Genomic DNA, 57671 nt, shown 5'->3' with positions numbered 1-57671 from the left:
AGGCCGATGGCCCGCATCAGACCGATCTCACGGGTCCGCTCGACCACCGAGAGGGCGAGGGTGTTCACCACACCCAGGACCGCGACGATGATCGCGAGCGCCAGCAGGCCGTAGACGATGTTGAGCAGCTGTCCGATCTGGTCCTTCAGGTCCTGCTTGAAGTCGGTCTGGTTCTGCACCTTGTACTGCGGGTACTCGGCGAGCGACTTCTTCAGCGCGGTGTACGCCTCCTTCTCCTGACCGTCGACCGCCTTGGCGAACATGATCATGTTCTCGGGCATCTTCTCGGCCGGGATGTACCGCGCGGCGGTCGTGATGTTCAGGTACATCGCGCCCTTGTCGACGTTGGTGTCGTCGGAGGTGATCGCGGCGACCTTCAGCTCGGCCGGACGGCCGTTCTTGAAGTCGACCTCGATCGTGTCGCCGACCTTCACACCCCGCCGGTCCGCGTAGTCGCTGCCGACGGAGATCGCGTCCTTGCCGTACGCGGCGGACAGCTCACCCGCCACCGTCTCGCGGCGCAGGTCCTGCGCGTACGTCGGGTCGGCGGCGGCCAGCTGGAGGTCCTCCGTCGTACCGTCCGGAGCGGTGATCTTCGCGTCGACGCCCTTGTACTCGGTGACGTGCTCGAGGCCCGGCGTCTTCTTCAGGGCCTGCTGCGCCTGCGGCACGATCGGTCCCATGGTGGCGGACTGCACGATGAAGTCGGCGCCCACCGACTTGTCGAGCTCCTCCGTCGCGGAGGCAACCATCGACGAGCCGACCACCGACAGGCACGCCACCAGGGCGAGGCCGATCATCAGGGCGGCGCCGGTCGCTCCCGTACGGCGCGGGTTGCGCAGCGCGTTGCGCTCCGCCATCCGGCCGACCGGGCCGAACATCCGCAGCACCAGGGCGCTGATCACCCGCACCACACCCCCCGCCAGCAGCGGACCGATCACGACGAAACCGATCAGCGACAGCACCACACCGAGGCCGAGGAACATCGACCCCTCGCTCGCCTTGCCCGCCTGCGTGGCGGCCACCAGGGCCGCCGCACCGGCGGCGGTCAGGACGAGACCGGTGCCGCCGCGGATCCAGCCGGCCTTGGCGTCGGTCGGCATGCCCGAGTCACGCAGGGCCGCCATGGGCGAGACCTTGCCGGCGCGGCGCGCGGGAATGTACGCGGCGAGGGTGGTGACGACGATGCCGAGCACCATGCCGACCACGGGGGTGGTCCACTTCACGGTCAGGTCGTCCGTGGAGAGGTTCATACCGACCGCGGACATCATCCTCATCAGCCCGACGGCCAGCCCGACACCTGCGGCCACACCGGCGATCGAGCCGACCAGCCCGAGCAGCACCGCCTCGATGAGCACGGAGCGGTTGACCTGCTTGCGGCTCGACCCGATGGCGCGCATCAGACCGATCTCCCGGGTGCGCTGCGCGACCAGCATGGAAAAGGTGTTGACGATCAGGAAGATGCCGACGAGGAAGGCGATCCCGGCGAATCCGAGCATCGCGTACTTCATCACGTCGAGGAACGAACCGACCTCCTCGCGCCCGGCGTCCGCCGCCTCCTTCGCTGTCTGCAGCTTGTACGGCTGCTCCAGCGCGGAAGCCAGGTTCTTCTTCAGCGCCTCGTCGCTGACACCGGCGTCGGCGACCACCAGCACCTGGGTGAACAGGCCCTCCTTGCCGAGGAGTTCACGCTGTGCGGTGGCGGTGTCGTAGAAGACGACGGCCGCGCCGGGGTTGGTGACCTTGAAGTCGGCGATGCCGGAGATCTTCGCGGTGAAGTCACCGGTGACGGCGATCGTCCGCAGTTCGTCGCCCATCTTCAGGTTGTGCTTGTCGGCCGTGTCGGCGTCGACCATGACCTCGGTGGGGCCGCGCGGGGCGTGACCCGAGGCGATCTCCATCGACTTGAGTTCGTTCTCGGTCCAGTTGGCCGCGATCGTCGGGGCGCCGGTGGTGGAGCCCATGTTCTTGTTCTCGGAGTTGACGACGGTGACGCTCATGCTGGACACGGCGCCCTCGGCGGACTTCACGCCCTCGACCGAGCCGACCTCGTCGACGAGATCGGCGGGCAGTGTCTCGGGCCGACCGGTCGCCGGTGCCTCCGTGGCCTCGGCGCCCTTGGGGCTGACGGTCACGTCCGCGGCGGAGGTGGCGAAGAGCTTGTCGAAGGTGGTGTTCATGGTGTCGGTGAACACGAGCGTCCCCGACACGAAGGCCACGGACAGCAGCACGGCGACGGCCGAGAGGGCCATACGGCCCTTGTGCGCGAAGAAGTTGCGCAGCGAGGTCCTGAACACGGTCATGACGTCCGCCCACGGGCGTCGAAGTCCTTCATACGGTCGAGGACGGCCTCCGCGGTCGGCCGCAGCATCTCGTCGACGATGCGGCCGTCGGCGAGGTACAGGACGCGGTCCGCGTAGGAGGCGGCGACCGGGTCGTGGGTGACCATCACGATCGTCTGGCCCAGCTCGTCGACCGACCTGCGGAGGAAGCCGAGCACTTCGGCACCCGCCCGCGAGTCCAGGTTTCCGGTCGGCTCGTCACCGAAGATGATCTCCGGGCGGGCGGCGAGGGCACGGGCCACGGCGACGCGCTGCTGCTGGCCGCCGGAGAGCTGGGTCGGCCGGTGCCCCAGCCGCTCCGCGAGACCCACCGTCTCCACGACCCGGTTCAGCCACGCGGCGTCCGGCTTGCGGCCGGCGATGTCCATGGGGAGCGTGATGTTCTCCAGGGCGTTCAGCGTCGGCAGCAGGTTGAAGGCCTGGAAGATGAAGCCGACCCGGTCCCGGCGCAGTTGCGTGAGCTTCTTGTCCTTGAGGCCGGTGATCTCGGTGTCGTCGAGGAAGATCTGGCCCGAGGTGACGGTGTCGAGGCCGGCCAGACAGTGCATCAGTGTCGACTTGCCGGAGCCCGACGGCCCCATGATCGCCGTGAACTGCCCGCGGGCGATGTCCACGTCGACGTGATCGAGCGCGACGACACGGGTCTCACCGGCGCCGTATGCCTTGACGACCTGCCGCCCCCGTGCGGCGACGGCCGTACGCCCTCCGGTTTCCCCGTACGCGGGGGTGGTTACAGCCGTAGTCACGGTAGGTCTCCTTGCTCTGGGAATTCAGTGGTCCGAAGTCAGCGATCGAGGTCGCCGCGTCTCTGTCCCGAGTCTCGCGACGGAAGCGGTCCGGCGCGCTGGTGCGCAGCGCAGTCTTGGCCCGGGGGTTTTCCCCACCCCCGTCCGGTACTGCTCCTGCGCAGCGGCCTCCTGCGGCCGTAAGAACAAGCTAAGGAACGGCACCCGCCTTCTCGTCGTCCGCCGGTACGAACGTCCCCTGGGCAGAAGTAAGGAGGAGCCCCTAGGGGACTCCACCCCCAGGTGGACCTTCCAAGGACGCGACTGCACCCTCCCCCCGCGTGGGGGCCAAGTGAGAAGGTGTCCCCCGGAAATAGATGCATGACGAAAGGACCCGGGGAAGCCATGGGAATCACCGGCCGTACGGAACGCCTGCCCGGCGCCGCAGCGCACCCGGCCGCTCCCCGGGGGCGGGGCCCGGTCGTCGCCGCACTGATGCTGGGCATGGCGCTCGCCGCGCTCGACGGGACCATCGTCTCGACCGCCGTGCCCCAGATCGTCGGCGATCTGGGCGGCTTCGCGGTCTTCTCCTGGCTCTTCTCCGGCTACCTCCTCGCCGTGACCGTCACCCTCCCGGTGTACGGCAAGCTGTCCGACACCTTCGGCCGCAAGCCCGTCCTCGTCGCCGGCATCGTCCTGTTCCTCGTCGGCTCCTTGTTGTGCGCGCTCGCCTGGAACATGGCCGCGCTCATCGCGTTCCGCGTCGTACAGGGCCTCGGCGGCGGGGCGCTCCAAGGCACGGTGCAGACCATCGCCGCCGACCTCTACCCGCTCGCCGAGCGCCCCAAGATCCAGGCCAAACTCTCCACGGTGTGGGCCACCTCGGCCGTCGCGGGGCCCGCCGTCGGCGGGCTGCTCGCCGGATACGCGGACTGGCGCTGGATCTTCCTCATCAACCTGCCCGTCGGCGCGGTCGCGCTCTTCCTGGTCCTGCACTACTTCACGGAACCGGCCCGCCCCGCGCCCACGGCGCGGCCACGCGTCGACTGGGCAGGCGCCCTGTGCGTGTTCGCGGCCGGCACCCTGCTGCTCACCGCCCTCGTCCAGGGCGGCATCGCCTGGCCGTGGCTCTCGCCCCCGTCACTGGCCCTGCTGGGAGGCAGCGCGGTCCTCGTCGCCCTCACCGTCGCCGTCGAACGCCGCGCCGCGGAGCCGATCATCCCCGGCTGGGTCTGGCGCCGACGCACCATCGCGGCGGTCAACCTGGCGCTGGGCGCGCTCGGCCTGCTGATGGTCGCCCCGACCGTCTTCCTCCCCACCTACGCCCAGTCCGTCCTCGGCCTCGGCCCGATCGCCGCGGGCTTCGTCCTCTCGGTGATGACGCTGAGCTGGCCGGTCAGTGCCGCCCTGTCCGACCGCGTCTACAACCGCATCGGCTTCCGCCGGTGCGCGATGCTCGGAATCGGCCTCGCGATGCTGATCCTGCTCGCCTTCCCGCTACTGCCGTTCCCCGGCGAACCGTGGCAGCCCGCCCTGATCATGCTGCTGCTCGGCGCGGCACTCGGCCTCTTCCAACTTCCCCTGATCGTCGGTGTCCAGTCCACCGTCGGCTGGTCGGAGCGCGGCACCACCACCGCGTCCGTCCTGTTCTGCCGCCAGGTCGGCCAGTCCTTGGGCGCGGCCCTCTTCGGCGCGATCGCCAACGCCGTCCTCCTCGCCCGTCTCGGCGGGGGAAGCCTCGACTCGGTCTCCCACGCCCTGGAGAACCCGGCCACGCTGACCGCCTCCGCCACCGACGGCCTCCGCCGCGCGGTGGACTCGGCCGTCGACCACGTCTACGTCGGCGCGGCGGCCGCGGCGGGGCTGGCGCTGCTGGTGCTGGTCCTCGTGGCGCCGAGGCGCTTTCCGGTCATCCAGGACAAGGGTGATGTTTGACCCGGGGTTACCGGCGGTCCGTTCGCGCCCGCACAGGATCGTCACCGAACTGACATACCCATCGGTCGGGAAGGCCTTACATCATCGCTCTACCGGTGAGTAACGTACGCGGACCACCAACGCGCCCACCCGCCCCCTGCCCGGGCGGCAAGGAGCAAGAACGATGTCGTACCACCAGCTCTTCCCCGATCCGCCGCGTACGCCCAGCGCGCCCGGCCGTCACCGCCAGGAGGCGGCGGACCCGGCGTGGGACTTCGAACCGCAGCCGTGGGACCGGCCGCAGGCCGAGCAGCCGGACCGTGCCGACGACGACCACAGCCGCGAACTGCAAAGCCTGGGCTCGGCCTACCGCAGGCTGCGGCGGGTGTCGACCCTCGCCGCTCTCGGCTACTTCGTCCTCTTCCTGCTCCTGTCCGCCTACGCCCCCGGGACGATGGCCGGCGAGGCCGGCGGGGGGCTCACCACCGGGCTGCTGCTGGGGCTTCTCCAACTGCCCGTGGCGCTCGCCGCGATCGCGCTCTACGAGCGGATCGCACGCAGGCGTGTCGACCCGCTCGCCTCCTCGATCAGGGAGCGTGCCGAGCAGGCCGCCGAGCAGACGGCCCCGCCCCGGACGCGCGGCGGATGGCAGTCGGCCGGAGGTGCGCGCGCATGAACGGGTTCAGCTCCGAGGCCCAGACCATGTCCCTGATCGCATTCATCGCCGTCATCACCGTGACGTTGCTGCTGTGCGTGATGACCGGGCCCGACCGGGACGACCTGGGCGAGTTCTACACCGGTTACCGCTCCCTCTCCCCCGTGCAGAGCGGACTCGCCATCGCGGGCGACTACATCTCCGCCGGAACCGTTCTCGGCACCATCGGCATCATCGCGCTCCTCGGGTACGACGGGATGACCCTCGCCCTGAGCACCGTGCTGTCACTGGTCCTGATGATGTTCCTGCTCGCCGAACCCCTGCGCAACGCGGGCCGATTCACCATGGGTGACGTCTTCAGCCGCCGCGCCCACGGCCCCCTCGTACGGATCACCACGGCGGCCGTCACGCTGGCCGCGCTGCTGCCGCTGGTGATCTTCCAGCTGGCGGGCGCGGGCGAGCTGCTCGCCGTCGTACTCGGTTTCCACGCCGACGGGTTCAAGACCGGTTCGATCGTGTTCCTCGGCCTGCTGATGATCACCTACGCGGCGATCGGCGGCATGAAGGGAACGGCCTTCATCCAGATCGTCAAGACCGTCGTCCTGCTCGGCGCGGCCACCGCCATCGCCGTACTGATCCTCGACCGCTTCGACTTCAGCCCGCCCGCGCTGCTCGACGCCGCCAAGGACGGCAGCGGGCTGGGGGACGCGTACCTCACCTCGGGGCTGCAGTTCGCCGGCGACGAGATCGACATGATCAGCACCCAGTTGACGGTCGTGCTCGGCGCGGCGGTACTGCCCCACATCACGATGCGCATGTTCACCGCCCGCAACGCCGGCGCCGTGCGGCGCTCGATGTCCTGGGCCGTGTCGATCGCCGTCGTGACCTGCCTGCTGATCGCCGTGATCGGCCTCGGCGCCGCCGCCCTCGTCGGCCACAAGGAGCTCGCCGCCGGGGACCCGCAGGGCAAGACGGCGTTCCTGATGGTCAGTCAGGCGGTCATGGGCCCCGACCCCAGCACCCTCGAGACGCTGCTGTTCACGGCGGTGGCCACCGCGATCTTCCTCACGCTGCTCGCCTCCGTCGCCGGGATCACCCTGGCCTGCGCCAACACACTGGCGCACGACCTGATCGCGCACGGACTGCGCAGGGCGGGGATCGACGACCGCACCGAGATGGCCGTCGCCAGGGCCGCCGCAGCGGTCGTCGGCCTGGTCGCCATCGCGATCGCCGCCGGCGCCAGGCACCTGAACCTCCAGGCGCTGCTCACCCTGTCCTTCTGCATCGGCGCTTCCGCCGTCGCACCGGCCCTCGTCTACACCCTCTTCTGGCGCCGCTACACCCGTACGGGACTGCTCGCCACGCTCATCGTGGGCACCGGCTCGGCGCTCGTCCTGATGACGGGCAGCAACCTGGTGTCCGGATCGCCGCAGTCGATCTTCCCCGACGAGGACTTCAACTGGTTCCCCTTCACCACGACCGGCCTCGTCTCCGTCCCGCTCGGCTTCCTCGCCGGCTGGCTGGCGACCGTCCTCTACGACAGCGACACGATCGTGCAGCGCCGCCGCTACGAGGAACTGGAACCCACGATCCTCGCCGGGGTACCGACGAACTCCTGAAGTGGGCAAAGGTGCGCCCGGTCCGTGATTCACGGACCGGGCGCCCGCGTTTGGCCACGCATCCCAGCGGCCGCGCAACTGTTCGGCCAGAGCCACGAGCCGGGCTCCGGGCGTGTACGGCGCCGGAGGGTCGACCTCCATTCCGAGTTCGGCCACGGCCGGCGCGTAGTCGGACCCGGCGGCGCTGGTCCTCACGGCCCGCGCTCCCGCACAGTGCCGCCAACTTCGTCATGTCGAAGGGGAGTTCGCCAACGCAGTGTGCCCGGCTCTTACGGGCCGGGCACACTGCGGAGAAGGGAGCTACAGCAGCCCGTCCCACATCTGCTCGAGCAGCACGGACCACCAGCTCTCCGGCGACGACAGCGCCGCCGGGTCGAGCGCCGCCAGCTGGGCCTGGAAGTCGACCGTCCAGCGGCCCGCCTGCTCCGGGTTGAGGCCGAAGCGCAGACGCCACATACGGCCGAGCAGCGCGAGACAGCGCACGAACTCGGGCAGACCCGTGTTCACGAACTGCGGCGTCACGGGCCTGCCCCCCGGACCGGCCTCCACCGGCACCGCGACGATGTGCGCCGTGCCGTACTGGACACAGATCGCCCGGCCGAAGTCGCTGCCGATCACCAGGTACGAACCGGCGTCGGACGCCGGCTGCACCTGCCGCTGGGCGGCGAGCTCCGCCAGCGTCGGCACCACCGGCTGCGCCGGCTGTGCCCAGAAGAACGGGTTGAAGTCACCCGGCAGGCCCGCCCACACCAGGGTCGCCGCCACGATCTCCGGCACGCCCTGACGCGACACGGCCCGCTGGTCGAACCGGCACAGACCCTGGGGCCCGAACGCCCCGGCCAGCTCCTGCGCCACCGCCTCCGGCGGGATCGGCGGCACCGGCTGCACCTGCGGGAGCGGGGCACGCACCGGCGCGGGCCGGGCCGGCCCGTCCGCAACCTGGTGCAACTCACCCTGATGGGCCAGGAGTTGCTGCATGCCCTGCTGGCGCGAGGCGTGGTCCCTGCCGTACGGGGCGATCGACGTGATCCGTGCCTGCGGCCATGTCTCCCGGATCATCCGGGCGCAGTACGCGCCCGGCAGCTCGCACGACTCCAGCTCCGTGTGCAGCTCCAGCACCTGCTGCGGCGGCACGTTCATCGCGCGCAGCTCATGCAGGATCTGCCACTCCGGGTGCGGGGTGCCCGGGGCGGAGCGGCGGATCAGCTGGGCTTCGGAACCGTCGGGCGCGCGGTAGCGCAGCACCGCCTGGTAGCCGGGGCCGACCGTCGGCACACCGGTGGGCTGCTGCGGATACCCGTACGGCGGGCGCCCGCCGCCCATCGGAGGCTGCGGCGCGTTCGGCACGGGACCAGGAGCGCCAGGGGCACCGGGCGGGCCGGGCGGCTGCGGTGCGGCCGGGCCCATCTGGGCGGGCCCGGCGAGCATGGTCGCTGCCTGGTGCACCCCGCCGGGCGGCGGCGTGGAGCCGGGCGGCGGCGAGCCGGGCGGACCGGGCGGCTGCGGAGCCCCCGGACCCATCTGACTCGGGTCGGCCAGCATCGTCGCCGCATGATGCGCACCACCACCGGGCGGCGTCGAACCCGGAGGCGCCGGCGGACCAGGAGGCGGCGGCGTGGAGCCGGGCGGCCGCGGCGGACCGGGCGGCTGCGGAGCCCCCGGACCCATCTGACTCGGGTCGGCCAGCATCGTCGCCGCATGATGCGCACCACCACCGGGCGGCGTCGAACCCGGAGGCGCCGGCGGACCAGGAGGCGGCGGTGTCGAACCAGGCCCGCCGGACGGCTGCGGCCCCTCCGGGCGGAGCTGGGGCACCAGTTGGGTGGGCAGGTAGCCGCCCGCCGGAGCACCCGGAGCACCCGGGCCCGACGGCGGAGGCGTCGCCCCCGCACCCGGGCGGGCACCCGGAGTGCCGGGAGCGCCGGGCGGCGGCGGAGGCGTCGCCCCCGCACCGCCGCGCGCACCGCGCGGCGGCAGCACGGCCTTGCTCGTCGCCGCGTCGGCGATGTCGGCCGCACCGGGGCCCGGGGTGGGCGGCGGGGTGGGCTGCGAAGAGGACGAGGGCTCGGGCTGCGGGCCGAGGCCCGGCACGATCGCGGTCCTCGGCAGCCGGCTGCCGCCGGACATCAGTGCCGTCGGCGCGTCCGCAGAGACCGGCGGCGGGGTGCGACCGTCGTCCGCCGAGAGTGGCGGCGCGAACACGGTCGCCGGCAGCGGCACCGACGCGTCGTCCCCGCCGGCGGAACTGGTGTCCGTCCAGCCGGTGCCCCGGGACGGCGTGGCCGGAACCCCGTCCGACGCCGTCGGCTCGTAGTCGGCCGCCCCTGCGCTCGGCCACGGGGAGCCGCCCTGCGAGGCGTCCGCGCCGGCGCTCGACGACGAACCGGAGCCCGATGTCGAACCGGGCGTCGGCCACGCCGGGCCGGCCGACGACGAACCCGAAGCCGGTGAAGCGGAGGAGGACGACGACATGGACGACGACGAGGGAGAAGAGAGAGAGGAGTGGAAGGAACTTCCCGTCGACTGCGAGGAGTTGCCCCCGATCGAACCCGAAGCATCGGACTCCGCAGCACCCGACGACGGCGTGTCATGCCCATCAGCGGCGGGAGACGGCGAAGCGTCCACCACCGGGGCGGACCCGGCCACAGCCGGCTCCGACGAGCCCGCCGGCTCGGACGACGCCGCGCGTCGATCCGGGATGCCGAGCCGGTCCGCCGCGTCCTGGAGCCACTCCGGCGGGCTGAGCAGGAACGACGTCTGGTTCAGATCAATCCGCTGCGGCGCCTCGGGAGCCGGCGCCGGCGACACGTCCTCCGTGCCCCCGTACTCCTCCTCGTACCGTCGGATCACCTCACCGACCGGCAGCCCCGGCCACAGCGTCGCCTCACCGCTGTCCCTGGCGATCACCAGCCGCTGACGGCCGCCGTCCGAACGGGCGCCCTGCTCACGGTCCTCCGCCCACACGACAAAGCCCAGATCGAACTCACGGACCCGCACCTCACGGTGCTGGTACGCGGGCACATCGCCGTTGACCCACTCCTCGGCGCGCTCCTGCGCCTGCGCGAAAGTCACCACCGGACAATCACCCCTCGCCCGAAACGGGAACGGCGCGCGCGAAGCCGCCGTCCACCATCAGATTCGCCACCGTCTCCAGCTCCGGCGGATTGCCCGCGAGCCGCTGCAGAAACGCGTCGAAGTCCTCGCCACAGGGCAGCAGCAGCCGCTCCGCGCGCTCCTGGACGTTCCACCCGTCCTGGTCGCGGGCATCGTCGTACGCGCAGAACCACACCGAACCGATGTCGGCTCCCCGCACCTTCAGCGCCACGATCCCGCCCTGGACGAACGCGACACCCAGATAGTCCTTCGTCAGATGGTCCCGCAGGCACTTGTTCACATACACAAGGTCGTTGACCGCGGCCTCGTCCCGCACGGTGAAGAACGGCTGGTCGACCAACAGCCCCAACTCCGCGTCCAAGGCGACGCCGACCGGCGCCGAGCCGCCCGCGGCCTTCAGGAAGGAGCGGTACGCGCCCGGCAGGCGGTATCCGAGATCCTCCTCGACACCGAGCAGCTGCTGCTCCGTCACCGCCACGGCGCCCTTCGGCAGGCCGAAGTGGGCGGGCCGCGTCTCCTGCAACGGGCGCGTACCCCGCTTGCCCTGGTCCACGGCCGCCGTAGCCAGGCCGCCGTGATGCCGCAGCAGCGCCTTCACCTCGACCGGTACGAGCTCCAGCCGCCGCGACCCCGGCACGTGGTGCCACGTCCAGCCGTGCGGCGTCGCCACCGCCGGGATCGTGTCCCACAGGGCGTGCCCGTCCGCGGCGAGCGCAGCGTTCGCCGACACGAAGTCCGTGAGCCTCAGCTCGTCGACACCGAAGCCCTCCGGAGGCTCGGCGATGTCCGCGGCCGCACGCGCGTACGGCGAGAAGTCCGGGTAGCCCTCGTCGTCCACCCGCACCCCTCTGGGGTGACGGGAGGCCCGGACCGGGTCCGGGAAGTGCACGACCTGCCCGGCGTAGGCCGCATTCGGTGGCGCCGTACCCGCGCCGGCCCCGGGGCCCGTAGCTGCCCCCAGGCCTTGCCGACCTGTCGTCATGGCGTTCTGCCCCCTGCTGGCTTCTGGCTGGTTCAGCACAGCCTAAGCGGTGCGGCAAGAGTGACCGCCGGGCCTCCGGCTCCGTAACGAAGAGTCACTTTCGAGTGACCCAAAGCCCCTGCGGCGACACCCCGCGACACGTTTCAGCTACCCAGCTTCCTTACCAGCCACCCCATTTGGCAGGCTGTCTACCCGCACCACGGGGGAGTGCACGGGAGGGACGGCAACACCATGCACACAGCGCAACCGAGCACCTCGGGTGATCCACGCCTCAGCTGGAGCACCGACGAGTCCAGGCGGACGCCCGCGCTCCGGCACCGGCGCGACGGAATCCTGCCCGCCGTGGCCGCCGCACTCTCCGTACGCGGCGAAACCCTCACGTGCACCGCCGGCAAGGGCGACCAGCCACCGTCCCTCCACCCGCTCGTACAGGATTTCCTCGACACCCTCACCAGCGGCCAACGCGAACGCTTCACCGGACGGTGCCCCGAGGCGATCCTGCTCTCCCGCCACCTCGCCGCGGCCGAGACCCAGCGCTCCAAACGCGCCATGCGCAAACCCCTCACCCACGGCGAGGCCCGGCGCGCGCTCAAGCACTCCAAACTCACCGCGCGCCGCATCCGCGAGGACGGCGACCCGCTGCACGGCAGTTACGCCCCGCCCTGCCGGTCCTGCACGGCCATGCTCGACCACTTCGGCGTACGACCCGTCGCCCCGACCACACCCGAGAACGGCTGAGCAGCGACCGATGCCCGACCACCTGAGCACCACCCGCTTCCCCGTCGCCGTCGACGCCGCACTACGCGAAGCGGGCTGGCAACCCGGCCGCTGGGACATAGGACAGGCCGAGCGCTGGGCGGACACCCTGCGCGCCCACGTCTCCCCCGCGGGCCACCGGCACACCGTCTCCCCGGCCGTCGTCGAAGCCTGGGCGGAATTCGGCGGACTGACCGTCACCGCCCCCGGGCCCGGACGGCAGTACGCGCCCGCGCCGCTCCACTTCGACCCGCTCTACGGGCTCCACCACGCCCGCACCCTCGCCGACCTCGGCCGGGCACTCGACACCGAGATCTCCCCGCTCGGCATGGAAGGCGACCAGCAGGCCGTACTCGCCATGGACGCCGAAGGCCGCGTCTACAGCATCGACCACACCGGCGACTGGTACCTCGGCCCCGACATCGACCAGGCCCTCGCCACCCTCGTCACCGGCATCCGGCCGACCCGCCTCACCGTCGGCTGACGCCCGGCCATGGCGGCCCCCGCTCCGGTCACCGCAGGCCGACACCCCGGCACAACAACCGCCCCAGGCGGGCCGCTCACCGCAGGCCGACACCCCGGCACAACAGCCGCCCAGGCGGGCCGCTCACCGCAGGCTGGCCTCCGCCCGGTCCGGCAGCACCGCCGACACCCGGAACCCCCCGACCTCCGTCGGGCCCGACACGAACACCCCGCCGAGCGCCGTCACTCGCTCCCGCATGCCCACCAGACCGTTGCCGCCGCTCGGCAGCCCCGCATCCGCCGCGCCACCCGCCGCGTCCGGAGCGCCGTTCTCCACCTGCATCGCGACCTCGTCCGCCCGGTGCGCCAGGCGCACCATCACCTTCGCGCCCGCCGCATGCTTGTGGACGTTCGTCAACGCCTCCTGGATCACCCGGTACGCCGTCTGCTCCACCTCCGGCGGATACAGGCGCACATCTCCCTGCACCGCGAGCTCCACGACCATGCCCGCCTGCCGCGACTGCCCGACCAGCACGTCGATGTCCGCGATGCACGGCCCCTCGTCGGCTGCGGCGGCCGCGGCCGCCGCAGCCGCCACGCCCACCGCGGCCAACGGCACCTCGGCCCGCGCCCGCACCCGGTCCTCACCGGACCGCAGCACCCCGAGCATCTCCCGCAGCTCCGTCAACGCCTGCCGGCCCATGTCGCCCACCAGCGCAGCGTTCTTCACCGCCTTCTGCGGATCCTTCAACGCCACCGCCTGCAAGGCCGCCGCATGCACCACCATCAGACTCACCCGGTGCGCCACCACGTCGTGCATCTCCCGCGCGATGCGGGTCCGCTCCTCCTGACGCGCCCACTGCGCCCGCTGCTCCGCCCGGTCGGCGAGCAACGACAACTCCTGCTCCAGGCTGTCCGCCCGCTCCCGCAAGCTCTCCATCAGCCGCCGCCGCGCCCCTGTGTAGAGCCCCAGCAGCACCGGCGGAGCCGTCAGCCCCAGCGCCATGAACACGGCCATCAACGGCACGTACCACGCGCTGTACTCCGCCGCCTCCACGTCCTGCCGCACCCGGACGAACGTCACTATGAACGTCGCGGACAAGGACATCCCCGCCAGCGTCGCGGTGATCCGCCGCGGCACGTCCGAGGCCGCGAGCGAGTACAGGCCGACGATCGCCATCAGGTAGCCCATCTCGGCCGGAGTGGTCGCGACCGACACCAGCACCACGGCGATCGGCCAGCGCCGCCTCAGCACCAGCACCGCCCCGACGACCAGCCCGAACAACACACCGAAGGGCACCGGCAAAGCGGCCCTGTCCGCGAAGCCGACCCCCTCCAGCGCACATTCCAAGGCGGAGACGACGGCAAGCCCCACATCCAGCACGGCACTACGCCGCCGCCCCCACCACAGCGGCCCCCGGGCGGTCGAACCCGTGGCCTCCTCCTGCGCCCCCGTTGTGGTCATGCGTTCCAGCCTACGGGCGGGCGCGAGTCATTTTCACGGCAGCGCGGCAGCACCCGAGGGGCTCGTTCCCGCGAGGAATGTTCCAGGTCCGCTCGAACTGGTGAATCGACCAGAGTTTCGACCCGGACGTCCGCATTCCGAACGACGATTGCCGCAGTACACACAGCCTCGGCAAGCACGCCGACGTCGAAGGCCTCCGCGAGCAGGGCGCAGCCCTGCGGCGCCAGGACGGCCAAAGCCTCCGACAGATCCGCGAGCGCCTGCACATCGAGAACGACGGCATCCCGGGTCGCCTGGTGAAGGGCGAGCCGCCTCCCGAGTGGACGAAGCGCCCGAACCGCAAAGGACGACCTGCGCGGGCAGGCACGGCAGCTGGGCGGCTCCAGGGCATGACGTACGACCAGATCCAGGTCGAGCCGGGGTGCTCCGAGGACTCGATCCCACCGGGGGTGCGGGACCTGCCGAAGCCTACGGCCGGGTACACCGACATCCACCTCGCCAAGAGCGCCGACCTCCGCCGTCGCACGGAAGGGGCTTGGTACGGCATAGTGTTGGGTGCCCAGTAGGCGCACGGGCCAAATATCCGGTTCGGTCGCCTTTACAGTCCCCTGTGGTGTAATTGGCAGCACTGAGGCTTTTGGTGCCTTATGTCCGGGTTCGAGTCCTGGCGGGGGAGCTGTCGCTTTCGGGTCCTGACCTGCACGGTCGGGACCCGCGCTCGTTTCCGGCCCGAAACCCCCCGGTATCCTTCGGTTGTCCCACCACCCGAAGCCGAAGGGCATACCCGTGAGCGCCATCCGCCCGGCAGCCGTCGTCGTTCTCGCAGCGGGTGAGGGCACCCGCATGAAGTCGAAGACCCCCAAGGTCCTGCACGAAATCGCCGGGCGGTCGCTCGTCGGGCATGTCGTCTCCACCGCGCGCGAGCTCGACCCGGAGCAGCTCGTGGTCGTCGTCGGGCATGCGCGGGAGCAGGTCGAGGGTCACCTCGGGGAGCGGTACGCCGGGACGCGGACCGCTTTCCAGGCCGAGCAGAACGGCACCGGGCACGCCGTGCGCATGGGGCTGGAGGAGCTCGGCGGCCGGCTGGAAGGGACTGTCGTCGTCGTGTGCGGCGACACTCCGCTGCTGTCCGGCGGGACGCTGTCCGAGCTGGCCGGCACGCATGTCGCCGACGGCAACGCCGTGACCGTGCTGACGGCCGAGGTGCCGGACTCCACCGGGTACGGGCGCATCGTGCGGGACGCGGCGACCGGCGCGGTGACGGCGATCGTGGAGCACAAGGACGCGACCGACGAACAGCGGGCGATCCGGGAGATCAACTCGGGTGTGTTCGCGTTCGACGGGCTGCTGCTCGCCGACGCCCTGAAGAAGGTGCGGACGGACAACAGCCAGGGCGAGGAGTACCTGACCGATGTGCTCGGCATCCTGCGTGAGGCGGGGCACCGGGTGGGTGCGTCGGTGGCAGCCGACCATCGGGAGATCCTCGGCATCAACAACCGGGTGCAGCTGGCCGAGGCCCGGAAGCTGATGAACGAGCGGCTGCTGGAGCGGGCCATGCTGGCCGGTGTCACGGTCGTGGACCCGGCTTCGGTGCTTCTCGATGTGACGGTGACGTTCGAGCCGGACTCCGTGGTGCACCCGGGTACGCAGCTGCTGGGCGCGTCGCACATCGCCGAGGGCGCCGAGGTGGGCCCGAACTCGCGACTGACGGACACGGTGGTGGGTGCGGGTGCCCGGGTGGACAACACGGTGGCGGACGGGGCCACGGTGGGCGAGGGCGCGTCGGTGGGCCCGTTCGCGTATCTGCGGCCCGGTACGCGTCTGGGTGTGAAGTCCAAGGCGGGCACGTTCGTCGAGATGAAGAACTCGTCGATCGGTGAGGGTACGAAGGTTCCGCATCTGTCGTACGTGGGTGACGCGACGATCGGCGAGTACACGAACATCGGCGCGGCGAGCGTGTTCGTGAACTACGACGGCGAGGCGAAGCACCACACGACGATCGGCTCGCACTGCAAGACGGGCTCGGACAACATGTTTGTGGCTCCTGTCACTGTCGGGGACGGTGCTTACACCGCTGCCGGGTCGGTGATCACGAAGGACGTGCCGGCGGGTTCGCTGGCCGTCGCTCGCGGCCAGCAGCGGAATATCGATGGTTGGGTGGCTCGTAAGCGGCCCGGGAGCGCGGCCGCGCAGGCAGCTGCGGCGGCAACGGAACGGGTCGCCGAGGAGAACTGACCGGAAACAGGTGCGCCGAACTCGGCGTACCGTGATACGTGCACACAAATTCGGCTGGCTCGCGCCCGGGACCCATGTGCCTTGGACCGCCGCGGCCAGAGAACACGTCTGAGGAGACAGTGCTGTGACCGGGATCAAGACGACCGGCGAGAAGAAGCTGATGCTCTTCTCCGGCCGCGCCCACCCCGAGCTGGCCGAGGAGGTTGCGCACCAGTTGGGTGTCGGCCTCGTCCCGACGAAGGCTTTCGACTTCGCCAACGGTGAGATCTACGTCCGCTTCCAGGAGTCGGCACGTGGCGCCGACTGCTTCCTGATCCAGAGCCACACGGCTCCCATCAACAAGTGGATCATGGAGCAGCTGATCATGATCGATGCTCTGAAGCGGGCTTCCGCCCGGAGCATCACGGTGATCATCCCGTCGTACGGCTATGCCCGTCAGGACAAGAAGCACCGTGGTCGTGAGCCGATCTCGGCCCGTCTGATCGCGGACATGCTGAAGACGGCGGGTGCGGACCGCATCCTCACGGTCGATCTGCACACGGACCAGATCCAGGGCTTCTTCGACGGCCCGGTGGACCATCTGTCCGCGCTTCCGGTGCTGGCCGACTACGTGGGCGCCAAGGTCGACCGCGCCAAACTGACGATCGTCTCTCCGGACGCGGGGCGGGTCCGGGTCGCGGACCGCTGGTGCGACCGTCTGGACGCGCCGCTGGCGATCGTGCACAAGCGCCGTGACAAGGACGTGGCCAACCAGGTGACGGTCCACGAGGTCGTCGGTGAGGTCGAGGGCCGGGTGTGTGTCCTGGTCGACGACATGATCGACACGGGCGGCACCATCTGCGCCGCGGCGGACGCGCTGTTCGCGCACGGCGCGGAGGACGTGATCGTGACGGCGACGCACGGCATCCTGTCGGGGCCGGCCGCTGACCGTCTGAAGAATTCGAAGGTGAGCGAGTTCGTGTTGACGAACACGCTGCCGACGCCGGGCGAGCTGGAGCTGGACAAGATCAAGGTGCTGTCGATCGCGCCGACGATCGCCCGTGCGGTGCGCGAGGTGTTCGAGGACGGTTCGGTGACGAGCCTCTTCGAGGAGCAGGCGTAGCCGCAGGGTCGTACGTTCCGGAAAGGGCCGCCCCCCGTGGGGCGGCTCTTTCCGTTGCCCGGCGGGTGCAGGGTGATCCATTTGGGGTGGTGGCGTGCGCTGGGTAGACTGCCTGAGTTGCTCGGCGAGGGAGGCCGCACCGATCAGGTTGCGGCGGTCCGTTATCGACGCGCTCTTCGTAGCAGGCCTGTCGTGGCCGGGTGACCGCCACCAGATTTCTGCTCAATACGAGGAGTGCACATGTCCGAGGTGAAGATCGCCGCCGAGCTCCGTTCCGAGTTCGGCAAGGGCGCCGCCCGCCGTATCCGCCGTGACAGCAAGGTCCCGGGTGTTCTGTACGGTCACGGCATTGACCCGGTCCACGTCACGCTGCCGGGCCACGAGCTGCTGCTCGCCCTGCGTACGCCGAACGTCCTGATCGCCCTGGACCTCGAGGGCAAGAACGAGCTGGCCATCCCGAAGGCCGTGCAGCGCGACCCGCTGAAGGGCTTCCTGGAGCACGTCGACCTGCTGCTGGTGAAGCGCGGCGAGAAGGTCAGCGTCGACATCCCGGTCCACACCGAGGGTGACCTGGCGCCGGGCGCCTTCCTGGTCGAGCACGTGCTGAACGCCCTGCCGGTCGAGGCCGAGGCCACCCACATCCCCGAGTCCGTCTCGGTCTCCATCGAGGGTCTGTCCGCCGGTGACTCCGTCCTGGCCAAGGACATCACCCTGCCCAAGGGCACCACGCTGACGGTCGAGGACGACACCGTCGTCCTGCAGGTCCTGGCCGCGCAGGCCGAGGAGCCGGCTGCCGAGGGCGCCGAGGGCGAGGGTGAAGAGGCCGCGGAGGCCTGAGCCGTAAGCTCTGTGTGACCGGGGTGGCGGGCTGCGGCCCGCCACCCCGTTCTTGTTGTTCGGGCCGGTGACGAGGAGACGCGGCGCAGATGTCGGACGTGAATGCCCCCTGGCTGATCGTGGGTCTCGGCAATCCGGGGCCGGGGTACGCGGGCAACCGCCACAACGTCGGTTTCATGGTGGCCGATCTGCTGGCGGAGCGGATCGGCGGCTCGTTCAAGCGTGCGCAGAAGGCGCAGGCGCAGGTGCTGGAGGGCCGGATCGGGGCTCCGGGGCCGTCGAGCCGGCGGGTGGTGCTGGCCAAGCCGATGTCGTACATGAATCTGTCCGGTGGCCCGGTGACGGCGCTGCGGGACTTCTACAAGGTGCCGACGGCGAACGTCGTCGCCGTCCATGACGAGCTGGACATCGACTACGGGACGCTGCGGCTGAAGCTGGGCGGCGGGGACAACGGGCACAACGGTCTGAAGTCGATGACGAAGGCGATGGGTCCGGACTACCACCGGGTGCGCTGCGGTATCGGCCGGCCGCCGGGGCGGATGCAGGTCGCGGACTTCGTGCTGAAGGACTTCTCGTCGGCGGAGCGCAAGGAGCTGGACTGGTTCGTGGACCGTGCGGCGGACGCGGTGGAGTCGCTGGTGGCCGACGGGCTGGAGCGGGCGCAGAGCACGTACAACTCGTAGGCGTGTCCGGCGGCGGCGGTCCGAGTGTGTCCGCGTCGTGGCCATGCTCTATGTTGCAGAGGCAATTGCCGGGGGATTCCGCATGCCTCGATCACGGCGGCCGCGGACGGTCGTCGACCGCGACGGCCCGACGTGCTGCCGCGCGGCGGATGTGACGGACGGCTGAGGCGACGGAGCGACGAATGTCACGGGATTACGACAGTCAGCTTCTGGAGTCGGTGGCGGTACGCCGGCGCAGAATGCGGGACGCTCTGCTTTTCGGAGCACAGCGGACGCGCCGCAGTGCGGACGAGAGGCTCGGGAAGCTGTTCGCAGGCATCGCGGCAGCGGCGGTCCTGTGCGCCGGGTGCATCGGGTGGTCCTTCCTCCAGCACACGTTGGAGAGGCAGAAGGCCGAGCAGAAGCGCCAGGAGCAGCGGTACCAGCAGCCGGTGCAGTCCCCGGAGCCGGAGAAGTCGGCGGGCGCAGGAAAGAGTTGACGAGCGCCGGTCATGCGCGAGGAGTTCGCAGTGGCGGAGAGAATTACCGGAAGAGAATGGGGGATCCGGTGACGATACGGATCGGCGCAAAACACCCAGGAGTTCACTGCGGCGCGGTGATAGGTTCCCGCAAGTGGTGAGTACAGCAACGACTTCCCGGGCGCAACTGAGCAGGGTGACGCTGGTCGGCGAGCGACGCCGCGCAGACATCGTCCTGCCCTCCGACACTCCCATCGGTCAACTGCTTCCGGACATTCTCCAGTTGCTGGACGACAGGGCCGCGTCACGTCCCATGACACGGCAGTTGCTCACGGCCGACGGCTCGGCGCTGTCGCACGAGAGCACGCTGGCCTCGGCCGGGATGTCCGACGGCGCCGTCCTTCGATTGGTCAGGATCCACTCCGCCCCGCCTGCCCCGGTGGTGCACGACGTCATCGACCAGGTCGCCGACGATCTCGACCTGCAGACCTGGCGCTGGCGGCCCGGCGCCCGCCGTGCTGCCGCAGGGGTGGCCACCGTCTCGTTCGCGGTGATCGCCGCGCTGCTCGCCCGCCGTGAGGTCGGGCTCGGCTCCCTGGCAGGCGTTCTCGGGGCCGTCACACTCGTCCTCGCAATCGCGGGAGCGATCGTCGCCAGGGTCGGACGGGGCAACCGCGGTCTGGCGACCGCCCTCCTGTTGACCTCCGGCGGGCTCGGCGTTCTCGCCGCGTGGACCGCCGCCGACGCCTACGGCTGGCCCGGCACCGCACGGCTCGCCGTCGTCGCGACGTCGCTGGGCCTGACGCTGCTCCTCCTCGGTTTCTTCTCGCCGCTCGGCCGCGGAGGACTCATCGGGGCCCTGGCCACCGGCGTCGTCACGGTCGTGTGGGAAGCCGTTGCCGCCGTCCAGGACGAGCCGACCCGGCTGGGAGCGGTCATGGCCCTCTTCTCCGTGGTGCTGCTCGGCCTGCTGCCGCGGATCGCCCTGATGACGTCGGGACTCACCGCCCTCGACGACCGCCGCTCGGGTGGCATTTCCGTCAGCCGCCACCAGGTGGCCAGCGCGCTCGCCGCCACACATCGCGGGCTCGCCCTCGCGACGATGGTCGCCGCGGTGTCCGCAGCCGCCGCAGGGTGGCTGCTCACCCTGGCCGGGAGTCCGACCGTGTGGACGGTGGTGCTTCCCTCGCTCGTCGCCCTGGTGCTGCTGTCCCGCGCACGGGCCTTCCCACTGGTCGCAGAGGTAGTGGTGCTCTTCGCCGCCGCAGCGGCACTCGTCGTACGCCTCGTCGTCCTGTGGATGCAGCACGCCGGGGGTGCCGGTCCGCTCGCCGTGCTGTCCGCGGCCGCCGTGCTGCCGTTGCTCGTCCTGGCGGTGCAGCCTCCCGAGCATGTTCGGGTCCGGCTGCGGCGTACGGCCGATCTGGTCGAGTCGATCGCAGTGGTGGGGCTCTTCCCGCTCGCCGTGGGAGTGTTCGGCACGTACGGACAACTGCTCAACAAGTTCTGAGTCAACGCGAAGGCGCTCCGGGGCGGGGCAGCAGGGCGGAGGAGACGGCAGGCATGCCGAACGGAGACAACTGGCAGCGCGATCTGCTGCGTGACCTCAGAGGGGGCGACCGGGCGCCGGATACGGCCTCGTCGCAGGGCAGTTCCCCGCCCCGCCAGGCGGGCGGCGGCGGATCGCAGACACAGCCCGCCCAGCAGCCTCAGCCGCAGACAGCTCAAGCCCCGGCCCCGGCAGCGGCCCTGGGGAATCAGGCGCCGCAGGCGGACCCGGGCCCTGCGCAAGGCAGCCCGGCGCACCACCCTCAGGTGCAGCCCCGTCCCCGTCCTACATCTCCCCGGGCCGCCGGCCCCGCCACCCGGCCCCGGCACACCCCCGACTCACGGCCCGTGGTCAGCGCGGACGTTGCCGCCGCACGTCGCGGGCCCCGCCGCGGCGAGTCCTTCGCCGCCCGCGCCGCCCGTGCCGTGGGGCGCATCGTCGTGTCGTCGGCCGCGCGTGAGGTGGCCGAGAGCACCTGTACCGCGGAGGTGCTCCAGCAGCCCGTGACGACCGGGCGCCAGATAGCGGTCACCTCCATACGTGGCGGCGCCGGCAAATCGACCGTCGCGGCGCTGCTCGGCACCACGTACTCCCACTACCGGCAGGACCCCGTCCTCCTGGTCGAGGCGGACCCGGCGCTCGGCTCACTGCCGCTTCGGCTCGGCGCGGAGTCGCTGCGCTGGACGATCGGCGACGTGGCAGACATCGTCGAGCCGCAGATGTCCCTGCTCGACGTCACCGGATATCTCGTCCAGCTTCCGGGCAACGCCTGGCTGCTGCCCGGCAGTCAGGGCCAGATCGGCGCGATGCTGGACACCCGGGCGTACGAGCGGGTCATGGTGTCGCTGCGCCGCTATTTCGGTGTGACGGTCGTCGACTGCGAGACACTGCCTGCCGAGGTCGCCCGCGTCGCGCTCTCCGCCGCCCAGGCCCGGGTCCTGACCGCACCCGCCACGCTGGAGGGCATCGCCAGCACGCACGCGGTGCTCCAGTGGATGCAGGGGCTGCCCCGGCACATGATCGCCGGCACGGTGGTCGTGCTCACGGAACTGGTGCCGCACCGCGGGGTGGATCTGGACAAGGCGGTCGCGCGGCTGGAAGCGACGGGAGCGGGCGTGCATGTCCTGCCCTACGACCGGCATTTGGCGGCAGGCGGTGCGATCCACACCGGTCTGCTGGCCCGTTCGACACGGCAGACCGCCGCCCGTCTCTCGGCCGACGTGTTCCAGCTGTCGCAGAAACGTCACTGATCATGCCGAGCCCGATGGTTCCCCTGCCGAGCCCGACCGTGAACGACGACGGACGACGACGATGAGCACCCGACTGATACACCGCCCGGCCCGTAACACGAGGCCCCCGGCCGCTTCCGCCGCCCGCACCATCGAGGCCCCGCCGAACCTCCCCGAGGGGAAGGCGGGCAACATCGCGATGTCGCTGCTGCCCGTCGCCGGTGTCATGTCGTCCGTGGTGATGATGACGGTCGTACGCAACAGCCAGTTCGCCGCGCTGGGTGCGATCATCCTCGTCGTCACCATCATCGGCTCGGTCGTGCTGGTCTTCTCGCAGCGCGGCAAGGCGCAGCGCACCCGCCGCACCCAGCGCGAGGCGTACCTCGCCTATCTGGAGGAGCTGCGCGAGGAGCTTTCCGCCGAGGAGCGCGAGCGCCGTGAGCGTGCCGGCATCCTCGATCCGCCACCGCTCGCCCTGTACGACATCGTCCGCGACCCGGCCCGTCTGTGGGAGCGCCGCCGTGGCGACGAGGACTTCCTGCGGGTGCGTGTCGGGACCGGCGAGATGACCGTACGTGATCTCAATGTCGCGGAGCAGGGCTCGTCCGTTCTCACGCCGCCCGACCGCTTCATGCTCAACGAGGCGTCGGCGCTCACCTCACGCTTCCGTACCGGCACCGAACTTCCGCTCACCGTCCCCCTGGACCGCGTCGGCAACATCAGCGTCGTCGGCCCCCGCGAGGACTGCCTGCGCGTCGCGCGTGCCCTGATCGTCCAGGCCGCCGCCATGCACGCGCCCGACGACGTGGGCATCGCGCTCGCCGTACCCGGTGACCGGCTCGAGGACTGGGAGTGGGCGAAGTGGATGCCGCATCTGCTCGACACCGATCAGTTCGACGGCCCGGTCGCTGCCCGGCGTATCGCCCCGTCCGTTTCCCAGCTCGCCCGGCAGATCGGTCCCGAACTGCGCCGTCGCGCCTCCTACGCCGCCGAGGTCCGGCGCGGCCTGTCCGGCAAGGACGCCCTGACCATGACGTCCAGACTGCTCGTCGTCAGTGACGGACACGGCGAGGACGCCGTCGACCTGCCGCGCCCCGATGACGCGGTCGGCCTGCGCGAGATGGGCGTCACCGTCCTGCACCTGCTCGAGGAGAGAATCCAGGAGCCGGGCCACGTCGGCGTACGGATCACCGTCGACGGCGACCAGGTGGTCACGGAGGACCTGCGCGAAGAGGAGACGATCAGCGCTCACGGCACGGTGGACGAGGTGGGCATCGCGTTCGCGGAGGGCCTGGCCCGGATGCTGGCGCCGCTGCGGCTCTCGGCGGAGTCCCTCACCGACGCACCGCTCGCCGGGCCGGTCGATTTCGCCGAACTGCTCGGTATCGAGGATGTGGCGCGAATCGATGTGTCGCGGCTGTGGGCGCCGCGCGGCGAACGTGCCTTCCTGCGCGTGCCCGTCGGCATCAGCGACTCCCGTGAACCGGTGCTCCTGGATCTGAAGGAGTCGTCCGAGCTCGGGATGGGCCCGCACGGTCTGTGCGTCGGCGCCACCGGTTCCGGAAAGTCGGAGCTGCTGCGCACCCTGGTCCTCGCTCTGGTGGTCACTCATCCGCCGGAGGACCTCGCACTCGTCCTGGTCGACTACAAGGGCGGCGCGACCTTCGCGCCGTTCGCGGACCTGCCCCATGTGGCGGGTGTCATCACCAACCTGGAGAACCAGGCGGGGCTCGTGGAGCGTGTCCACGCCTCTCTGGCGGGCGAGGTCAAGCGTCGCCAGCAGGTTCTCAAAGACGCCGGCAACGTCGCGGACATCGGGGACTACGCGGCGCTGCGCGCCGGGAACCGCCCCGACCTGGAGCCGCTGCCGCACCTGTTCGTCGTCATCGACGAGTTCGGTGAACTCCTCACCGCCAAGCCGGACTTCATCGACCTGTTTCTGTCCATCGGCAGGATCGGCCGCTCCATCGGTGTGCATCTGCTGCTGTCCAGCCAGCGCATCGAGGGCGGCAGGCTCAAGGGTCTGGACACCTATCTCTCCTACCGGCTCGGCCTGCGTACGTTCTCCGCCGACGAGTCACGCACCGTCCTGGACACCGTGGACGCCTTCCACCTGCCGCCGCTGCCGGGCTTCGGTTACCTCAAGGTCGACACCAGCCACTACGAGCGCTTCAAGGCGAGTTACGTCTCCGGCGCCTACCGCGGCCCAGTGCGGCGCGTCGAGGAGGAGGAGACCGGCCCCCTCGCCCTGGAGTACCAGGCGTACAACACACTGGGCTCACCCGACGCCTCGACCCCACAGGAGCAGACCGTGCGGCGTCGGGAGACCGGCCCGACCGAGCTGGGCGTCGTGGTCGGGCAGTTGGAGAACGCCGCCGCCCCGGTGCGCCGGATCTGGCTGCCGCCCCTGCCTGGCGCCATCGCCCTGGACGACGTGGCGGGCCCGCTGGAGGTCGGCCGGCGGGGGACGCAGCTGTCGAAGCGGCGCGGACGGCTGACGGTGCCGATCGGGGTGCTCGACGACCCGACCAGGCAGTGGCAGGGCCAGTGGTACCTCGACCTCACCGTGGCAGGCGGACACGCCGCCGTCATAGGCGGCCCGCAGTCCGGCAAGACGACGCTCCTGCGGACCCTCGTCCTCTCCCTTGCCCTGACCCATACGCCGCAGGAAGTCGGCGTCTACGGCCTCGACCTGGTGGGCGGCGGGCTCCAGGCCCTCGCCGGGCTCCCCCACGTCGGGGGCGTGGCGGGCCGCGCCGACCGCGAGCGTGCGGCACGCACCGTCGAAGAGGTGCGGAACATGCTCGCCCTGCGCGAGGACCTCTTCCGCGAGCACGGCATCGACTCGGTCGAGCAGCTGCGCACCCTGCACGCGGCGGGCCGGCTGCCCGAGCTGGCCTCGGCCGAGATCGTGCTCGTCATCGACGGCTTCGGCGCGCTGCGGGACGACTTCGAGGAGCTGGACGAGGTCGTCGTGGACATCCTCAAGCGAGGCGGCGGCTACGGCATCCATGTCGTCGCCGGCATGCTCCGCTGGAACGACGTCCGCATCGCCACCCAGTCGAATTTCGGAACCCGCGTCGAGCTGCGCCTCAACGACCCGAGCGAGTCCAGCATCGACCGCAAGCTCGCCGAGACCCTCTCGCCGGACGAGCCCGGCCGGGCGCTCACCGACGGCAAGCTGTTCGCGCAGGTCGCACTGCCCCGTACGGACTCGCTTCCGGACGTCTCGGAGCTCGGCACGGTCCTGGAACACACTGCGCGTACGATCCGTGCCACCTGGAGCGGTGAGGTCGCCCAGCCCGTACGGGTCCTGCCGCAGGTCCTGGAACCGCACCTGCTGCCCGGTCCGGCCGTCGAGCAGTCGAAGGTGCCGATCGGCCTGGACCAGACCGCGCTGGCGCCCGTGCTGCTCGACCTCTTCGGCCATGACCAGCATCTGCTCGTCATGGGCGACAGCGAGTGCGGCAAGACGAACCTCCTGAGGGCGATCGCCGAAGGCCTCGTCGAACGCTATGGCGAGGACGAGCTGGTCTTCGCCGTCATGGACCCGCGGCGCAGCCTGCGCGGCGCGGTCCCCGAGGAGTTCAACGGGGGCTACGCGTACAACGCCAAGCTGTGCGCCGGCCTTTCGGCGGGAATCGCCACCGAACTGGAGAAGCGACTGCCCGACGAGAACGCCCGCCTGGAGGATCTGGAGCCCGGCAGCTGGGGCAGCGGCCCTCGGATCGTCGTCCTCGTCGACGACTACGACGTGCTGACCACGGCCGGCCAGTCGCCGCTCGGTCCGTTCCTGCCGTACATCCCCTCCGCCGTCGACATCGGCCTGCACTTCGTGCTGACGCGCCGTGTCGCGGGCGCGTCGCGCGGGATGTACGAGCCGCTGGTGCAGGGCCTGCGCGAATCGGGGGCGTCGGCCGTCCTGATGGCGGGCGACCGCAGCGAGGGGCAGCTGTTCCCCGGGGTGTACGCGTCCCAGCAGCCGCCGGGACGGGGAGTGTTCATCCGCCGGGGACAGTCGAACCGTCTGATCCAGACCGTGCACGCGCCACGGTGATCTGCCGGTGACGTGGCCGGCGCCGGGCGCCTGCGGCACGCCGACCCGACAGTGCCCGACACCTGCCGCACGACTTCCCGCCGTTCGAGACCGTCCACGACCACCACACCACGCGAACCCACCGGAGAATCGGCACCGACCTGGCGAATCGAAACGGACATGCCGCTCACGACCACGTGGACATTGATCAGATGCCCTCTTAGATCCGGTCGAGCTCCCGGACTTAGATCCGGTCGAGCTCCCAGAGCGGCCAGATGTGGGTGTCGTTGGTGAGGAACTGCGATCCGGCAATGTCCCCCGTCGACAGGATGTAGTCCTTCTTCTGCCACAGCGGCACCAGCGGTACGTCCCTCGCGACCTCTTGCTGGATGGCCTCGAAGTCCGGCGTTGAGCGTGTCCGGTCGCCGTACTGCTGCGTCGAGGAGATCAGCGAGTCGATCTTCTTGCTGGAGAAACCGTTGTGCAGGGTGTTGTCGGTGCCGACGAGCGGCGCGGTGAAGTTGTCGGCGTCCGGGAAGTCGGGGAGCCAACCGACCGTGTATGCGTCGTACCGGCCTCTCGCGTACGCATTCTGGAAGTCCGCCCAGTCCGCCTGGACGACCTCGACCCGGAACAGGCCGGTGCCCTCCAGCTGACGCTTCAACTCCGCGGCCTCGGCGGCGTAGGTGGCGTCCTTGCGGAAGCCGAGGGTGAACTTCACGGGGGTCTTCACGTCCGCGTCCTTCAGCAGCTTCTCGGCGCGCTTCGGGTCGGGCTCCGGGTAGGCGTCGAAGAAGGGGGTGCTGTGACCGGCGAAGCCCCGCGGGATCAGCGAGTACAGCGGCTCGACCGTGCCGTGGTACGCGCCGGTGACGATCTTCGGACGGTCGATGACGGCGGCCACGGCCTGACGAACGGCCTTCTCGGCCATCAGTGAGCCCGGGCGCACATTGAAGTTGAGGTTCCGGATCTCGGCGCCGTCGGCCTCATGGATCCGGATGTCGCCCTCCGTGTCGTCCAGGGTGGACAGCATCCGCGGCGGCAGCTGCCGGTGCGTGACGTCGACCGCCTTCGTCCTCCACGCGGACGCGAGCTGCTCGGACTCCTTGAAGTACTTGATGACGACGGTTCCGCCGGTCTTCGTGACGGCGCCCTTGTACTTCGGGTTCGGCTCCAGCTCGGCGCGGACCCCCGGTTCGTACTCCTTGAGGATGTACGGGCCCGAGCCGTGAACGGCGTTGCCTTCGCGCAGCGCGTTCGGGGGGTATTGGGCGCGGTCGACGATCGAACCGGCGCCGGTGGCGAGCTTCTGCGGGAAGGTCGCGTCCCTGCCGCTGAGGTTGAAGGTGACGGTCCGGCCCTCTGCGACGACGGACTTCAGGGTCGAGAAGAGCCGCTGCGGGCCGACGTCCGTCTTGATGGCCAGTATGCGCTCGAAGGAGTACTTGACGTCCTCGCCCGTGACCTTGCGGCCGCTCGCGAAGGTGATGTCGTCGCGGAGCTCGCACTGGTACGTCTTGAGCTTCCCCCCGGTGAAGTGGCAGCTACGGGCGGCGTCCGGGACGGGAGTGGTCAAACCGGGCTTGAAGGTCAGTAACGACTGGAAGACATTGCTGTACATGGCCCAGGAGCCGACGTCGTATGCACCGGCCGGATCGAGGGAGGTCACTTCGTCGGTGGTGCCGACGCTGATCGGACGGGTCCGGACGTCGTCGGAGGGCAGCACCTGGCATGCCCCGACCCCGGCCGCCACCAGTACGCCACAAGTGATGAGGATCCGAAGACGGATCGACCGCATTGCCGTGTTTCCTTCTCTTGAGCTTCCGAACTTCGGCTGACCAGCAGTGTTCCGGTGGAGATGAGCCGGCGTGATTCTCCCGGGGCTGTGGTACTCACTTCCCGAGGCGCCTCCCCTGCTGCGGGCTGAGGGACACGGCCCTTCATGCGGGAGCCGACCGCACTACCGGGCTCGGTCGATCACTCCATGGGCGACCGGTACAGCGGCTTCGGGCTCGTCCGGCGCGGGCCCGGCCTCTGCCGCAGTCTGTACGGTCGCGGTCCCGGGAGGCTTGTTCTCCCCTGGGTCCGGCTTGGCCGCAGCTCCCTGCCCGCGCTCGATCATGCCCAGCGCCACCCCGACGATGATGATGACGCCGCCCGTCGCCTGGGCCAGCCGGATCGACTCCCCGTTGATCACGACGGCGCCGATGACGCCGAAGACCGGGACCAGGTTGAGGATGTTCACCGCCACGCTCGACGCCATCCTGCGCAGGCCGTAGTTGTACAGCAGGAAGCCGCCGACCGAGCACGCCACGGCCAGGTAGACCAACAGCGACGAGGCGGTCGCGTCGGGCATCCGCCAGTCGTCGGCCTCCAGCAGGGACGCGAGCAGGAAGCCGGCCGCTCCCGCCAGGGTCTGGTAGTAGGTGACGCTCACAACGTCCTGGCCGGCGCTCGCGCGCTTGCCGAGCACGTTGTAGCCCGCCCACGCCACCCCGCCGAGCAGCAGCAGGATGTCCCCCAGCCAGCGCGAACTGCCGCCGACCTCGGCGCCGTTGCGTACGACGAGGAAGGCGCCGACGGTGGCCAGCAGGACGCCCGTCACCCGCAGCAGCGGCATCCGGGTACGGAAGACGAACAGTTCCACCAACATCGTCATCAGCGGGTACGTGGCCACGATCAGCGACGCGTCGGAGGCCGTGGACAGATCGACGCCGATGTTCTCCAGGATGAAGTACACGGTGATGCCGAGGAATCCGCTCAGGTAGAGCAGCCGCCGCTGCCGCGTGTCCGGCCGGGCCGAGCGATGTCGGCTCAGCCGTACCATCACGCCAAGGAGTAACGCCGCGAGGGTGAACCTGATGGCGCCGATGCTGAGCGGGCCGACGTCCTCCAGTACCTGCTTGGTCACCGCGTACGAACTGCTCCAGAACAGCGCGGCTGCCACGACCGCACACACTGCCCAGACCGTGGGTCCTCGTTCACGCACCTGAAGTCGCCCCTCTCCCCTACCCATTGCCACCGGACACACCGTGACCGAACGAACGTCAGCCAACTAGGGAGGAGGCTAACAAGATCATCGACAATGATGCTTATAATCCGAATAACCTTCGGAATTCGGCGTGGTGAGGCAAGCGTGGACGAACTAGATTCGGCGTTGGTGCGGATGCTCCAGGAGGACGGTCGGCGCACCAACCGGGACATGGCCCAGGCACTCGGTATCGCCCCGTCCACCTGTCTGGAGCGGATCCGGTCGCTGCGCCAGAGCGGCGTCCTGACGGGATTTCACGCGGAGGCCGACCTCACGGCGATCGGCCGCGGGCTGCAGGCCGTGATCGCCGTACGGATCCGCCCGCCGACACGTGCCGCGATCGAGGCCTTCCAGGCCTTCCTGGAGCGGATGCCCGAGGTGATCTCGATCTTCGTCCTCACCGGAAACGACGACTTCCTGGTGCACGTCGCCGTCCGCGACACCGACCACCTGCACGCGGTGGTCCTGGACAAACTGACGAAGCGGCCGGAACTCGCCGACGTACGGACGTCGGTGGTCTACGGGCACATGCGCAAGAAGGTCATCGGTCCGGCGTGACGCCGGTGCGGGCCTGTCGCGGGCGGCTCACCGGGCCGGTGGTGCGATCTCCTTCGCCGCCGTGATCAGCAGGTCGTTCGCCTCGGGGCTGCCCACGGTCACCCGCAGACCGCTGCCCGGGAAGGCCCGGACCAGCAGACCGCGCCGCTCCCACTCCTCCGCCACCGACTCCGAGGCCTCGCCCGTAGGCAGCCACAGGAAGTTGGTCGCGCTGGGCAGCACTTCCCAGCCGAGTCCGAGGAGCGCCTCGCGGGTCCGTTCCCGCTCCGCGACGATCCGTTCCACCCGCTCGAAGAGTTCCGCCTCCACGCGCAGCGCGGTCAGCGCGGCCTCCTCGGCGAGGCGGCCCACGCCGCACGGCACTGCGCACTTGCGTAGTGCCTCGGCGATCGCGGGCTGGGCGACGCCGTAACCGACGCGCAGCCCGGCCAGCCCGTACGCCTTCGAAAAGGTGCGCAACGCCAGCAGGTTGGGCCGGTCGTGGTGCAACTCGACGCCGTCGGGAGCGTTCGGCGAGCGGTAGAACTCGAAGTACGCCTCGTCCAGGACGATCAGGACATGGCCGGGCACCCGGTCCAGGAACCGCTCGAGTTCGGCGGAGCCGACGGCCGTGCCGGTGGGGTTGTTGGGCTCGCACAGGAAGACGGCCTTGGTCCTGGGGGTGATGGCGGAGGCCATGGCCTCCAGGTCGTGGACGCCGTCGACGAGCGGCACCTCCACCGGGACGGCCCCCGCCATCCGCGCCACGATCGGATACGCCTCGAACGACGGCCAGGCGTAGACGACTTCGTCGCCCGGCTCCAGCACGGCCTGGCCGATCTGCTGGTAGATGCCGACCGAGCCGGGGCCGGTGACGAGGTGCCCGGGCGGGACGCCCAGCCGCCGGGCGAGGGCGTCCGTCAGCCGCTCGGGGTGGATGGTCGGGTAGTAGTTGGTCTGCGCCGCCGCCTGGGCGATGGTCTTCCGGACGGAGGGCAGTGGCGGGTACGGGTTCTCGTTGAGGAACAGCCGGTGGGAGGGACCTTCGGCGGGCGGGGCCGGGGGCTTGGGCACATAGGCCGGGATGTCGGCGAGCACCGCGCGGGGGGCGGGGGTGCTCGGGACGCTTGTCGTGCTCGTTGCGCTCGTCGTGCTCATGATGGGTTCTGCTTCCTCTCGGGCCTTGTCAGTCCAGGTCCCAGGTTTGGCCGAGCCCCTGGGCGGCGGCAGCCTCGGCGATCGCGAAACCGGACATGATGTCCTGCACACCGAGCCCGAGCGACTTGTAGACGGTGATCTCCTGCTCGTTGCGGCGGCCCGGATGGCGGCCGAGCAGCACTTCGCCCAGCTCGGCGAGGATGTGGCCGGGACCGACCAGTCCGGCGTCCAGGGGCGCCTTCAGGTCCCCGGACTCGGCGAGCGCCGACTGGCGGCTGTCCACGAAGAACGCCGCCTGTACCACCGCCTGCGCGGACAGCTCGCGGTGATCGACGAAGGAGGCACCGGCGGCGTTGAGGTGGACACCCGGGGCGAGGTCATCGGCTTCGACGAGGGGCTCCCTGGTGGCGGTCGTGGTGCACACGAGGTCGGCTCCGGCCAGGGCGGCGGCCGGGCTGCCCACGACCTCGACCTCGATGCCCAGTTCCTGCGCGGCCCAGCGGCGGTAGTCCTCGGCGTTGGCCGGGGTACGGCTCCACACCCGTACCCGGCGGAGCTTGCGGACCACGGCCATGGCCTCCAGATGGCTGCGGGCCTGCACCCCGGAGCCGAGGATCGCGAGGTCCCCGGCATCAGGTCGGGCCAGCGTGTCGGTCGCCACCGCGGAGACCGCGGCTGTCCGTACGGCCGTCACGGCGCCCGCGTCCATGAGGGCGAGCGGGGCACCGGTCTCAGGGTCGAAGACCATGACGATCCCGATGTGCAGGTCCAGGCCGCGCGCCGGGTTCTCCGGCTTGAGCACCATGGCCTTCAGCCCGTATCCGGCCAGTTCCTCACCGGCCACGAAGCCCGGCATGGTGCCGAGCAGCCCGCTGTCGCGCTCCGGGCGCAGGATCGTGCGCAGCGGCTGGTCCACGAGGCCCGAGCTGTAGCGGCGCATGGCCTCGGCCATGACGTCTGTGGCGCGCTCCATGGGGTAGACCCGGCGCACCGTGGCACGGTCGATCAAGAGCATGGGTGGGCGTTTTCCTTCCTCGGCGTTCGTGGGAGACCGGGGAGGGGGTGCCGTACGGAGGGACCGGCCCGTACGGCAGGACCGTGGTCCTCAGTGCGTGCGACACCGCGTCGATCGCGTACGGCACCCCCTGAACCCCGGACGGATCAGGCCGTCGGACCGACCAGCGTGAACACCGACCAGAGCATGCGGATCGGGCGGGTCCGGGAGATGAACTCCAGTTCGTTGGCCTTGGCCGCGGGCTGGGTCGTCAGGGCCAGATCCGTCTCACGGCGGCGGGCCTGGCCGGCGGCGGCGCTGGTGGAGGTCGCGTAGAGGATTTCCTCCACCGTGTACTCCTCGGGCAGCAGTTCCCCGACGAGGGCGACCGGCGCGGGGTGGGTGGCGATGCGGGGCCGCTTCGGGATGGGGTGCCCGGGGGCGACGGCAATGCCGTAGTGCGGGGTGTCGAAGAGGAACGCGCCGGCGAAGCGAAGCTTCGGGTCCATGTAGAAGCTGTGCACGCCCGCGTACGCGTTGGCGATCACGAGATGGCTCACGTCACGTTCACGCAGGGCGTCGGCGGCCTGCTCGTAGGTGTCGTACAGCCGGATGTCCGGGGGCGTGTCCCGGCCCCGGTCGGCCCACAGATATAAGGCGGCCTGCTCACTGCTCGTGCCGGCGGGACCGAGTGTGCCGATGGTGTCGATGGGCGGACCGTTGGTGAGTGACGTGTCTATCCAGCCAGGTGCCTCAGTAGTCATGCTGTTCCCCCCTGGGAGCTGTGCGGCCGTGCCGGAGCTGTCTTTCGGGTCACGCGTGAACGTGGTGGAGCCAGTGGCGGTAGTTCGGTTCCCTGCCGCGGACGACGTCCTGGTAGGCGCGCATCAGGGCAGTGGTGAGCGAGCCGGGGGTGCCCTCGGCGACGGGGCGGCCGGCGAGTTCGGTGACCGGGACGATCTCGGTGCCGGTGCCGGTGAGGAAGACCTCCTCCGCGCCGGCGAGTTCGTCACGGCCCATGTCGCGGAAGTCGGTCTCCGTCTGCAGCAGGTCCGCCGCGAGCGTCACCACGGTGTCGCGGGTGATGCCCTCCAGCAGATCGGCGGTGACCGGCGGAGTCACCAGCCGCCCGCCGATGACGGCGAATACGTTGGATGTGCTGGCCTCGGCGACCTGCCCCCGGCTGTTGAGCAGGATCGCGTCGTCGCATCCGGCTGCGCGGGCTTCGTCCACGGCGAGCGCGTTGTTGACGTACCCGCCGGTGACCTTGGCGCGCACCGGCAGCGTGTCGGAGGTGGGCCGGCGCCAGGAGCTGATGGTGCAGCGGATGCCGGCCGGGTCGGTGTAGGAGCCCATCCGGAAGGCGTTCAAGGACAGCGCGTCGGAGACGCCCGAGAGGCTGACGCCCGGTTTCTGGCCGGGCAGCAGGGCCCGCTTGTAGGCCAGCGGCCGGATGTACGTGTCCTCGGTCGTGCCGATCCGCCGCAGCAGTTCGGCGGTGAGCTCGCACAGCTCCTCGACGGAGCGGCCGGGGTCGATGCGCAGGGTGCGGGAGCTGCGCAGCAGGCGGCGGTAGTGGTCGTGGGCGCGGAAGATAGCGAGGCTGCCGTCGTCCTGGGCGTAGGCCCGGATGCCTTCGAAGACTCCGGTGCCGTACTGCAGGGCCTGCGTGGTGACGGGTAGCAGGGCCCGCTCCAGTGGCATGAACTCCCCGTCGTGATACGCGACTTGCGCCACGACCGGGGATGCCTGCGCGGGAGAGCCGCCCTGGGTGGCGGTCACTGGGCCCTCCCGCCGGCCACGGAGAGCGCGGCGGCCTGCTCCTCGTCGGGGACGGTCAGTCGGCGGTCCTCCACACGGGCGGCCTTCCAGCTGACCATGGCGCCGGTGGTGGTGACGCTGCCGAGGGGGCCGTACTCGAAGCGGAGCGGTACCCCGAGCCGGTCGTCGACGGCGCGGATGATCTCGCCCTCGTCGAGGCGTAGGCCGTCGCGGTCGTCCGGGAGTTGCAGGCGCAGCGTCAACTCGTCCCGGCCGTCCACGGCGTCGATGACGATCTGGTAGTCCAGGTAGCCGCGCGGATGGGTGAGCAGCAGCTCTTCGAGGTCGTAGCCGCTGATTCGGTGGCCGCCGATGAGCAGGGTGTCGCGGGTACGGCCGAGGACTTCGAGGGTGGGCGCGGGCAGGGTGCGGCCGACGGCGGGCGGGCGGAGCCGGACGAGGTCGCCCGTGCGGTAGCGCACGAGAGGCTTGCTGCCCTGGTAGAGGGAGGTGACGACCAACTCGCCGGTGCGAACGCCGTCGTCGCCCGGGGCGACGGCGTGCCCGGTGTCCGGGTCGATGACCTCGTACAGGTTGAGCAGCGGGGCCGTGTACAGGCCGCCGTCGGCGCCGGCCGCGCCCATCACGGATGCTTCCTGGGAGGCGTACAGGGCGTTGTAGACGCGAGCGCCCCAGACCTCGCCGATGTTCTCCAGCAGGCTGGGCGAGGCGAGTTCGCCGGTGCACATGATGACGTCGATGCGGAAGTCGCGCCTCGGGTCGAGGCCGGCGGCGCGGGCCTTCTTGGCGAGGGCGAGGGCCATGCCGGGTGTACTGAACAGCCCGGTGGCGGGCAGTACCTGCAGGGTCTCCAGGGCACGGTCGAAGCCGACCATCGGGGAGTGCGGCCACATCTTGGCCACGGCGTGGCCGAGGTTGCGGCACACCTCGCCGAAGGTGTCGCTGAAGGCGTGCAGCTCGGTCGGGCCGGAGACGCCGATGATCTGCTCGTCGCCGTACTGCCGGAAGATCGTGTCGTAGTACACGGTCAGCGCGGTGTTGTTGTGCAGTGAGTCTGTGTTGTCGCGCGGGCACGGGGTGCTGCGGCCGGTGGTGCCGGTGGTCTCGTAGAAGATCCACGCCTTGTGCATCGGCAGGGACAGGACGTCGGCGAACTCCTGCCGCAGGTGGTCCTTGGTGGTGAACGGCAGGGTGGCGAGCTGATCGGACGCGAGCGAGGCGATCGACTGCGGGTCCACGTCAGCCAAGTGACGGGCGTAGAACGGGGAGTGCTTCTTGACGTACTCCACGGTGGTGCGTAGCGCTTCGAGCTGGTGGGTGGCCAGTTCTTCATCGGTCCACCGACCGGCCGCGTAGGAGCGGTGCCGGTCGCGTATCTCACGGGCGGTGTGGGCGAGTTTCTCGTCGAAAACTGTGAACATGCCTTCCCCTGCTGATCGTTCTTGTGCGAAAGACGGTGATCCGGTGTGAGGTGATTGCGCTGGTCACGTGGGGGACCGTGGCCGGTTTCGGGCAGGGACGACAGACCGGCCGGGGTCGCGGGCGGGTCGGCCCCAGCCGGTCGGTCGGCAGTGTCAGGTGGGTCGGACTCGGGTCGGCGGACGGGCTGCCGCGGCCCGCGTCAGCGGTACAGCGGCAGGCTCCCGGTGATCTTGTCCACGGCCTTCCTGCTGCCGCACAGTGCCATGCCGATGTAGGGGAGTTCGCCGGTGGGGATCTCGGCGGTCCGGCGCGTGTACTCGTCGTACGACCGCGACGATTGGGCCACCGAGGTGAAGTCGACGACGAAGACATCGCTCGCGTCCACCGCCCGGAGCGCGACTTCGCGCAGCTCCCCGGCGTCGGCCTTCAGGACGGGCAGTGGGATCGAGGTGATACCCGTGTGCAGCCGGCCGTCGGCGTCCTTCACGTCGTCGCCGACGATGCCGTCGACGAACTTCCCGACCGACAGGGCGAGCGCGGCGACGGTGTTCATCGCCAACCCTGCGGGAAGCTCCTTGTCCACGACAATGGCACACTTCTCGAACTGGTACCCCACGGGTTTTCCCCATTTCTTGTACTCGTACAGAACTTCAGACGCCGTTCATGGAATGGCCAACGGAGTTCCTCGAAGGTTCATCCGGTGCTCATTCTTCGACATCCGCGATCACCCAGTCGCTGATCTCCCGCCAGGCGCTGATGGCCTCCTGATGGAAGGGGTGCACCAAATAGCGCTCCACGGCCTCCATGTCGTCCAGTAGACCGACGACGATGAAGTCGTAAGCGATCGGCCGGGTGGATATGTTACGGCCGACGGTCCACTCGCGGAGTTCCGGCACCTCGCCGCCCACCTTGCCCGCGATCTGCTCGGCCTGCTGGGCTCTGGCGTCGTCCCACGAGACGCCGGGCTTGAACTTGAAGAGCACGTAGTGGCGGATCACAAGCGTCCTCCTGGCACGGGGGGAAGGGTTGCGTCCTCGGGGACTTCGCCACGGGCGGCGGCGCGCCGCGCGAACTCGCGTACAGCGGCGAGCTGCCGGTCACCGAGGGAGTAGTCGAGCACTCGGTAGTAGTCGAGGAGCACCTGCTCGGACAGGCGTCCGCCCGGGCTACGGGCCGACTCGGCGGCTGCCGCGGTGGCCACCGCCTCGGGGTGCGCGCGGGCTCGCTCAGCCGCGTCGGCGAGCGCCGCGGCCACGGCCCGTACCCGCTCGGGGTGCTCGCGCGCGACCTCGCGCCGCACCACCCAGACGGCGAAGACCATGGGCAGGCCCGTCCAGCTGCGCCAGAGCGCGCCGGTGTCCTGCACCCGCAGGCCGGCCGGAGGCCGGGCGCGCAGCCGCAGCGCCTCGTCCCCGATCAGGACGGCGGCGTCCGCAGCGGCCAGCATGTCGTCCAGGTTCTGCGGAGCAGAGCGGTACCGCGGGCGTACGCCTACGGCGTCCTCCAGCAGCATCCGCGCCAGCAGGGCCGTGGTGCGGCTGGCCTCCGACAGAACGACCACGGCCCCGTCGAGGCGCTCGAGAGGGGCGCGGGAGACGAGGTGGCAGGAGTGCACCGGTCCGTCGCTGCCGACCGCGACGCCACCGGGCAGTAGCTCCCAGGCGTCGGCGTGCCGCAGATACCGGACGAGACTGACCGGGCCGGCGTCCAGGCGTCCCGCCAGCAGTTCCTCTGCCAGCCACTCCGGCGGCCCGGACACCATGTCGAACTCTTCGCAGGCGCCGCTGTACGCCAGGCCCCAGCGCAGCGGGGCACAGTTGAGGTAGGAGATGTCTCCCAGCCTCAGCGAGGGGGGCGGAGAAGCGGAGGTGGAACGACGGGAAGCGGCCGGCGGTCGGGAGGTGGCGTGGACTGCGGTCACGGAGTCGGCTCGCCGTGGTCGGACTCGGTGGATGCGGCGGACTCCGGGGCCGGGCCCCGGCACAGTCGCAGGATGTCCGTCACCAGCGTGGTGCCCTCGGGGCCGAGCGCCTGACGGTAGCGGTCGATGACGACCATCTCGCGTGCCAGAACGGTGCGTGGACCGCCCTCGCCCTGACGGCGCTGCTGGATCCGGAAGGAGACCCGGTGACGGCTCTGAATCAGCTCGATAATCTTCGAGTCGAGCGTGTCGATCTCTTGTCGGTCGATTTCGATGGCGGCGTGCGCATCAATTTCCACGGCCTTCGCCGTTAAATCCCCCGTACTTTGCTGCGCCACGAACCACAACTCCTTCGGTTGTCTGCGATTCATTGGTTGCCAGAATGTTATCCACGCCCTCACTCGCTTCCACAAGAGCTCACAGCCCCTTGTCTTGGATCATGAGACAGAAGCGGCGTGACATGTCTTACATTCGGTCAACACCGGCCTGCATTCAGCCAATGCGGGCCAATGTTTCAGCCAAAGATGCAGGAAGTGTCGTTCAGATGTGACTGCTCATGCCCTTGTGCGACCGTGGCTTGATCGTTCGTGCGTCCGGGCGAGCGCCGGCTGTCGTACGGCGACTCGCGCGGGTGGTTGCCCAGCAAGCTGCGGCGATCGAGCGGCTCGAAGCGCGCGTTGCCGAACCGGAGGCAGAGAACGCCGAGTCGAGGTGCGTCCGGTTCAGGGCTCCTGGAACTCCTCGAAGCCGCCGTCCTCGGGTTCGCCGTTCCGTAAGCCCCGCCATGTTCGCAGCGCCGGCCTTCGGGACGCAGGCCCGGAGCGCAGGCGGGCACGAGGGCACGAACCTGGAGCGGGTCGCCGCCCCCGATGCCGTGGTCGAACACCGCCCCGCCGTCGGCGACGGATGCCACGACGCACTGCCCAGACGTCCATGACGGTCCGTCGGAGTCGCTGGCCGGCCGTTTCGGTGCGCGTGTGGCTGACCACGGGTGGCCTGCAGGCCCGGCGGTCGGGTCGGGTGGGGCGAAGATTTGAACAGCGACTCGGCATGCCTCCCGGGCAAGCACCCGCTGCCCGGGAGCCGCAGCCGGCTGCCCTGGTCGCCGATGGCGCAGACGCGGCCGCGCAGACTTCCACCGCGGCGCCCTTCTGTCTGCTTGACGCTGCGAAGAGTGCCGCCATCAGCGTTGTCATCAGGACAAGTCCCGCAGGTTCAAGGGCCGTTCGTGGCGCCACGCGGCGAAGAATGGCCGGCGCGCCCGAGTATGAGGTGCCCGGCCTACCGATGAACTCCGGCAGCGCGGCCACGAAGGCGTGAACTGCTCGAGGGCCCGGCGGGTCGGGGGCCGGACCCGGGATGGCGATCACCGCTTGCAGGCGCCGACCGGGCGCGGGGAGGTCGGCCTCGGCGTGAGGCCCTGGATCACGCCGCGCGCGTGGCAGGCGCAACCGCCCCAGGCGGGTGGATGGCGTGATCTGCACTACCGGGCAAAGTCACGGTTGGCCCGCCGACCATCTTCCCGCAGAAGCCGTACCGGCAGCGAATTAAGTTCATCCATGAAACGCTTCTACCCTCATCTACCGAACTAAGTTCGCCATCTTAGTCAACAGGCCATCCATCCGCTAACCTACGGCTCGATACGCCGGTCATGCTTCGGTCAATGATCCATTACTCGTCAACTGATGGAGGTGACGCGTACTCGGTCAACGGGGTCCCAAGCTCGTGGCGATTACTTCCGTGGTCCTGGCCGGGTTGCTCTGAAGCAGCTCGTACGCGGCTACCAGGGCCGGCCCTCGCAGACGTTGGGCCGCTGACCACCGGCGCGATCCGATTCACCATGGCAGCTGCTGCGCTCTTCGTGATGGTCCGCCTCCCTCCGGTCGCGTCACGCGGCCGGATGACCGCCGGCGCCGGGTGCTCCACCTGAGCGGACTGCTGGGCGTCACTGCCTACTTCATCCTCGAGAACTCCGGCGTTCAACTCTCCACTGCCGCCGCCCCATTCATCATCGTGGGGACCCATCCGCTGATGACCATGCTTTGTGGAACTGCTGATCCTCCGGCACCCCATCTCGCTGCTTCGAGCCTGCGCCGTGCTTCCACTCGGCGCCGGAGCGACGTTGGTCGTTCACACCGGGGTCGAGGCGGCGCCACTCGTCGAGTGCTTCTCACGTCCTGAAAGGCGAGCGAATGAAGAAGGTCCTGCTCGTTGAACTGTCCGTTTTCGAGCGGATGACCCCGCTGGCCTCCGGTTACCTTCAGGCTTATGCCATGACGGATTCGGTGGTTCGCAGCGAGTACCGGTTCGAGCGGTATACAACCGTCGCCAAGACCCCCCGGGCCGATGTCATCCGGGACCTGGTCCGATCAACTGCCGATGTGTACGCCTTCAGCTGCTATGTCTGGAACATGGGCCTGGTGAAGGCTGCCGTCGATGCCATCAGGCAAGCAAGGCCGCATGCGCAGATCATCCTTGGCGGCCCTCAGGTGATGTCGCAGGCCGGTCGTTACCTGAGCAAGACCGATGAACGGACTGTTATCTGCAACGGAGAAGGGGAGATCACCTTCACGCAGTACCTTCTCGCGCTGACCGACTCCGGTTCGGGCTTCCACGAGGTCAACGGACTCAGCTTCTACTGTGACGGGGAATTGGTGACGACCCCGAAACAGCCGAGGATCAGCAACCTGGACGACGTACCCTCGCCATTCCTGACCGGAATCTTCGACTCCGATTACAGCATCGCCATATTGGAGACGAACCGCGGTTGCCCCTACCACTGCGGGTTCTGCTTCTGGGGTGCCGCCACGAACGACCGGGTGCACCGTTTCGACGAGCAACGGGTCCGTGACGAAATCAAGTGGATAGCCAAGAACGAGATACTTTTCCTCTTCATCGCCGACGCGAATTGGGGAATGCTGAGCCGGGATGTTGACATCTCTCAGCACATCACAAATTGCGCAGGCGACCATGGGGCGCCGAACGTCGTCTACTTCTCCGCGGCGAAGAACAAGCCGCATGCGGTCACAAAAATCACCGGCATCTTCCAGGACGCAAACCTCATCGCGTCGCAGCCGGTGTCGCTGCAGACCCTCGAGCCGAGCAGCCTCGATCTGATCTCTCGTTCGAACATCAAGCTGAGCGCCTTCGCGGAGATCCAGGAAGATCTGCGCGAAAAGCAGATCAGCTCCTACGTCGAACTCATCTGGCCATTGCCGGGGGAAACCCTCGATTCTTTCAAGCGCGGCATTGGCACGCTGTGCGAGAACGAGGCGCAAACAGTGATCGCGTACCCTCACCTGCTCCTCAACAACACCCCCATATATCACAATTCAGAGAAAATGGGGATAGTGAGCCGGCCGGCCGGAGGGGGAGCCGCAGAAGCCCGGGTTGTCATTGGCACGAAAGAGGCTTCCGAAGAGGACTTCATCGAGGGCATGTATTATTTCTATGCCTTCCATGCTCTGCATAATACGCGCAGCCTCCGGACGGTGAGCCGCTACCTGGTGAAGCAGTCGGGGATTCAATACCAGGACATCTTCTCCGCCTTCGCTGAATTCTTGCGCCGGCAAGGGGAGGATGACCCCATTCTCGCGTACATGGAACGCTCTGTCCGAGATGCGGACTATTACGACGTGAATAACTACGGTCTTTTCATTCATTCCGTGGTGCACGAGCACAGGGAGCTTTTCAACGATCACGTGCGACGCTTCGTGCAGGGCCAGGACTGGTGGGGAGACGACAAGGTGCGGGCCTTGTTCGAGATCGACCTTCTGAACCGTCCCTACATGTACAGCAATACGCCCATGGACGTGCACCCTGAAGGCTTCCATGCGCTCCACTTCCTCGACCGCGGTCCACGCAGCTATACAGTCCGGGTCCCAGAAGAATACATGGCGGATCTGGCCGATTCGGTCCAGATCCAGACGACGCCGGCGGATGGTGTATTCACGGTTGAGCACAAACGGCTGCAATATCCATTCATGCCGACGCAGAGCCGTGACCACAGCGGCTCCTACTGTCATGGAATGATTGAGAAGGTCGGGAACATCATGCCGTTCTGGCAACCGGCCTCGCCACGCGGAGCAGACCGGCTGGTTAGTGAATCATCTGACGAGAAAGGACTGGCCCCCCATGTCGCAATCTAATACGGGGATCGAGGAGATCGACACAGCGCCTCTCGCTCCGTCGGATCGTGATCGCCTCATGTCGTCGAGCCGGATGCATACCGGTTATCCGCGGGACAGCTCGCTGAGCGATCTGTTCGCAGAGCACGTCGAACGCCGTCCCGACGCGCCCGCCGTGACATATGGTCCCGTTACGTTGACCTACCGGCAGCTCGACAGGGTGACCAACTCTCTGGCCTCCCGACTGCGGGAACTCGGCGTGCAGCCTGACCGGTTGGTCGCGATCCGCGCCGACCGGAGTCTCAGCGTCATTGTGGGCATGCTTGCCACGGTCAAGGCCGGTGGCGCCTATCTGGCACTGGATCCAGCCCACCCTGCCGGCCGGATGCGCACGATCTTGGAGGAATCCAAGCCCGTGGCGCTGTTGACGGAAGCCGGCGGAGATGATCCAAGCGGTCTTGGGATCCCTGTGATCACGGTCGCCGGGCACCTGGGGGACGCTGTGCGAGACGGCGCCACTTACGACGTCCGGACGGACGGGGGCGCCGGCCCTGAAGATCTTGCCTATGTGGTGTACACGTCGGGCTCGTCCGGCACGCCGAAGGGTATCTGTGTAACGCACCGCAACGTGGTGGCGCGCACGCGGAACACTGATTACCTCAAGTTCGAGCCGGGCGACCGGGTGGCGCAGATCTCGAACGCGGCCTTTGATGCCGCCACCGTCGAGGTGTGGGGGGCGTTGCTCAATGGGGGAGAACTGGTTGGATTCGACCGGGACACAATACTCTCGCCGGGTCGGCTGGCAACCGCTCTGCGAGAGCGTCGTATTGACACCGTGGTGATGGCGACGCCGCTTTTCAATCAGCTTGCGGCGGACGACCCTTCGACGTTTGCCACGGTCTCTCAGGTTCTGGTCGGCGGTGACGTAATGGCGGTCCGCCAAGCCAACTCCGTCGCGGCGCTGCCGGGTTGCACGCTGATAAACGGTTACGGCCCCGCCGAATGCACGACGCTCGCCACTGCCCACCACGTCACGCCCGTGCCCGAGGGCCAGTTGAGGGTGCCGATCGGTCGCCCCATCTCGAACGCGACCTGCTACGTGCTCGACGACATGCTGCGGCCTCAGCCGGCCGGGGTGCCCGGCCAGCTGTACATCGGTGGTGATGGCGTCGCGCGCGGTTATCTCGGTCGTTCGGACCTGACGACCGAGAGGTTCATTCCTGACCCCTTCGCGGCAGAAGCAGGCAAGCACATGTACGCGACAGGAGATCTGGTGTGCCAGTTGCCGGACGGCTCGCTGGATTTCCTTGGCCGTGCCGACTTCCAAGTCAAGATCCGGGGATTCCGGGTCGAAATGAATGAGGTCGACGCGACGCTGCTGCAGCATTCTGGGGTCAGCGAGGCGGTGACGGTTGCTGACACCGACACCCAATCTGGAGACAGGACACTCGTCAGTTACTACGTGGGCGCAGGCGAAGCATCCCCGGAAACAGGTGACCTTGTAGCGTTCCTGCGTGAACGGCTGCCTGACTACATGGTTCCGTCACGTTTGATCGGCCTCCCCGAACTGCCGAAGAACGCCAACATGAAGATCGACCGGGCGCAGCTGCCGTCCCCGGTCATCTCATCGCCTCCAGCAGATGATGACCTCCTCCCGGCGGACGCCGACGTGCTCGACGACGAGATCGCCGCCATCATCGCGCGACTGCTGGACGTGCCGAGCTTCGGTCGTGAGGAGAACTTCTTCGACGGCGGCGGGCAGTCAATGCTTGCGATACGACTGCTGACCCAGGTTGACAGGCGCTTCGGTGTCAATATGACGCTGGCAGAGTTCTTCGAGGACCCGACGGCGCGCGGCGTTGCCGAGTACATCCGGCAGCGGACCGAGGGCGCCGCCGCAGAAACCTCGGGCTTTGCTGAGCCTGATCCGGCCGTCCAGCCCGAGGCAGGGCGCCCATGACGAGGACGCCCGATGTGTCGTGGTTCCCTCCCTGCCGGGCGGAAGCCACTCCTCCGCCGGCACTGGACGCGGAGGCGATCCAGTTGTTCTGCCTGCCCCATGCTGGGGCAGGCGCGTCGGCCTATCGGGACTGGCCTGTAATGCTGGCCCCGGGCATCGAGGCGATACCCGTGCAGTTGCCGGGACGGGAAAACCGCCATAGGGAGCCGGCGCTCCATTCGGCTTCAGAGCTCGTCGCCGAATTGAGAGGGCCCTTGGCCGGCCGCGCAGGGAGAGACTTCGCCTTGTTCGGGCACAGCATGGGCGCTCTGCTCTGCTATGAACTGGCACATGTACTGTCCGCGCTCGGCAAGCCTCCGAGACATCTGTTCGTCTCAGGGCTGGGCGCGCCGCATCTGCCGCCTGCAGGCCCGCGGCTTCACGACCTGCCGGACGACGAGCTTCTGGCGGTCATCACGAAGCTGGAAGGGACTTCACCGGAGGTACTCGCCCAGCCGGAGCTGGTGCAGCTACTGCTTCCCTTGTTCCGCGCGGACCTCGAAGTCTGGGAGACGTATATCCCGCACCGGGGTCCACTTCAGGTGCCGATCACGGCGATGGGCGGTCGCCACGATCCTGGCGTCAGCCTGGACATGCTCAGCGCATGGGGAAGCCTGACATCAGCCGACTTCCATCTCGCGGTATTCGACGGCGGCCACTTCTACCACCATGCTGCGCCTGACGATGTGGCCGCGGTCCTTGAGGAGCGGCTACGGGAGTCCAGCCCGGTGCCGGCAGATGCGGAGCAATACGATCACCGCACAAGGGCTTGACGCCAACTCTGGCTGATACCCGGCACGTTCCGGGTATCAGCCGTCCCCAGGTATTGCGAGCCGGCGACCCTTCGGGGCGGTGACTTCGAGGGTTGAGCCGGGTTGGTCAGGCTGCGCGGGGCGCCTCCGGCGGCATCCCGGAAGGGGCACGGGTCAGCGCAGTCGGACGGGGAGGACCTCCAGACCGTGGATGAGGCTGGAGGGCCGCCACCGCAGCGACGACTCCGGCACCGCCAGCGTCAGCCCGGGCAACCGGGACAGCAGCATCCCGAACGCGATCTCGCCCTCCAGCCGCGCCAGTGGCGCGCCGAGGCAGTAATGGATCCCGTGCCCGAACCCCACGTGGCCCGACGCGTCCCGGCCCACGTCCAGCCGGTCGGCGTCGGCGAACCGTGACGCATCCCGGTTCGCCGACGACGTCGCGAGCATGACCCATTCTTTCGCGGGGATGATGGCGTCGCCGATGGTCACCGGCTCAAGCGTGAATCGTTCGGTCGCGTGGTTCAGCGGGTTCGCGTACCGCAGCAGTTCCTCGACCGCCGAAGGCAACAGCGAAGGATTGTCCCGCAGCCGCCGCAGCTCGGCCGGATGAGTCAGCAGCGCCAGCACCCCGCTGGCAATCAGGTTCACCATCGTCTCGTGCCCGGCGACGAGCAGCAGGAACACCATCGAGAGCAACTCGTGCTCCGACAGCGAGTCGCCCGAGTCACGGGCCGCGATCAGCGCCGAGAGCAGGTCGTCTGCCGGTGACTGCCGGCGCTCCGCGACCATGTGCGTGAAGTATTCGTACATCTCGACGGCAGCCGCGCGGGACTCCTCGCGCGTCCCCCGCGAGGACAGCAGCGTCCCCGACCACTCGCGGAACGACTCCCGGTCGTCGACCGGGATGCCGATCAGCTCGCAGATCACGGTCACCGACAGCGGGAAGGCGAACGCCTCGATAAGGTCCGTCTCGGCGGGGCCGTCCGCCATCGCGTCCAGCAACTCGCCGGTGACGGCCGAGATCCGCGGCCGCAAGGCGGCCACCCGGCGTGGAGTGAACGCCTTCACCACCAGGCGTCGCAGCCGGGTGTGGTCGGGCGGATCGAGGTTGAGCATGTGCTGGTCGAGATACGCCTGCACGGGGTCCACGTTGATGTCGAAATCATCGGGTGTCATGTGCGTCACCCAGTCCTTGGCCAACCGGGGGTCGGCCAGCGCGGCGCGCACGTCCTCGTACCGGGTGACGAGCCAAACCCGGATGCCCTCGGGCGTGATGACCGGAGTCACCGGCGCGGACGAGCGCAGCCGCGCGAACAAGCCCTGGGGATCCTGAAAGAATAAATCGTCCAGCCGCTCGGTCGCGAGTGGCAGTTCCCCCCCTGTATCCACCATGCCGTCAGCTTATCCAATAACGAGTTTGGCCACCAGCAACCCCGATGGCGTGCAGCCCGCATGAGTGCCCGGCGTCGCGGAGTGGCGCTGTCAGCAATGCCGCTCAACTCAATGCGGTAATTGGGGGCTTTCCGGTCGTTGTTGGTGCCAAGGGGAGTTCCGCTGAGGTCATTTGGTGACTGTCGGGCCGGGTCGCGGTCGGGATGCCGACGCACGCGCGCACCCAGTTGCTTGTGGACGAGGTGCTGGCGAAAACGGGCCGGATACAGCAGCGGAACGGGCTGTTGCCGGCCCGGCTGGTGACGGCAGCCGCGCTGGGCCGCGCCGACCAGTCAGGGGGTGCTGCCTCCGAAGGACCCGCCGGAGGACGTAGGTTGGGGCCGCTCGATCACCCAGCGGGGGTATGGCGTGGCGGGACGGGATCTGCGAGCGCTGTTCAGCAGCAACGACCGGGGCATGGCCACGGCGGAGGCGTTCACCGGACCCACGTCGGACAGAGCGGCCCCGCGCGGTGCACGAACGACGCCCGACAGGACGACCCCACCATGACCAGGAGCCGGACGACCACATGACCAAGGACGTCATCGCCCTCACCGATCGCATGCCCGACCCTTCGAGCGTGCTCGCCGGCCTGCTTTCCGGAGGCCCCGACAAACTGGTGGGCACGGAGGGAGACGGTGCCGTGGTGCAACTCTGCGACCCGCAAGGGCGACCGCTCGTCTCCGTGGAGACTCCGATGCTCATCGAGGTCGCCGGAGAGGCCGAGCGGCTGCTGGGAGCCACGGCGCCGCCCGTTCCGTACTGGTGGACGGAGGCCCGCGCCACCACGGGCGTCCAGGAGGCCGAACGGCTCGCGGGCACCTTCGCGGCCCGGCTGACCTCACTCCTCGGAGGCTCGGCCTGGCCCCCTGAGCTCGCCCGGTCGCTCGCGGTCGTGGAGGGCGACGGGGCGAGTGCGGCGAGTGCCGTGCCGGCCCCGGCGGCGGCACAGCCGGCGGTCGATGTCCTGACCGACAAGGTCGCCGTCGTGATCCAGGACCGTCCGGTGGTCGCCATGACGGCCTGGCTGTCCGACGCGTTCCGGGCCGCGGCAAAGGCGGATCTCGGCCTGCAGATCGTCAGTCCCGCGGGTACCACGCTCTCCCCCGCCGTGCGCAACGCCCTGCCGGGACACCCGTCGCGCTGGGTGGTGCAGGACGAGCGGGACGGGTACTACGACGGCCGGTCCGGGGCGGTACTGCGCTGGCAGAACGGCATGTTCGCACCGGTCGACGCGGTCCTGGCCTCCGACGGGAACGCCGACACCGCCCGTACCCCGGTGGCCGCCGCCTTCAAGGAGACAGTGGACGCCGGTGAGCGCCAACTGGCCCTCACCTTCAGGACGATCCACCCGGCGGACGAGCGTCTGGTGCTCGGCGGAGCCGTGGAGGCGGTCTGGCGCGAGCTCACCGGCGAACCCCCCGCCGGGTGGGGCACCGCGGAGCCCGCCGGCGTCCCCTGGTCACCGCGCCGGCTCACCGACGTCGCCTACGAGCGGTCGCCTCGCCCGACCTGGGCCGTGGTCGTCGGCAGCCCGGACCGGCCCGGCCTGGCGACGGTCCGCATCAGCCGCACCAAGGCGGGCGTCGAGGAGGAGGTGACGCTGGCGTTCGGCTACGGGACCGGCGAGGCGCCTCCGTTGGACGCCCTTCCGGGTGCGTCCGAGTTGCTCGCAACGCGCCACAACCTCCAGTCGCTGCTTGTTCAACTGCGCAAAGCCCGCCGCGATCTGGCGGTGCCACCCCGTTTCGAGGGACCTGGCGTCCCGGTGGCCTTCGTGCTCGGCGCGGAGGAGGTTCGCCGGATCCCTGGTGATCGCGCCCGTCGTACGCCGCTGTCCGTGCCGCCGGTGCAGCTCGGGCCGAAGGCACGGCCGGCCCTGTACTACTCCCTGCCGGGGGATCCGTCCGATCTGTCGGGGTGGCGGGACTTCGAGCGACTGGTCAGCCATCTCCAGGGCGTGTAGGAGGCACGGAGAGCGGGATTCCGCCAACGCCCGGGTCAGCGACCGGTATTGGACGGTCCTGGTGTGACATTGTCGACTCCTGCTCGGAGTGTCACTAATGTTGATTGCTTCCGTGACGCCTGGGTTGGTAGGCATGAGCTTCGTACGTCCATCTGAACGAACGGGGGAGTTCGATGAAGTTCGACATGGGCGCGCAGACCCTGTCGACCCTGACGTCGCAGTCGCACGGCTCGAGCCGGGACCTGGGACTGTTGATCCGTCAGCTGATCCAGGCGGCAGCGCCGCTGGAGGGCAGGTTCAACGGGGCGGGCAAGGCGGCGTTCGACCTGTTCAAGTCCCGTGCGGACGAGATCACGGCAGATCTGAACGCCTCGCTGGCGGCGATCCTCGGCGGGCAGTCGGGGATGGACGCGGCCTTCGGCTCCGGCGATCAGGAGCAGGACGAGAACGCGAGGACGCAGATGTCTGCGGCGAACTTCGACGCGGCGCGGTTCTCGGGTCGTAGCTGACCTAGTGACGTGGCGGCGGTGGCCGGAACTTACGGGGAGTGATTGTGATGGCGGGTGCAGGCAGCGACCGTCGGTCGTACGACACGGGTGCGTCGAACGAGGCGCAGGGCAACATCCAGGCGGTGATCGCACGTCTGGAGCTGGTCATAGCGGCGCGTGACGCCCAGGTGAAGAACGCGATGAAGGACTTCGCGGCCGATGGCGTGGCCGATGAGTACCACGGCAAGGAACTGCGCTGGTACAGCACCTCGGAGGAGGTGCGGAACATCATCCGGCTGCTGAAGACGACGCTGGAGAAGAACGACGCGACCGCGCAGCAGACGCTGGCTCGGGCGAAGGCAGCGGTCGACGGCATCGGCTGAGACACCTCGTACACGCCCGCCCCGCCGGAGAAACGATCCGGCGGGGTGTGTGGCGCGTGGCGGCAGTGCCAGTCCGGATTCGGCAGGGGGCTTTCATGACGGCGTGGGACATCGAACCGCAGGGTGTACAAGGCCAGTTGCAGCTCACCGGCGCACGGGCCGGGAGCCTGGAGAAGGTACTGAGTGCGATGATCGCGGACCTGGCTGCGGCTGCGCAGGCCGCGGGCACCGCGGTGCCGGGTTCGGCGGTCTATCCGACTCGCGTGGGTCCGTTGGCGCCGGGACCGCGGCCGTCTCCACTGATGGCTCACCAGAAGGCCGTGGGCCCGGTTGCCGCGGCGCTCTCCCAGTACGCGGAAGGGCGGTCGCCTGCGCTGAAGGCGATGGCCGATCGTATCCAAGCGGCTGTCCTGGGCGCGGCGAAGGCCACCGGCGAGTACGTCGAGGGTGACCTGGCCGCGGCCGAGGAAGCCCAGGACGCGGCCCGTCAGGTGCGGCTGGACCTGCTGATGCGTGACACCGGGGGGAACCAGCGGTGAGCGACAACAATCCGGTCGACCCGTACGAGATACCTCATTTCACCGGCAGCTGGTGCGAACTGGACCTGCGAGTGAAGGCGCTGTCCGGCGCGAGTACGAAGATTCCCACCGCCGCCGGTGACGTCCACACGACATTCGGTGGACTGCGGGCGTACTACGAGGCTCCCGAGGCGGAACAGCTCTTCGCGGTCACCGAGCCGGTCAAGTCCACGGCTCAGCAAATCGGTTCCGATCTGTCGGTGATCGCCGGCGCGCTGCGGACCTACGCCCAGGATGCCCAGCCGCTGGCCAAACAGCTCGACGAACTGCGAGCGGAAGCAGCGGCTTTTCGCGCCAAGGTCGCGGACGACGACGAGTGGCGCGAGGACGGCGATCTGATCGACGAGAACCTGGAACGCCGTAACAAGGTCGCCGAGGTGTGGACCGCGTTCCAGGCCGCGGAGACGGCGTGCTACGACAAGATCGTCGCCCTCGTCGGCGGCCCGCCTCTGAAGACGGACGACGGCTCCGGCAAGGGGGGCATGTACGGCTACGACGCCGAGGCCCTCAAGCAGGCCAAGAGCCTGCCGTGGGGCGACGCGGTGGAGGAGTCCACACCGGGCTGGCAGGTGTGGGAGCACGCCGCCGACTTCGTGACGGGCTTCGTCGTGGACGGCGTGTGGGCCACGGTCGTGGGCCTGGGCACGCTGGCCGGCTTCAACGGCTGGGACGCGGCAGGCGAAGCGTGGAGCGGCCTCGCAACGCTCGGCGAGGGCCTGGGATTCACCATCATCTTCGGCATCGACTCTCCCTATTGGACGACGCCGGAGGACGAGCTCCCTCCTCGGTTGCGCGAGTCGCGTGTCGCGATCAAGGAGACCGGCAAGGCGCTGCTGGCCTGGGACGACTGGGACGCCCATCCGGGCCGGGCGGCCGGGGCGGTCACGTTCAACGTGGTGACGACCGTCTTCACCGGCGGTGCGGGCGGCGCGGCGTCGACGGCGGGCAAGGCCGGCGCGGCGGCCAGGGCGCTGGCGGTCGCCGGCAAGGTGAGCCGCGTAGTCGACCCGATGACCTACGTCTTCAAGGGCGCGGGCGCGGGCCTGACCAAGCTCGGCGACGTGATGGTCGGGCTCAAGGACATGGGCAAGATCAAGGTCCCGCCGCTGCCCGAGGGCGCCATCACCCTGCCGCCGGGCGCGTACAAGCTCCCCGACGGCACGCTCCACCTGCCGGAAGGCGCGGCCATTCCGGAGGGTGCGTTCGCCGTCCCCAAGCGCAGCGTCCTGCTCGCGGAGGGCACTCCCATCCCGCCGGGCGCGGTGGACCTGGGCGACGGAATGGTCCAGCTCCCGAGGCGCGGGGAGGTCCCGGCCGGCTCGGTGGCGGTGCCCGAGGGCACGATCAAGGTCCCTGGGGGCGCAACGGCACTGCCGCCCGGTACGGCCCCGGCAGGCACGGGCTTCTTCTCGCCCGAGGGCCATCTGCTCGCCAGGGACGGCTCCCTGCTCCAGCACGCCGACGACGCGCCCAAGGCCACCACCCCGGCCAACGGCGCGGACGTCTCGCCGACCGCACCGCCCGTTCGGCAGCCGGCCCTGGTGGGCGCGGGCGACGACGGCTTACGCCTCGGCGACAACGCCCCGGGCACGTTCCCGGACCGCACGCCGGGCGGCGGGGCGGGCGACAACATGCCAACGAACAACCTGGACAACGGGGTGGGCGGCGGCACGGGCCGCGCGGGCGACAACACACCCACGGGCGGTGCCGGCGGCCACGCCGACACCCCGTCCACGGGCAGCGGCGGCCGCGACGTCCCGGGCGGCAGTGCTGCGGACAACGGCACTAGCGGCTCCGGCAACGCGGTGACTCCCGGCGGCAGCCAATTCGATCCCCCGTCGGCGAGCAGCGTTCACCCGAGCGGCCTGGACGATGCGGCCCGCAGGGCTGACGATGCGACACACCGTGCGGAGTACGAGGCTGCCCGCGAGAAGCCCGCCGGCGAGCGGACGCCCTCAGAACGAGCGGCGATCACCCGCGAGCACATCCGGCTGGCCAACGAGGATCCTGTCTGGCGCTCGCAGCACTACGACAAGTGGGGGCCTGGCAAGCGCAACAGTGCCGAAGAAATGGTCGACGGACAGCTCCTGCCTAAGCTCGTCGAGAAGCCGGGCGGCGGTTGGATGGCGGCTGACGACCTGCCTTACGCGAACCCGGAACGGTACGACGTAAACCCCATGAACAGGGGACGGGACACGGTTACCCCAGATAACCTCAATCACCTCGACGAGGTTTCGGCCAACCGCGTGGCAGGCATGGACCTCGCCGCAGCGGACAGGGCTTACAAAGCCAACCCGACTCACGAGAGCGCGAAGATGCTCGCCGACGCGCAGGAGCATTTCAACAAGACGGTCGGCGAAGGAGCCTCCAACAACAGCAAGCTCGGCGAGGCCCTCGGTGAGGAGGCTGCACGCCGGCACATGCTCCGGCAGAAGGAATTCGAAGGGGCCAGGGAGATCACCGACCTCCCCGACACCCCCAACGGCTCCAAGAGGTTCGACCAGCTTTGGCGCGACAAGGACGGCAACCTCATCATTGTGGAGGCAAAGGGCCCCAACGGGACGCTCGAGTGGCGCCAGGGCAACGGTGCGCAAGACAGCGGCACGATGGTGAAACAGGGAACCATTGAGTACATCCGCACGATCCTGGCCGACATGGACGAGCGAGCCGTCACTTCACCGAACGATGCCAGGTACGCCAAAGAGATCCGAGCGGCCATCAAGGACAAGACACTGCGGTACGTCCTCGTTCAGGCTGTCGAAAACAACGGTAAGTATGCTGGAGCTGAGCTCAAGCACTTGAAAATCTTCTAAGGAGAAGCTCGTTGGTCTCGATCATCCCCCGCCACCCCTTTCCCACAGGGAACGCGGAAGAAGGCCTCGCCGTACTCCAGGAGAACGCACAGGAGCTGATCGACGGACTCGAGGCTGACTCCACTGATCTGGGCGACGCCCAGCGCATCACGCTGACCCTGGCGCACTCGCGCTGCCTGCTGGATCCGCGGGCGGCAATCTTCCCCACGTGGGACGCCTGGGCCACCGCGATGCAAGTCGGCTCCGCCGTGTTCGCCGCCGCCACCACGGTCGAAGAGCAGGTGCAGTGCCGTATCGCGCACAAGGACCGCACACTTCAGGCCACAGGTCCACAGTGGTACGTGACTCCGGGTGCCTGGATCAATGCGTTCTACCTGGCTGTGGTGTGTCGGGAGCGGGACAGGATCACAGCCCTGAGTCAGGTGCCCATGTCTCTGCTTCGGGAGAACGGTTCGCGCTTCGAGGAGTACCACTACGCCTGGATCGACACTCTTCAGACCTATTGGCTCGGCGGGCCCGACCTCGGCCAGAAGCTGGTTGCTGCGGTCGACGCCACGGACCCGCAAGTCGTCGCCGACCCGGAGACGGTGGGCAAGCTGCTGTACCCGCCGATGGAACTGCTACATCGCATCATCCGCAAGGACCAGGCCGGCTTCACCCAGGCACTGACCAACGCCCTGCAGTGGCACAAGGAGTACTGGAGTGAGGAGAGCCGGTCTGTCCAGGCCCCAGGCCTCGTCGCTCTCGCCCCCCTTGCCATTGCCTGCTTCGCCCACGACGCGGGCATCTCCATCGAGGTCGAATCCGAGTACTTGCCTGCCGTCCTGATCAAGCGGAACTGGTGTGGAGAGTTCCCCACGTAAGAGGGCCGACCTGCGGTATCGGCCTTCCCGTCTCGATCACGATGCGTACAGCTCCCTCGGGGAACTCGGCGTCGTACGTCCGCTTCTCGGTTCCCGTGAACCTCAACTCCCCTGCAACATGAGGGGCTCCTCGTAAGCTCCCCGGACAGCAGCCCCGCTGATCAGCAGCGCAGCCCCACGATTCCCCATCCCCTGGCGTGCGCGGCGGTGACGACTTCGTTCCACCCTTCCAGGAAAGTCACGAACGAATCGAAGTCGTTGATCCAGCCCTCTGGACGCGCGACGTGCCGGTCGAACGGTTCGCGCAGTGCTTCCAGCTGCGGGGATACGCATTCCCACAGGAGTTTCAGCTCTGCTGCCTCGATGGGCGAGCTCCACATGAGCGTGTTCACCGGCCAAGGGCTCGACCGCTCGGGTACTTGCTCCGCATCGATGTCCTCCATGTACTCGAGGCCGTGCCAGAACAGTACAGAAGCGAAGCGGTCCAACCTGCCCCGAAGCTGCGGATTCGCGAAGTCGCGGAGCCGTTCCCACCGTTCACCCGCCCAGAAGTGCGGCTTGTACGAGCCGAGCGTCCGGGAGAACTCATAGCTCGCGTACCAGTCGGCGGCAGGCCGTGTGGGCCAGGTCCAGCCCTCGTCTGCGTTGGGCCACGTGTCTTGGCCGAAGGCAGCCTCCTCCAGGAGGTCGGCCCGCTCGTCCGGCGGAGAGGCCTCGATGTGTGCCCAGTCAACGATCAGTACCTCGATCGACACACCCACGGGGGCAAGCACCGCCATTCCTGTCGAGCTTTGTTCGCGCAGCAGCCACATTAGGCAGAGGGACAACGCCGCCGGCTTCAGGGTCATGTGGGTGGCTCGCCGTACAGGTCCGTGTTCAGAGGTCACTTGGCAGGTGCTGCGTCGTGGCTGCAACGGGAGTGACCGCGTCCGTCAGGCCGCGGATCTGGCCCGCGGCGGCGGAGCCGGTACACGGTCGCCGACGCAGCAGCGAACGGTGTCGTGCTGCGTGGGGGACGGTGGCGAGGAGCTCTCCGGGCCGTTGACCATGGGCCGCGTCATGCCGAGAAGCGACCCGGCCAACTCCGTCTCCCCGACGGGTGGATGTCAGTGCCGCTCGGCATGATTGCACTCATGAGTCACAACATCGCGTACTCGACCGCGGACAAGGCTGACGTCCTGGCCTACCTGGGGAGCAACGGCAACCTCACGGCAGACCAGCGACGCTGTCTCGACGGGATACGCAAGTATGCCCAGGCGCATCAGGAGGATCTCGATCGCCAGGGCGTCGACTGGGGCCTGTCCATCCCGGACGCGCTCGATCACCTCATCGCCGGACGCACCGACTCGGACGCGGAGTGCGCCGGCAACGCCTACCATTCCGCGCTTCAGCACATCATCGACCGCAACGCGTCCGATCCGTACAACCTGGGCACCTACTCCAAGCCCAGCATGTTCTTCGGCTTGGTGGACGACGAGATGCGCCGCCTCGGTGTGCCTGCCGACCTGCTGCCCCACGGCTACCTGTATGGCGGGCTTCCCGACGACTTCCCGCATATACCGCACTCGCTGGACGGCTATCCGGCCATCGGATACCTGCCGCTGGCCAAGACCAAACCCGCCGCGGACGCCTACCGCGCCGTTCTCGACCGGATGGACCCGGACTTCCGGTACGACGTCCAAGAACTCATCGACAAGCTCGACTTCGAGCACGACGAGTGGGAGAGCGCGACAAGGAAGGTCGACTGGTACACCCAGGACACGCTCTTCTTCCAGCTCACGTGACCGGGTGGGGCCGGCTGGCGAGTTCCCCACCTGACGGCGGGGAACTCGGCTGCTGGCGCCAGTCGGAAGCCTCAGCCCGGGATCTCCTCGATGCGTTCGCGGTTGAGCAGATGCGTCGGCAGGTACGGCTGCTTCAGGTCGACGGGGAACCCGTGGTCGTACGCCAGGCTCGCCATCGCCAGCGGTCCGAGCGCCACCCGGGCGCGCGGCGCCGGCGAGTCGCCCCAGTAGGTGGCGTGGTGTGCGACGGCTTCGGTCAGCGCTTCGGCGAAGGCCTCGTGGTCGCGGGTGATCAGACGATGGAAGAGGGCGACCGGCTGGTAGTCGATCAGGTTCACGAAGTCCTTCGGCGCCCGGGTCAGTGCGTCGGGCGCGGACGTCTTCATGGTGGCGAGCAGCTTCTCCACCACATTGTCCATGGGGCGCTCGGCCCAGTAGGTCTGCAGCGTGTCGATCCAGTGCAGGACGTACTCGTCGATCGAGTCGTCCTGACGCAAGACCTCCAGCGGCACCTGGCACAGCCGGTCGATGCGGGCACTCTGCCGGCACACGACCGCGACGTAGAAGGCGTCGAGCCAGGCGCGGGCGTCCGCGGGTGGCTCGGCGGGGACGGCGGGCAGCTGCCGCACGAGGTCGCCGCCGAGGTGACACTCCTGCGGCTGCGCGCCGGTGAACAGCGCGGAGCCGAGCTGTACGGCACTGGCCCACGCGTCCCAGGCGGGGAGGCGGCCCACGTCGGGATCGACGGCGCAATGGGTGTGGGCGAGTTGGAGGGCGGAGGCGAAGGCGTCGCCGAGTCCACGCCGGTCCTGTGCGAGCCGAGCTATCGCATCGGCCGTGGTGTGCGTGAGCTGGTCGATGTCCGGCGCGTCGACCGCGACGCGGCCGGCGAGCCGCCCCGCCAGGTCGAGGCGGACCAGGCCCTTCAAGATGCCGAGCAGTTCCGGCGGCGGCTGGAGGGAGAAGGTACGGGTCTCGGGGTCGATGACGGTGAGCGACGTAAGGCCTCCTCGGTGCCACCAGTAGACGCGAGGGGACAGCGCACCCGGTCCGTCCTGATAGGCACCGAGGGCATACTGAGAAAGGTCGTTGATGGCGTCGGCGACGGACCCGTCGCTGAGAGGGTGGAACGCCAGCAGGTGCCGGGTCGGCACGGCAACGAGGGCTCCGGCGTCCGGGAGTGGTTCACCGGTGACCTCCCGGGCCAGCTCGGACAGGAACAGCGCCTTGCTCGCGACGAACGGGGAGTCGCCGTACACGGAGTGCAGCAACGCCCGTCCTTCGATGGCCACTTCCTCATGTTCGACGGGTATACGCATCAGGTTCGCGTACGCCGCCTCTCCCAGCTCCTCCAGCCCTGCCCGCTCCACGTCCGGGTCGGTGAGGATCCGCACGGTGGTGGGCTGGTCGAGGGCGTAGGCGAAGACGAGCCCGTCGGCGACCACACGCGCGTAGCGCATGGCACCGACGAGGTCCGGGGTGATCGATTCGGTGGGCAGCAGCCGTGCATGCACCCCGCTGAGCAGTTCCGCTGCGCTCTCGTCGCCGTTGCCCGCCGCCTGCAATCGGGCGAAGTGGGTCTCCACCAGCTCCGGCCAACGCTCCTCCGGCGCTCGGCGGCACATGTGCGCCAGGTTCTGCAGGGAGTAGGTGTGGCTGTTGTCGGTGTAGGGCGCGGCGAGTTCCCGCAGATGTGCTGCCTGTACGGCGGTCAGCATCGGCAGGTCACGGTCAGGGGCGTCCGGCGTGTCAAAGGCGGCGTCTGCATTCACCGTTGCGACTCTACGAGCCGCGTGCGCGACGACCTGACACCGGGTCATTCGCGGTCCGCAAGCCGTGCTCGTCAGCCCTCAGACGTGTACGTCAGGAACTCCGCCCAAGCGTCGGACGTGAAGCCGAGCCGGGGTCCCGGGGGGTTCTTGGAGTCGCGGACGTGGATCGTGCCGGTGGCCGCCGCGACCTCGACGCACGCAGGGCCGTCGTTGCTGCTGTAGCTGCTCTTGACCCACCTCAGCGTGGAGCCGTCTGTGCCTGAAGCCTTGCCGGTCATGTCTCTCCAAGGGCTTTCTCGATGAAGGCCAGAGACTCCCGTGGGGTGAGAGCCTGCGCCCGGATGATTCCGTATCGCAGCTCGACGATCCGAACCTCCTTGGGATCGGAGATCAGACGGCTGGACAACTGGCCCTCCCAGTGTGCCACCGCACTGCCGTCCTCGAACTTGAGTAGTTGGAGCGGCCCGCCCATCCCCGCGTGATCCTCCCGGTCCGTCGGCATCACCTGGACCTCGACGTTCCGCAACTGGCCAACTTCCAAGAGGCGTTCGAGCTGCCGACGTGCCACCATCCTGCCTCCAAGAGGGCGCTTGATCGTCACCTCTTCCTGGACGAAGGACAGCGTCGTCAGCGGCTGCCTCTGGAGGATCTCTGTCGCGCCATCCGGCCCGCTACGTAGCGATCCACCTGGTCGCGGCTGAAGGAGGGCCGCCGCATCTCGTACAGCGCTCGTGCGTACTCCTCGGTCTGGAGCAGCCCGTTCACGTTGTGGTTGTCGTACGCGCCCATCTCGACCGCGTCCGCCTCCAGTCTCGCCAGGTCCCTGACCTTCTTCGGGTACCTGGCCTCCGCCACATCCTTCTTCATCGCGGCGAGTTTGCCGCCCGCGCCGAGGACCTCGTCCACCTTGTCCAGGAACTCCGGCTTCGGGATCCGCTTGCCCGTCTCGACCTTGTAGATCTGGTTCTCGCCGTAGCCGATCGCCGCGCCCAGTTCGGTCGCGCGCATGCCGGCCGCCTCGCGCCAGAGGCGGATCTGCCGGCCGACCGCCGCGATCACCGCGCCCGAGTCGTCCTCCAGGTCGATGTCCCGGTCCGGCTCGTCCGCCGTGCAGTCCCTGCTGACCTCAGCTGTCATACGACACCCGCCTCCGCCCGTGCCTGTACCGATTCGCGCTGGACGCCGTACCGCGTGGACAGGCCGGGGCAACTGCTGGACAGTCGCTGTCCGTACGCACGTCACTACTGTTCAGCGTAGATGCGAGACGGCCACGCTGAGTGATGTGAATCCGCAAATCACTCGAACCGAATCTTCCGCTCCCGTACGGAAGTTCACCGTGCTGCTCTCCCCCACGCGCCGAGGTGCTCGCCTCGCCCGGCTGCTGACGGCAGCACAACTCACCCGATGGGGCGTCGAATCGGAGCCGGCGGTTCAGGTCGTCGCCGAACTGGCCGCCAATGCCGCCCTCCACGGCCGCGTACCGGGGCGGGACTTCCGTCTCGACCTCGCCGTCCTGGAGGACGGAAAGCGCCTTCGGATCGAAGTCACCGACACCCGTGGCGAATGCCTGCCGAGAAGGCCCACGGGACCGGACGATGCCTCCGAATGCGGACGCGGGCTGCTGATCGTCGAGGCGCTCGCGGACAGTTGGGGTGTCACGCCAGGGCCCGTGCCCCGCAAGACGGTTTGGGCGGATATCGACCT

45 protein-coding genes, 1 tRNA gene and 2 pseudogenes (2 of these 48 only partly in view) are annotated in these 57671 nt (G+C 69.1%); 27 read left to right on the top strand and 21 right to left on the bottom strand.

Features of this window, described 5'->3' with window-relative positions:
* A protein-coding gene (locus tag IE198_RS14415) for an ABC transporter permease (RefSeq protein WP_189886455.1) crosses the window boundary here: on the bottom strand, window positions 1-2303 show its 5' portion. 268 nt of this gene lie to the left of the window's left edge; the window shows 2303 of its 2571 coding nt (coding positions 1-2303); the start codon lies at window positions 2301-2303; the stop codon falls past the left edge of the window.
* Window positions 2300-3088, bottom strand: coding sequence for an ABC transporter ATP-binding protein (locus tag IE198_RS14410; RefSeq protein ID WP_189886453.1), 789 nt, complete (start codon window positions 3086-3088; stop codon window positions 2300-2302). The genes IE198_RS14415 and IE198_RS14410 overlap by 4 nt, the downstream gene beginning before the upstream one ends.
* Window positions 3089-3472: 384 nt before the next feature.
* On the opposite strand from IE198_RS14410, the gene IE198_RS14405 reads away from it, so the two are divergent.
* From IE198_RS14405 to IE198_RS14395, 3 genes are all read left to right on the top strand, one after another.
* Complete coding sequence (locus IE198_RS14405; protein ID WP_189886550.1) at window positions 3473-5002, top strand: MFS transporter; 1530 nt, start codon at window positions 3473-3475, stop codon at window positions 5000-5002.
* 163 nt (window positions 5003-5165) lie between these two features.
* Window positions 5166-5657, top strand: a complete 492-nt coding sequence (locus IE198_RS14400; protein WP_189886451.1) for a DUF485 domain-containing protein — start codon at window positions 5166-5168, stop codon at window positions 5655-5657.
* The gene (locus IE198_RS14395; RefSeq protein ID WP_189886449.1) at window positions 5654-7255 is read left to right on the top strand and encodes a sodium/solute symporter; all 1602 of its coding nucleotides are present in this window, start codon (window positions 5654-5656) and stop codon (window positions 7253-7255) included. The genes IE198_RS14400 and IE198_RS14395 overlap by 4 nt, the downstream gene beginning before the upstream one ends.
* Before the next feature lie 300 nt (window positions 7256-7555).
* Here the strand turns inward: IE198_RS14395 and IE198_RS14390 are convergent, their stop codons facing one another.
* Together IE198_RS14390 and IE198_RS14385 are read right to left on the bottom strand one after the other, a co-directional pair.
* Entirely contained in the window at window positions 7556-10330 is a 2775-nt protein-coding gene (locus IE198_RS14390) for an SUKH-4 family immunity protein (RefSeq protein ID WP_189886447.1), read from the bottom strand.
* A 7-nt stretch (window positions 10331-10337) separates the two neighbouring features.
* Window positions 10338-11351 carry an SMI1/KNR4 family protein gene (locus IE198_RS14385; RefSeq protein ID WP_189886445.1) on the bottom strand — a complete coding sequence of 338 codons (1014 nt, stop codon included), beginning with the start codon at window positions 11349-11351 and terminating at the stop codon, window positions 10338-10340.
* 231 nt (window positions 11352-11582) lie between these two features.
* Here IE198_RS14385 and IE198_RS14380 point away from each other — a divergent pair, with 231 nt between their 5' ends.
* Together IE198_RS14380 and IE198_RS14375 are read left to right on the top strand one after the other, a co-directional pair.
* A complete protein-coding gene (locus tag IE198_RS14380) occupies window positions 11583-12089 on the top strand; it encodes a YwqJ-related putative deaminase (RefSeq protein WP_189886444.1) in 507 nt (168 codons plus the stop codon).
* Window positions 12090-12099: 10 nt separating this feature from the next.
* The gene (locus IE198_RS14375; protein ID WP_189886442.1) at window positions 12100-12591 is read left to right on the top strand and encodes an SUKH-3 domain-containing protein; all 492 of its coding nucleotides are present in this window, start codon (window positions 12100-12102) and stop codon (window positions 12589-12591) included.
* A gap of 123 nt (window positions 12592-12714) precedes the next feature.
* On the opposite strand, the gene IE198_RS14370 is transcribed toward IE198_RS14375, so the two are convergent.
* On the bottom strand, window positions 12715-14034 hold the full coding sequence (locus tag IE198_RS14370) for a sensor histidine kinase (RefSeq protein WP_189886440.1): 1320 nt from the start codon (window positions 14032-14034) through the stop codon (window positions 12715-12717).
* 134 nt (window positions 14035-14168) lie between these two features.
* Here IE198_RS14370 and IE198_RS36590 point away from each other — a divergent pair.
* The 10 genes and pseudogenes from IE198_RS36590 to eccCa form a co-directional block, all read left to right on the top strand.
* A pseudogene (locus IE198_RS36590) lies at window positions 14169-14504 on the top strand (hypothetical protein); the annotation flags it as partial.
* Window positions 14505-14638: 134 nt separating this feature from the next.
* Window positions 14639-14710: transfer RNA gene (locus IE198_RS14360), tRNA-Gln, on the top strand.
* A 110-nt stretch (window positions 14711-14820) separates the two neighbouring features.
* A complete protein-coding gene (gene glmU / locus IE198_RS14355) occupies window positions 14821-16269 on the top strand; it encodes a bifunctional UDP-N-acetylglucosamine diphosphorylase/glucosamine-1-phosphate N-acetyltransferase GlmU (RefSeq protein ID WP_189886436.1) in 1449 nt (482 codons plus the stop codon).
* 124 nt (window positions 16270-16393) lie between these two features.
* Window positions 16394-17371 carry a ribose-phosphate diphosphokinase gene (locus IE198_RS14350; protein WP_100107526.1) on the top strand — a complete coding sequence of 326 codons (978 nt, stop codon included), beginning with the start codon at window positions 16394-16396 and terminating at the stop codon, window positions 17369-17371.
* A gap of 240 nt (window positions 17372-17611) precedes the next feature.
* The gene (locus IE198_RS14345; protein WP_189886434.1) at window positions 17612-18208 is read left to right on the top strand and encodes a 50S ribosomal protein L25/general stress protein Ctc; all 597 of its coding nucleotides are present in this window, start codon (window positions 17612-17614) and stop codon (window positions 18206-18208) included.
* A gap of 89 nt (window positions 18209-18297) precedes the next feature.
* Entirely contained in the window at window positions 18298-18891 is a 594-nt protein-coding gene (pth, locus tag IE198_RS14340; RefSeq protein ID WP_189886432.1) for an aminoacyl-tRNA hydrolase, read from the top strand.
* A gap of 182 nt (window positions 18892-19073) precedes the next feature.
* Window positions 19074-19370, top strand: coding sequence for a hypothetical protein (locus IE198_RS14335; RefSeq protein ID WP_189886430.1), 297 nt, complete (start codon window positions 19074-19076; stop codon window positions 19368-19370).
* 133 nt (window positions 19371-19503) lie between these two features.
* The gene (gene eccD / locus IE198_RS14330) at window positions 19504-20859 is read left to right on the top strand and encodes a type VII secretion integral membrane protein EccD (protein WP_189886429.1); all 1356 of its coding nucleotides are present in this window, start codon (window positions 19504-19506) and stop codon (window positions 20857-20859) included.
* Between the two features lie 386 nt (window positions 20860-21245).
* Window positions 21246-22148, top strand: coding sequence for a MinD/ParA family ATP-binding protein (locus tag IE198_RS14325; protein ID WP_444545425.1), 903 nt, complete (start codon window positions 21246-21248; stop codon window positions 22146-22148).
* A 61-nt stretch (window positions 22149-22209) separates the two neighbouring features.
* Complete coding sequence (eccCa, locus tag IE198_RS14320) at window positions 22210-26184, top strand: type VII secretion protein EccCa (RefSeq protein WP_189886424.1); 3975 nt, start codon at window positions 22210-22212, stop codon at window positions 26182-26184.
* Between the two features lie 223 nt (window positions 26185-26407).
* Here eccCa and IE198_RS14315 read toward each other — a convergent pair whose 3' ends face one another.
* Complete coding sequence (locus tag IE198_RS14315) at window positions 26408-27961, bottom strand: ABC transporter substrate-binding protein (protein ID WP_189886422.1); 1554 nt, start codon at window positions 27959-27961, stop codon at window positions 26408-26410.
* A gap of 162 nt (window positions 27962-28123) precedes the next feature.
* The gene (locus tag IE198_RS14310; protein ID WP_189886420.1) at window positions 28124-29152 is read right to left on the bottom strand and encodes a DMT family transporter; all 1029 of its coding nucleotides are present in this window, start codon (window positions 29150-29152) and stop codon (window positions 28124-28126) included.
* A 147-nt stretch (window positions 29153-29299) separates the two neighbouring features.
* Here IE198_RS14310 and IE198_RS14305 point away from each other — a divergent pair, with 147 nt between their 5' ends.
* On the top strand, window positions 29300-29752 hold the full coding sequence (locus IE198_RS14305; RefSeq protein WP_100107535.1) for an Lrp/AsnC family transcriptional regulator: 453 nt from the start codon (window positions 29300-29302) through the stop codon (window positions 29750-29752).
* Between the two features lie 27 nt (window positions 29753-29779).
* Here IE198_RS14305 and IE198_RS14300 read toward each other — a convergent pair whose 3' ends face one another.
* The 9 genes from IE198_RS14300 to IE198_RS14260 form a co-directional block, all read right to left on the bottom strand.
* Window positions 29780-30889, bottom strand: a complete 1110-nt coding sequence (locus tag IE198_RS14300) for a histidinol-phosphate transaminase (RefSeq protein ID WP_189886418.1) — start codon at window positions 30887-30889, stop codon at window positions 29780-29782.
* Window positions 30890-30917: 28 nt separating this feature from the next.
* Window positions 30918-31904, bottom strand: a complete 987-nt coding sequence (locus IE198_RS14295; protein ID WP_189886416.1) for an ornithine cyclodeaminase family protein — start codon at window positions 31902-31904, stop codon at window positions 30918-30920.
* A gap of 146 nt (window positions 31905-32050) precedes the next feature.
* Complete coding sequence (locus IE198_RS14290) at window positions 32051-32647, bottom strand: prephenate dehydratase domain-containing protein (RefSeq protein WP_189886414.1); 597 nt, start codon at window positions 32645-32647, stop codon at window positions 32051-32053.
* 49 nt (window positions 32648-32696) lie between these two features.
* Window positions 32697-33665: a branched-chain amino acid transaminase gene (locus IE198_RS14285; protein ID WP_229833921.1), complete on the bottom strand. Its 969-nt coding sequence runs from the start codon at window positions 33663-33665 to the stop codon at window positions 32697-32699.
* Window positions 33662-35086 (bottom strand): phenylacetate--CoA ligase family protein, encoded by a 1425-nt coding sequence (locus IE198_RS14280; RefSeq protein ID WP_189886412.1) that lies wholly within the window; start codon window positions 35084-35086, stop codon window positions 33662-33664. Before IE198_RS14280 ends, IE198_RS14285 begins: the two co-directional genes overlap by 4 nt.
* 200 nt (window positions 35087-35286) lie before the next feature.
* Complete coding sequence (locus IE198_RS14275; protein ID WP_189886411.1) at window positions 35287-35703, bottom strand: DUF2000 domain-containing protein; 417 nt, start codon at window positions 35701-35703, stop codon at window positions 35287-35289.
* Between the two features lie 88 nt (window positions 35704-35791).
* Window positions 35792-36085 (bottom strand): Dabb family protein, encoded by a 294-nt coding sequence (locus tag IE198_RS14270; RefSeq protein WP_189886409.1) that lies wholly within the window; start codon window positions 36083-36085, stop codon window positions 35792-35794.
* A complete protein-coding gene (locus tag IE198_RS14265) occupies window positions 36082-37008 on the bottom strand; it encodes a menaquinone biosynthesis protein (RefSeq protein ID WP_189886407.1) in 927 nt (308 codons plus the stop codon). The genes IE198_RS14270 and IE198_RS14265 overlap by 4 nt, the downstream gene beginning before the upstream one ends.
* Window positions 37005-37379 (bottom strand): chorismate mutase, encoded by a 375-nt coding sequence (locus tag IE198_RS14260; RefSeq protein WP_189886405.1) that lies wholly within the window; start codon window positions 37377-37379, stop codon window positions 37005-37007. Before IE198_RS14260 ends, IE198_RS14265 begins: the two co-directional genes overlap by 4 nt.
* Window positions 37380-39200: 1821 nt before the next feature.
* On the opposite strand from IE198_RS14260, the gene IE198_RS14255 reads away from it, so the two are divergent.
* Genes IE198_RS14255 through IE198_RS14245 form a run of 3 tightly spaced genes read left to right on the top strand, consistent with a single transcriptional unit; the run spans window position 39201 to window position 43907 of the window.
* Window positions 39201-41156 (top strand): cobalamin-dependent protein, encoded by a 1956-nt coding sequence (locus tag IE198_RS14255; RefSeq protein ID WP_189886403.1) that lies wholly within the window; start codon window positions 39201-39203, stop codon window positions 41154-41156.
* Entirely contained in the window at window positions 41143-43095 is a 1953-nt protein-coding gene (locus tag IE198_RS14250; protein ID WP_189886401.1) for a non-ribosomal peptide synthetase, read from the top strand. The genes IE198_RS14255 and IE198_RS14250 overlap by 14 nt, the downstream gene beginning before the upstream one ends.
* Window positions 43092-43907, top strand: coding sequence for a thioesterase II family protein (locus IE198_RS14245; RefSeq protein WP_189886399.1), 816 nt, complete (start codon window positions 43092-43094; stop codon window positions 43905-43907). Before IE198_RS14250 ends, IE198_RS14245 begins: the two co-directional genes overlap by 4 nt.
* A 153-nt stretch (window positions 43908-44060) precedes the next feature.
* On the opposite strand, the gene IE198_RS14240 is transcribed toward IE198_RS14245, so the two are convergent.
* Entirely contained in the window at window positions 44061-45281 is a 1221-nt protein-coding gene (locus IE198_RS14240; protein WP_189886397.1) for a cytochrome P450 family protein, read from the bottom strand.
* 568 nt (window positions 45282-45849) lie between these two features.
* Between IE198_RS14240 and IE198_RS14230 the strand changes: the two genes are divergently transcribed.
* From IE198_RS14230 to IE198_RS14205, 6 genes are all read left to right on the top strand, one after another.
* Complete coding sequence (locus tag IE198_RS14230) at window positions 45850-47286, top strand: DUF6177 family protein (protein ID WP_189886394.1); 1437 nt, start codon at window positions 45850-45852, stop codon at window positions 47284-47286.
* Window positions 47287-47459: 173 nt separating this feature from the next.
* On the top strand, window positions 47460-47795 hold the full coding sequence (locus IE198_RS14225; RefSeq protein WP_189886393.1) for a hypothetical protein: 336 nt from the start codon (window positions 47460-47462) through the stop codon (window positions 47793-47795).
* 47 nt (window positions 47796-47842) lie between these two features.
* Complete coding sequence (locus IE198_RS14220) at window positions 47843-48157, top strand: pore-forming ESAT-6 family protein (protein ID WP_100107548.1); 315 nt, start codon at window positions 47843-47845, stop codon at window positions 48155-48157.
* A 95-nt stretch (window positions 48158-48252) separates the two neighbouring features.
* Complete coding sequence (locus IE198_RS14215) at window positions 48253-48696, top strand: DUF6507 family protein (protein ID WP_189886390.1); 444 nt, start codon at window positions 48253-48255, stop codon at window positions 48694-48696.
* Window positions 48693-51548, top strand: a complete 2856-nt coding sequence (locus IE198_RS14210; protein ID WP_189886388.1) for a hypothetical protein — start codon at window positions 48693-48695, stop codon at window positions 51546-51548. The genes IE198_RS14215 and IE198_RS14210 overlap by 4 nt, the downstream gene beginning before the upstream one ends.
* Window positions 51549-51559: 11 nt before the next feature.
* A complete protein-coding gene (locus IE198_RS14205; protein WP_189886386.1) occupies window positions 51560-52411 on the top strand; it encodes an immunity 49 family protein in 852 nt (283 codons plus the stop codon).
* 161 nt (window positions 52412-52572) lie between these two features.
* Here IE198_RS14205 and IE198_RS14200 read toward each other — a convergent pair whose 3' ends face one another.
* Window positions 52573-53259, bottom strand: a complete 687-nt coding sequence (locus tag IE198_RS14200) for a hypothetical protein (RefSeq protein WP_229833920.1) — start codon at window positions 53257-53259, stop codon at window positions 52573-52575.
* Window positions 53260-53544: 285 nt separating this feature from the next.
* On the opposite strand from IE198_RS14200, the gene IE198_RS14195 reads away from it, so the two are divergent.
* Window positions 53545-54195, top strand: a complete 651-nt coding sequence (locus tag IE198_RS14195) for a DUF7691 family protein (protein ID WP_189886381.1) — start codon at window positions 53545-53547, stop codon at window positions 54193-54195.
* 71 nt (window positions 54196-54266) lie between these two features.
* On the opposite strand, the gene IE198_RS14190 is transcribed toward IE198_RS14195, so the two are convergent.
* From IE198_RS14190 to IE198_RS14180, 3 genes and pseudogenes are all read right to left on the bottom strand, one after another.
* Entirely contained in the window at window positions 54267-55967 is a 1701-nt protein-coding gene (locus IE198_RS14190) for an immunity 49 family protein (RefSeq protein WP_229833918.1), read from the bottom strand.
* A gap of 71 nt (window positions 55968-56038) precedes the next feature.
* A complete protein-coding gene (locus tag IE198_RS14185) occupies window positions 56039-56245 on the bottom strand; it encodes a DUF397 domain-containing protein (RefSeq protein WP_189886379.1) in 207 nt (68 codons plus the stop codon).
* Window positions 56242-57104: pseudogene (locus IE198_RS14180) on the bottom strand (helix-turn-helix domain-containing protein). The gene IE198_RS14185 and the pseudogene IE198_RS14180 overlap by 4 nt, the downstream one beginning before the upstream one ends.
* A 145-nt stretch (window positions 57105-57249) precedes the next feature.
* Here IE198_RS14180 and IE198_RS14175 point away from each other — a divergent pair.
* Window positions 57250-57671, top strand: the 5' portion of a protein-coding gene (locus IE198_RS14175; protein ID WP_189886377.1) for an ATP-binding protein. The gene runs 10 nt beyond the window's last position; the window shows 422 of its 432 coding nt (coding positions 1-422); the start codon lies at window positions 57250-57252; its stop codon lies off the right edge, out of view.

The sequence above is a fragment of the Streptomyces xantholiticus genome, from assembly GCF_014651015.1.
GTDB lineage: Bacteria > Actinomycetota > Actinomycetes > Streptomycetales > Streptomycetaceae > Streptomyces > Streptomyces xantholiticus.
Note: the sequence above shows the minus strand (reverse complement) of the source record. Positions and strands in the feature narration are given on the sequence as shown.

Excerpts from the sequence above, each read along its gene's own strand:
- IE198_RS14405 (WP_189886550.1), top strand. The coding sequence starts at position 3,473 with ATGGGAATCACCGGCCGTACGGAACGCCTGCCCGGCGCCGCAGCGCAC.
- IE198_RS14400 (WP_189886451.1), top strand. The coding sequence starts at position 5,166 with ATGTCGTACCACCAGCTCTTCCCCGATCCGCCGCGTACGCCCAGCGCG.
- IE198_RS14395 (WP_189886449.1), top strand. The coding sequence starts at position 5,654 with ATGAACGGGTTCAGCTCCGAGGCCCAGACCATGTCCCTGATCGCATTC.
- IE198_RS14385 (WP_189886445.1), bottom strand. The coding sequence starts at position 11,351 with ATGACGACAGGTCGGCAAGGCCTGGGGGCAGCTACGGGCCCCGGGGCC.
- IE198_RS14380 (WP_189886444.1), top strand. The coding sequence starts at position 11,583 with ATGCACACAGCGCAACCGAGCACCTCGGGTGATCCACGCCTCAGCTGG.
- IE198_RS14375 (WP_189886442.1), top strand. The coding sequence starts at position 12,100 with ATGCCCGACCACCTGAGCACCACCCGCTTCCCCGTCGCCGTCGACGCC.
- IE198_RS14370 (WP_189886440.1), bottom strand. The coding sequence starts at position 14,034 with ATGACCACAACGGGGGCGCAGGAGGAGGCCACGGGTTCGACCGCCCGG.
- IE198_RS14345 (WP_189886434.1), top strand. The coding sequence starts at position 17,612 with ATGTCCGAGGTGAAGATCGCCGCCGAGCTCCGTTCCGAGTTCGGCAAG.
- pth (WP_189886432.1), top strand. The coding sequence starts at position 18,298 with ATGTCGGACGTGAATGCCCCCTGGCTGATCGTGGGTCTCGGCAATCCG.
- IE198_RS14335 (WP_189886430.1), top strand. The coding sequence starts at position 19,074 with ATGTCACGGGATTACGACAGTCAGCTTCTGGAGTCGGTGGCGGTACGC.
- eccCa (WP_189886424.1), top strand. The coding sequence starts at position 22,210 with ATGAGCACCCGACTGATACACCGCCCGGCCCGTAACACGAGGCCCCCG.
- IE198_RS14315 (WP_189886422.1), bottom strand. The coding sequence starts at position 27,961 with ATGCGGTCGATCCGTCTTCGGATCCTCATCACTTGTGGCGTACTGGTG.
- IE198_RS14300 (WP_189886418.1), bottom strand. The coding sequence starts at position 30,889 with ATGAGCACGACGAGCGCAACGAGCACGACAAGCGTCCCGAGCACCCCC.
- IE198_RS14295 (WP_189886416.1), bottom strand. The coding sequence starts at position 31,904 with ATGCTCTTGATCGACCGTGCCACGGTGCGCCGGGTCTACCCCATGGAG.
- IE198_RS14290 (WP_189886414.1), bottom strand. The coding sequence starts at position 32,647 with ATGACTACTGAGGCACCTGGCTGGATAGACACGTCACTCACCAACGGT.
- IE198_RS14280 (WP_189886412.1), bottom strand. The coding sequence starts at position 35,086 with ATGTTCACAGTTTTCGACGAGAAACTCGCCCACACCGCCCGTGAGATA.
- IE198_RS14260 (WP_189886405.1), bottom strand. The coding sequence starts at position 37,379 with ATGAATCGCAGACAACCGAAGGAGTTGTGGTTCGTGGCGCAGCAAAGT.
- IE198_RS14255 (WP_189886403.1), top strand. The coding sequence starts at position 39,201 with ATGAAGAAGGTCCTGCTCGTTGAACTGTCCGTTTTCGAGCGGATGACC.
- IE198_RS14250 (WP_189886401.1), top strand. The coding sequence starts at position 41,143 with ATGTCGCAATCTAATACGGGGATCGAGGAGATCGACACAGCGCCTCTC.
- IE198_RS14245 (WP_189886399.1), top strand. The coding sequence starts at position 43,092 with ATGACGAGGACGCCCGATGTGTCGTGGTTCCCTCCCTGCCGGGCGGAA.
- IE198_RS14240 (WP_189886397.1), bottom strand. The coding sequence starts at position 45,281 with ATGGTGGATACAGGGGGGGAACTGCCACTCGCGACCGAGCGGCTGGAC.
- IE198_RS14230 (WP_189886394.1), top strand. The coding sequence starts at position 45,850 with ATGACCAAGGACGTCATCGCCCTCACCGATCGCATGCCCGACCCTTCG.
- IE198_RS14225 (WP_189886393.1), top strand. The coding sequence starts at position 47,460 with ATGAAGTTCGACATGGGCGCGCAGACCCTGTCGACCCTGACGTCGCAG.
- IE198_RS14220 (WP_100107548.1), top strand. The coding sequence starts at position 47,843 with ATGGCGGGTGCAGGCAGCGACCGTCGGTCGTACGACACGGGTGCGTCG.
- IE198_RS14215 (WP_189886390.1), top strand. The coding sequence starts at position 48,253 with ATGACGGCGTGGGACATCGAACCGCAGGGTGTACAAGGCCAGTTGCAG.
- IE198_RS14200 (WP_229833920.1), bottom strand. The coding sequence starts at position 53,259 with ATGACCCTGAAGCCGGCGGCGTTGTCCCTCTGCCTAATGTGGCTGCTG.
- IE198_RS14195 (WP_189886381.1), top strand. The coding sequence starts at position 53,545 with ATGAGTCACAACATCGCGTACTCGACCGCGGACAAGGCTGACGTCCTG.
- IE198_RS14185 (WP_189886379.1), bottom strand. The coding sequence starts at position 56,245 with ATGACCGGCAAGGCTTCAGGCACAGACGGCTCCACGCTGAGGTGGGTC.